Raw genomic sequence first — 55,352 nt, 5'->3', positions numbered from 1 at the left:
ACCGAGTCCAGCAGGATGACCACGTCGCGCTTGTGCTCGACCAGGCGCTTGGCCTTCTCGATCACCATCTCGGCCACCTGAACGTGGCGGGTCGCCGGCTCGTCGAAGGTCGAGGAGATCACCTCGCCCTTCACCGTGCGCTGCATGTCGGTGACTTCTTCCGGGCGCTCGTCGATCAGCAGGACGATGAGGTAGCACTCGGGGTGGTTCGTCTCGATCGACTTGGCGATGTTCTGCAGCATCACCGTCTTGCCGACCCGCGGAGGCGCGGTGATCAGGCAGCGCTGACCCTTGCCCAGCGGCGCCACGATGTCGATGACCCGGCCCGAGCGGTCCTTCAGCGTCGGATCGTCGATCTCCATCTTCAGCCGCTCGTTCGGATAGAGCGGCGTCAGGTTGTCGAACATCACCTTGTGGCGGACGTTCTCGGGCGCCTCGAAGTTGATCTGGCGGACATTGACCAGGGCGAAGTAGCGCTCGCCCTCCCTCGGGGCGCGCACGGCGCCGACCACAGTGTCGCCCGTGCGCAGGCCGAACTTCCGGATCTGCGAGGGGCTGACATAGACGTCGTCCGGACCTGGCAGGTAGTTGGCTTCGGGAGAGCGCAGGAAGCCGAAGCCGTCCTGCACCACTTCCAGCGTGCCCGAGCCCTCGATCTCTACTCCCTCTTCGGCGAGGGTCTTGAGGATCGCGAACATCATGTCCTGCTTGCGCATGGAGTTCGCGGATTCGACCTCCAGCTGCTCGGCGAAGGCCAGCAGGTCGGCGGGCGACTTGTCCTTCAGCTCCTGCAGGCTCATCCGGGTCAGGCCCATGGCGGCGATCGCCTTGGCGGCCTGGGACGGCTCTTCAGGCTCGTCGTCGCCGTCGGCCTCCGCGGCCGCGACCTGGTCTTCCGCTTCCGGCGCGGCGTCCGCCACTTCGGTTCCGAGCGTCTCGTCGGCGGGGGGAGCGTTGTCTTGCGTGTCGTCTTGCATTGTATTCACTTGGGTTTCGCGCCCACGGACGGAGTCCGAGTGCGGCGGTAAGTCGATATGGGCGCCGCGCGACCTGAGTCCGGGGGCCGATGTGGTTCGTCTGGGAGCCGGCTGGCGGCGCTATTCAGCGCGCGGCCGGAAAAAGGCGGGGCGCGCCGGAGACCGACGCGTACCCGCAGCGGAAACATATCCGCCGGGCAGGGTCAAGCACGGCGACCCGTCAGATCGGGTCAGCGCGCCCAGAACTGCAGCGTCACCGCCAACACGGCGACCACGGCGGCCAGGAATGGAAGCTCGTTGGTGGCGCGCCAGAACTTGGCGCTCTTCGGGCGCTGACCCGCCGCCAGCTTCTTGCGCGCCCCGGCGAGGAAGCCGTGCCAGCCCGACAGGAAGATCACCACGGCGAGCTTCAGGAGGATCCACGGCTGGCCAAGGAAGGCCCACCCCTGGCCCGCGGCATAGACGTGCCAGAGGATCAGGGTGACCCCAAGAAGCCAGGTGATCGTCATCGACGGGTTGATGATGATCCGGAGCAGCTTCTGCTCCCATACCTGGAAGTGCGCGTCGAACTCGCTGCCCGGCGGGGCGGTCTCGGTATGGTAGGCGTAGAGCCGGGGCAGGTACATCATCCCGCTCATCCACGCGATCACGGCGATGATGTGCAGCCCGCGCAGCAGATCGTAGCTCAGGAACTCCGGCCAGGTCATGCAGCTGCCTCCCTGCAGGCGCACTTGCCATGCTCCGCCCCACACAGCCAAGGCCCGAACGGCGCGGTGCGTTCGCGTTCCAGCGAATCCTGAACCGCGTCAGCCAAGGCCCCGACAAAGCTCGGCATGGTCCCGGGCGTGCGGGCGCGCAGATAGGGGCTGACCCCGGCCTCCTTCGCGAGCTCGGCGTACTCGTGGTCCAGCTCGACCAGGGTTTCCACGTGCTCGGAGACGAAGGCGATCGGGCAGATCATGACCCCTTTGCCGTCTTCGCCAGCTCGCCGGATTTCTGTCTCGGTGGAAGGCTCCAGCCACTTCAGCGGTCCGACCCGGCTCTGGAACGAGACCCGCCAGTCGCTGAACTCCGGAAGCCGTTGAGCCACCGCCGCAGCCGTCGCCTCGACCTGGGCGTGATAGGGATCGCCCGCATCGACCACCTTCTGCGGCAGGCCATGGGCCGAGAACAGCAGACGCAATGCCGGCGGCGATCCGGCCGCCTCCCAGGCCTTGCGGATCTGAGCGGCATGGGCGTCGGCAAGCCCCGCCGCCGTGGGATAGCAGCCGATGGCCCGAGTTCGGCCCGGCCCCCGATAGAGCCGGTTCCACTCCTTGAGCGAAGAGCCGGTCGTTGTCGTCGAATACTGGGGATAGAGCGGCAGCAGCACCACCTCGTCCGGGGCGAAGTTCGCCACCGCCCGCGCCGTCTCCGAGGTCAGCGGATGCCAGTAGCGCATGGCGATGAAGACGCGGATCTCCAAGTCGGGATCGCGGGCCTTGAGTTCGCTCTCCAGGGCGTTCGCCTGCGCCTGGGTCTCCTCCAGCAGCGGCGAGCGGCCGCCCATCATGGCGTAGTTGGCCTGGGCCAGCTTTTCCCGGCTTCGGGAGATGAAGGCCGCCAGCGGGTACCGGACGAACGCAGGCGCCCCGATGATCGCCGGATCCCGGAACAGGTTCTGCAAGAACGGCTGGACCGCCTGCAGACTGTCAGGCCCGCCAAGGTTGAACAGGACGACTGCGAGTTTCACGCTGCGACGGCCTTCGCCTTCTTGCCGGTGACCCGCTCGACGACGCGGGCGATATGCTGGACCGGCGTGTCGGGCATGACACCGTGGCCCAGGTTGAAGATGTAGGGTCCGCTTCCCCATTGCTCCAGGAGCTGGTCGACGCGGCTGTCCAGCGCCGGCCCGCCGGCCAGCAGCAACAGGTTGTCGAGCGCGCCCTGGATCGCCTTCCCGTCAGCCTGGATACGTCGGCCCAGAGCGGCGCTGGCCTGGGTGTCGAGCGCCACCGCCTGGACCGGCACGGCGCCGGCATAATTGTCCACCAGCGCCCCGGCGCTTCTGGGGAAGCCGATGAAGGGTGTGTCGACACCCGCGGCCCGGACCTTCTCCACGATCCGCGCATGCGGTCGGATCACGATCCGCTCGAACACGTCCTCGGCCAGGTTGTCGGCCCAGCTTTCGAACAGCTTCAGCGCCTGGGCGCCGGACCGAGCCTGCATCACGAGATACCTAGCCGTCGCCTCGACCAGCACGTCGAGCAGGCCGTCCAACTCCTCAGGATGCTCGTAGGCGTACCTGCGGGCCGCTTCGCGCTGGGACCCGCGGCCTTCCAGCATGTAGGTGGCGACCGTCCACGGAGCGCCGGCAAAGCCGATCAGGGCCCGCTCCGGCTCCAGTTCGGCCCGGACCCGCTCAAGCGTCTCGCCGATGTTGGCCAGCTTGGCGGTCGAGCCATCGATCGCGTCCTGAAGGTCGCCGATCGCCGGCAGAGCGCCCAGCCGTGGGCCCTCGCCCGCCTCGAACCACACGTCCTGACCGAGGGCGAGCGGGATCAGCAGGATGTCCGCAAAGACGATCGCCGCGTCCATCGGGAAGCGGCGCATGGGCTGGAGCGTGGCCTCGGCCGCCATCTCAGGATCGAAGCAGAAGGCGATGAAGTCCTTCGCTCGTGACCGAAGCTCCCGGTACTCAGGCAGCGATCGGCCTGCCTGACGCATGAACCAAACGGGGGGCCGGTCCAGGGTCTCGCCGGACAGGACGCGAAGCAGGCGGGGCGTCTCGCTCATGGAACGCTTAAAGCCTGCCCCGACGCAGGGCTCAAGGCTCGCTTCGCCCAGTCCTTCTTCCTTTCATTCTTAAGAGTCTTGAAGAAGGCGATGGAAGGAGAAGCAGGGCCTGTCGGCGGCGTGGAAAACCTTGACGATCCTTTGACTGTCCGCCGGTTCTCCCCAGGCTATCCCAAGGACCTCCGGCGCGTTTTCCCGGCCTGTGAGTTGCGGGGGCGATCGCCAAGCCCCCGGATCGCGTTAAGGAATTCTTAGTAAACGGAAGGAAAACGGCGGACGTCTCGCCGGCCATACCTGGCCATCCCAGCCCTGTGCGCACGATGACGCCCCATGGCCTGAGCCTGGGGGTTAATGAGGCGTTAACGCTGGGTTTCGTCCCCGCGTTCCCACGCCCGCGGTCTCGGCGCCTTCCGCGGCGGCGTCTATCCCCATCCGCGTTCAGCTTCGCTAAGAGAAGAGTCACCGAACTGTCCCCAGGTCTTTTTGCGGAGTCCCCTTGCCTCACTCCCAGCCGCCCCGGCTCGCGACCTACTTCCACATCCACCTGGTGTCGGACTCGACGGGCGAGACGCTGAACGCCATGGCGCGCGCGGTGTGCGCCAGGTTCGAGAACGTCCTGCCCATCGAGCACATCTACGCCCTGGTCCGCTCGCAGCGGCAGCTCGACCGGGCCCTGGGCGACATCGAGGAAGCCCCCGGCATCGTCCTGCACACCATCGTCGACGAGAAGCTGCGCGCGGCGCTCGAGGAGGGGTGCCGGCGCATGGACATGCCCTGCCTGCCGGCGTTGGATCCCTTGGTCAGCGCCATGCAGCGCTACCTGGGCGCCGCCATGACCAGCCGCGTGGGCGCGCACCTGCGGCTGGACAACGACTATTTCAACCGGATGGACGCCCTGAACTACGCCATCGGCCACGACGACGGCCAGGGCGGGCAGGACCTGGACCAGGCCGACGTCGTCCTGCTGGGCGTATCCCGCACCAGCAAGACCCCGACCTGCATCTATCTCGCCCACCGGGGCGTGCGCGCGGCCAATGTCCCGCTGGTGCCCGGCCGGCCCCTGCCGGAGAAACTGTTCCAGCTCAGGAACACCCTCGTCGTCGGCCTGTTGATCTCGCCCGACAGGCTGATCCAGATCCGGCGGAACCGGCTGCTGAGCCTGAAGGAGAACCGGGACACCAGCTACACCGACCAGGAGGCGGTCCGCGAGGAGATCATCGCCGCGCGCCGCCTTTATGAGCGCCACGGCTGGCCGACCATCGACGTGACCCGCCGGTCGGTGGAGGAAACGGCGGCCGCTGTCCTGAATCTTCTCCACAAGGGCCACGGCCAGGTGGAGGTGCTGGGATGAGCATCATTCTGGCTTCCAAGAGCGCCGCCCGCCGCGCGGTGCTGGACGGCGCGGCCGTGCCCTACGAAGTGCTGGTGGCCGGCGTCGACGAAGACGCCGTGAAGACCGGACTGCTGGCGGAGGGTGCGACGCCGCGCGACGTGGCGGACGCCCTGGCCGAGTTGAAGGCGCTGAAGGTGTCGCGCGGCCGAGCGGACTTCGTCATCGGCGCCGACCAGACGCTGGATCTGGATGGCCAGCTCTATGACAAGGCGCCGGACCTCGACGCCGCGCGCGAACGACTCAGGATCCTTCGGGGCAAGACCCACAAGCTGCATTCGGCGGTGGTGGTGGCCAAGGACGGCGGGCCGATCTGGCGCGAGGTGGTCACCGCCCGCCTGACGATGCGCGACTTCTCGGACGATTTCCTGGAGGACTATCTGAAGGTCGAGGGCGCGGCGTCGCTGGGGTCGGTCGGCTGCTATCGCCTGGAAGGGCCCGGGGCCCAGCTCTTCTCGAAGATAGAAGGGGATTACTTCGCCATCCTCGGCCTGCCGCTTATGGGCCTGCTCGACCTCTTCCGTCGCCACGGCGTGTTGGCGTCATGATCAGCGGAAAGACCGTCGTCGCCGGCGTCGTGGGGCGGCCCGTGACCCACTCTCTGTCGCCGCTGATCCACAACGCCTGGCTGGCCGCCGCCGGAATCGACGGGGTCTATGTGCCCTTCACGCCCGACGCCTTCGGCTTCGATCGGCTGGTGAGCGGATTCCGCGGCGGCGCGATCCGTGGCCTCAATGTGACGATCCCGTTCAAGGAGGCGGCGCTGGCCGCCTGTGACGAGGCCACGACGTTGGCCCGCCGCGCCGGCGCGGCGAACGTCCTGGTCTTCGATCAGAACGGCAAGGTGCTGGCCGACAACACGGACGGCCAGGGTCTGCTCGGGGCTTTCGCCGTCCAGGCGCCAGGCTGGGACGTCCGCAACGGGCCGGTCACGGTGATCGGCGCGGGCGGCGCGGCGCGGGGCGCGGTGGCGGCCTTGTTGGAGGCCGGCGCGCCCAAGGTCTGGCTGCTGAACCGGACCCTCGCCAAGGCCGACGCGATCGCCCGGGATCTTGGTCCCAAGGTGGCGCCGCTGCCGCTGAGCCATGGGGCCAGCGCCATGCAGCAGACGACCGCGGTGATCAACGCCACGTCGGCGGGGCTGGCCGGCGCCGGCGAACTCCAGGTCCCGCTCGATCTCACCCACGAGAGTACGGTGGTGATGGACATGGTCTACAAGCCGCTGGAGACCCCCTTCCTCGCCCAGGCCCGCAGCCTCGGCCGGCCCACGGTGGACGGATTGGAAATGCTGATCCAGCAGGCCATTCCCTCGTTCCAACACTTCTTCGGGCAGGCGCCGCCGACCGGCGTGGACGCCAGAGCCCTGGCGCTGGAGGCGCTGAACGCATGAAGGTCATCGGCCTCACCGGCTCCATCGGCATGGGCAAGTCGACGACAGCGTCGATGTTCCGCGAGGCGGGCATCCCGGTCTACGACGCCGACGCGGCGGTCCACGACCTCTACGACGAAGGTGGGGCGGCGGTGGGACCGGTCGGCGAGGCGTTTCCCGGCGTGGTCAAGGACGGGCGGATCGACCGCGAAGAGCTCCGCCAGCGTGTGCTGGGCAAGCCGGAGGAGCTGAAGCGGCTGAACGCCATCGTCCATCCGCTGGTGGGGCAGGACCGGATCGGCTTCTTCGAGGGCGCCCGGCAGGCCGGGGCCGACATGGTGGTGCTGGACGTGCCGCTGCTGTTCGAGACCGGCGGCCACGCCAACGTCCACGCCGTAGTGGTCGTCTCGGCCCCCCCCGAGATGCAGCGTGAGCGGGTGTTGGCGCGACCGGGCATGACCCCCGACCGGCTGGACGCCATACTCGAGCAGCAGATGGCCGACGCAGAGAAGCGTGCCCGCGCACACTATGTGGTCGATACCGGTCGCGGCCTGGACGCCGCTCGGAAACAGGTGGCCGCCATCATCGCCGACCTGCGGACGAACCAGGAATAAACCACAGGAAACGCGGGCCGGCACAGAAGGGCGAGCCGAATAACCTCCTGTGTTTTCAATGTATTCCGTGGTTTCGGGATTCAGCCTGCGGCGCTTCGGCGGTTGAGGATCGCCGCGAAGCGGGGCATGGATTGGGCATGGCGCGTGAGATCGTTCTCGATACCGAAACCACCGGCTTCGACCCGAAGACCGGGGACCGGCTGGTGGAACTGGCGGCGCTCGAGATCGAGAGTTTCGTCCCGACCGGCCGCAGCTTCCACGTCTACATAGACCCCTGCCGCGACATGCCGGCCGAGGCCGAGAAGGTGCATGGCCTGTCGGCGGCGTTCCTGAAGGGCAAGCCGCGCTTCGAGCATCCGGAGGTGGTCGAGGCGTTCCTGGAATTCGTCGGCGACGCGCCGATCATCGCCCACAACGCCGCCTTCGACCGCGGCTTCGTGAACTGGGAACTGGCCAACATCCAGCGGGAGGAGATCCCCGAGCACCGCTGGATCGACACCCTGGCCCTGGCCAAGCAGCGCTTTCCGGGCATGCACAACTCGCTCGACGCGCTCTGTAAGCGCTTCAAGATCTCGCTCAGCGAGCGCGAAAAGCACGGGGCGCTGATCGACGCCAAGCTGCTGGCCGCGGTCTATCTGGAGCTGAAGGGTGGCCGGGAACGGCGCCTGGAACTGTCGTCGGCGGCGATGGTCGAGGCGGTCGCGGTCGCCGCCCGGGTCGAATACGGCCAGAGACCCAGGCCCCTGGCCCCCCGCTCCACCGAGGAGGAGCGTGCGATCCACGCCGCCTTCATCCGCGAGAAGGTGAAGGGCGAGGATCTCTGGGCGAAATTCGGGCTCTGAACCCTGGAGCGGGCCGGCGCAGAGACCGGCCGCCCTACCCCTGTCAGGCGTGGCCGACCTGGGGGTCGGACTGGGCCTTGCGCGCCGCGTAGACGCCGGCGAAGTCGATCGGGTCGAGCAGGAACGGCGGGAAGCCGCCTTCCGAGGTCACCTCGGCGATGATCCGGCGGGCGAACGGGAAGAGGTAGCGCGGGCACTCGATGAGCAGCACCGGCTCCATCTCCTCGGCCGGCACGCCGCTGATGGCGAAGACGCCGCCGTACAGAAGCTCGACGTGGAACAGCGGTCCGTCGGTGCGCTGGGCGCGGGCCGAGAGCTTCAGGTCCACCTCGAACAGGCCGTCCTCGCGGCCGCGGGCGTTCATCTCGACGCCGAGATCGATCTGCGGCTGGTCCTGGCTGGGACGCAGGGCGTCGGGCGCTCGCGGGTTCTCCATCGAAAGATCGCGGATGAACTGGGCCAGGATTCGGATGCCGGGTTCCTGCGCCTGCGGCGCGCCCGCGCCAACGTCGGTGTCGGTCATGATCGGGTGAAGGTTCTCAATCTGGGGCGCGGCGATCGCACCTGTCCGGGGGCTGCGGCTAACATGGGCCCCACTGTGATGCAACGTCGCCCCTGACGCGGGCGTTCCCCGGGATTATATAGGACTGTCAGTCGTAATCTGTTCTAGATAGCCAGCCTTGTCCGAAAGCCCGCAATTGCTCGAACTGATCATCTTCGCCGGCCTCGCCGCCATCGTGCTGTACCAGCTCTACACCGTGCTGGGCCGGCGGGTGGGCCGCCAGCCGGAGGATCGCCCGGCCGCCGAGGTCGCGGGCCCGGCCGCGCGCCCGCTCGACCGGATGGCCGAGCCCGCGGACGACGGGGTGGAGCTGACCGGCCTGGCCGCCGTGAAGGCCCAGGATCCCAGCTTCGACATGAACCGTTTCCTGGGCGGCGCGAAATCCGCCTACGAGATGGTCGTCAAGGCCTTCGCCGATGGCGACAAGAAGACGCTCGGCAATCTGCTGGCGCCCCAGGTGCTGGAAAGCTTCGAGGCTGCGATCGACCAGCGGGCGGCCGAGGGCCGGACCGAGACGGTGGAGTTCCTGCACGCGCCGCGCGCCGACGTGGAAAAGGCCGAGGTGGTTTCGGGCGATCTCGCCCGCCTGACCGTGCGGTTCCTGGCCGAGTTCCGCAGCCGCAGCCGGGGTCCGGAAGGCGAAGCCGTGGATGACCGCCGCACCGCCGAGCTGTGGACTTTCGAGCGCCGGCTGAAGAGCCGCGATCCCAACTGGACTCTGGTCCACGTCGACGCCGCCGAGGCGTAGCGACCGTTGCGGGGGGCGAGTGTCGCGGCCCGGTGGGCGGGCCTGACCCTGGCCGTCCTGAGCGTGGCTGCTTGCGCCACGCCCTCCGAACACGGACCGCCGCCGCCCGGTTTTCCCCAGCCGGAGGCCCCGCCTCCGCGTCCTGCCCCGCCCGAACCCCCTCGGCGGATGCCCGTGGCCGAGCTGCCGGGCTGGGCCTCTGACGATCTCGACGCCGCTTTCGCCGCCTGGAAGGCGACCTGCCACGTGGCGAAGGCGCCCGCCACCGCCGAACTGTGCGCGAGGGCGCGGGCCGTGCGGGAAACCGGCTCAGGAGTCGGCCGGGCGTTCCTCGAAGCGTTCTTCGAGGCCGAAGCCGCCCCGGGGGAAGGCGTGCTGACCGCCTACTTCGCGCCGATCTACCCCGCCCGTCGCAGCCCAGACGCCGAGTTCAGCGCGCCCGTGCGCCCCAGGCCGGCCGATCTGCGCGTCGAGAACGGCGCCGTCCTGAGGGTTCTCGCCAACGGCGCCGCCGAGCCCTACCCAGAACGCGCCGCGATCGAGGCCCAGGCCGCCGAGGCGCCGCTCGCCTGGATGCGGCCGGAGGAGCTGTTCTTCCTGCAGGTCCAGGGTTCCGGCCTGCTGGTGTTCGAGGATGGCCGGCGGATGAAGGCGCTCTATGCCGCCCACAACGGCCGACCGTTCGTGGGTATCGCGAACCCGATGCGCGATCGCGGCCTGCTGCCCGGGAACAACACCTCGGGGGATGCGATCCGCCAATGGCTGGCGGCGAACCGCGGCCCCGCGGCGGACGAGATCATGCGGCTGAACCCGCGCTACGCCTTTTTCCGCCTGGCCCCGGACGACAGCCGTCCGCCGGTGGGGGCCGCCAATGTTCCGCTGCCTGCGGGCCGCGCGATCGCCGTTGATCCGGCGTTCCACGCCTATGGAGAGCTGGCGTGGATCGATGGCCAGGCGCCGCTGCTGGCGGGCGCGTTCCCGAGCTATCGTCGGCTTGTCGCGACGCTGGACACCGGCGGGGCGATCCGCGGCGAGGTGCGGGCCGACCTGTACCTGGGCGAAGGCGAGGCCGCAGGCGTGGAAGCTGGCCGGGTCCGCCACACGCTGCGACTCTGGCGCCTGGTTCCAAAACCGTGAAACGGCCGCTCAAACCCGAGGAGCTGAGGATCTGGGGCCTGGTGGCCGGCACCGTCCATCCGCTGCCCGGGCGCAACACCCCGAAGGCGGCCCGGCCCCAGACCCTGGACGCGCCGGCCCGGATCGAGCCGAAGCGCGCCGCCGAGGTGGCGCAGGCCCTCCGCGATGGGGTGGACCCCATCGAGCCAAACCGGCGCCGGCGGATCAGTCGCGAGCGCGAGGAGATCGGCGCCCGCATCGACCTGCACGGCCTTACCCAGGAGCGCGCGTTGGCCGCCCTGGAGTCGTTCCTGCGGAGGTCGTGGGACGAGGGCTATCGCGCCGTGCTGGTGATCACAGGCAAGGGCGTGCAGGGGGATGGAATCCTGCGCAGGCGCGTGCCGGAGTGGCTGGGCGCGCCGCACCTGTCGACCATCGTGGCGGGCATCTCGGAAGCACACAAACACCACGGCGGCGCAGGCGCGCTCTATGTCGCGCTCAAGCGGAAGCCGCGCAGCTAGCAGCTAGAAGTCGACGGCGATGCCCTTGCGCTCCCAATCGCCGAAGCGGGTGGGCTCGGGACCCTTGGGTCCGCCGTTCTCCGGGGGCAGGGACTCGGCGTCGCGGCGGCGGGCCTCGGCCTCCTCCAGGGCGCGGCGGGCGGCGGGGCTGAGGTCCTTGCCGGGGGCGGCGTTCGGCGGGTTCTCGTCCATGGCGACGATGTAGGCCCTTGCGCGCCGGCCTCCAAGCGGGCACGCCCCGCGGCGTGAGCGAAACCGACGACATCCGCGGCCTGCCGGCCCGCGCCGCCGCCCTCGACCTCCTGACCACGGCCCTGTCGCGCCGGGCGGGATTGGACGAGGGCCTGAGCCACCCCGCCATGGCGGCCCTTGAGCCCCGCGACCGCGCCTTTGCCCGCGCGCTGGTCATGGCGACCCTGCGGTGGCTGGGGCCGATCGACACCGCGCTGCAGTCCCGGCTGAAGAAGCCGCCGCCCGAGCGGATCGTGAACGTGCTGCGTCTGGGCGCGGCCCAGCTGCTGGTGCTGAAGACCCCGGCCCACGCCGCCGTCGGCGCCACCGTCGACCTCTGCGCCGCGCAGAAGGGCGGGGAGTCCTTCAAGGGCCTGGTGAACGCCGTCCTGCGCGGGCTGACGCGCGAGCCGCCGGACCTGGCCGACCCCAGCCTGATGGCGCCCACCTGGCTCGCCGCCCGGTGGCGCTCCGCCTATGGCGCGGCCGACGCCGACGCCATTGCGGCCCTGGTCGGCGAGGAGCCGGCCACGGACATCACTCTGCAGGACCCCGCCGACGCCGCCGAGCTGGCCGTGCCCCTGGAGGCGGCGCCCCTGCCGGGCGGCGGCCTGCGCGTGGGACTGAAGGGCGAGGTATCGACCTGGCCCGGGTTCGCGGACGGCCGGTGGTGGGTGCAGGACGCCTCGGCCGCCGTGCCCGCGCGCCTGCTGGAGGTCCAGAAGGGCCAGGCGGCGCTCGACCTCTGCGCCGCGCCGGGCGGCAAGACGCTGCAGATGGCCGCGGCGGGCGCCAAGGTCACCGCCGTGGACCGCTCCGCCGGTCGCATCAAGCGGGTATCGGAGAACCTCAAGCGCACGGGCCTGGGCGCGGAGGTGGTAGTGGCCGACGCGGCGGACTGGTCCGACGGTCGCACGTTCGACGCGGTGTTGCTGGATGCGCCCTGTTCCGCCACCGGCACACTCCGCCGCCACCCCGATGTGCTGTGGGTGGCCAGTCCCGCCGACGTGCCGAAGCTGGCGGCGGTGCAGAGCCGCCTCCTGGATTCGGCCGCGCGTCGGACGAAACCGGGCGGCCGCCTGGTCTACTGCGTCTGCTCCCTGGAGCCCGAGGAAGGCGAGGGCCAGGTCGCCGCGTTCCTGGCGCGGAACAAGGCTTTCCGGCTGGAGCCGATGACCCCGGGCGAAGGCGGCGCGCCCGAGGCCAGCCTTCGCGCGGACGGGACGCTCCGAATCCTGCCCCACCACCGCCCCGGCGGCACGGACGGGTTCTATGTGGCCCGGATGCGCCGCGACGGGTGAGCGACGTCTGGCCGTAGGGGCCGCATCACGGTAAGCGAAGGCATGGCCAAGCCTGTGATCATCGCCCCGTCCATCCTCGCGTCCGACTTCGCGAAGTTGGGAGAAGAGGTGCGCGCCATCGAGGCGGCCGGCGCCGACTGGGTCCATGTGGACGTCATGGACGGCCACTTCGTGCCGAACATCACCATCGGGCCGGACGTGGTGAAGGCCCTGCGCCCGCACGCGAAGATCCCCTTCGACGTCCACCTGATGATCGCCCCGGCCGACCCGTACATCGAGGCGTTCGTGGCGGCGGGCGCTGACTATGTCAGCGTGCACCCGGAGGCGGGTCCCCACCTGAACCGCACCCTGAAGCAGATCCGCAAGCTCGGCGCGAAGGCGGGCGTGGTGTTCAACCCCTCCACCGATCCGTCGGTCATCCAGTGGATGATGGACGAGGTCGACCTGATCCTCGTGATGTCGATCAACCCGGGCTTCGGCGGCCAGACCTTCATGCATTCGCAGCTCAGGAAGATCGAAGCCCTGAGGAAAATGATCGACGCGGAGGGTCGCGACATCCCGCTGGAAGTCGACGGCGGGGTCACGCCCGAGACCGCGCCGCTCTGCATCGCGGCCGGCGCGACCGCCCTGGTGGCCGGAACCGCGGTGTTCCGCGGCGGGCCCGAGCGCTACGCCGCCAACATCGCCGCCTTGAGGGGCTGAGCGGCGGGCCGTGGCCGGGCTCCGCGCGCCTCGCCTTCCGGGACGCCACCTGGCCCTGGCGCTCGTCGCCGGCGCCGGGCAGGCCGTGCAGGAAGAGTGGCGGGCGTCGCCGACCTGGCGGTGGGCCGCCGCCCGGCCGCGACCGGACGGCTTCGGCATACAGGCGCGAGATTTCCGTCCCGTGGATCCCGAGGCGGGCCGGGCGATCATGGCCGGCGCCTTCGTGCTGGCGGGGCAGACCCTGGCCGTGGGGATCCGCGGCGACCCGTGGGACCGGCCCAGCCCCAGCCGCCCCTTCGCCGAGGCGCTGCATCGTTTCGAATGGCTGCCGTCCCTGATCGCCACCGGACCCGACGGCGCGGCGGAAGCTCTGCGGCTGACGCTGGAATGGCGGCGACTGTTCGGCCGCTGGAACGCCTTTGCCTGGTCGCCCGCGGTGATGGCGCGGCGGGTCTTCAACCTTGCCTGCGCGGGCCCGGCCCTGGCGGCGCGTGCGTCCGACGCCGAGACCGCCCGGATCGCCGCGGACCTGGCGCGGCAGGCGCGGGACCTGCTGGCGGCCGGCGGCGCCGAAGACGCCGTGGAGCGGTGCGTCTGTGCGGCGGTGGCCGGAGCGGCGCTGCGCGGGCCGCCGGGTCGGAAGCTGCTGGACAAGGCCCTGGCGCGGCTTCCGCGCGCACTGGCCGCCACCGTTGGCGCGGACGGCGGTCACGCCACGCGGCGGCCGGACCTGGCGCTGGAGCTGCTGTTCGACCTGCAGACCCTGGACGAGGCCATGGTCCAGCGCGGGATGGCTGCGCCTGAGGGGGTGCAGCGGGCGATCGACCGGCTGGCCGGGGCGGTGCGGTTCTTCACCCTCGCCGACGGGTCGCTGGCGACCTTCCATGGCGGCGGCGCGCGGACGGCGCCTTACGTGGCCGCGGCGCGAGCCCAGGACGAGGCCGGCGACCGCCCTCTCCCCAGTCAGCTCGGCGGCTACGAGCGGCTGGACGCGCCCGGCCTGCAGATGGTGGCCGATGTGGCCGCGCCGCCGGCGGGGGTCTGGAGCCGGAGCGCCAGCGCCCACCCGCTCGCGGTCCAGGTGCTGGCCGGCGGGCGCCGGCTGATCGACGCCGGCGCTGGTCGGCTGATCCGCGACGGCGCCACGATGGACGTTGGCGAGCGGGGCGTCGGCGAGGTGCTGGCGGGCCATGTGGCGAAGAGCCTTGGACCGCGCCTGGTCGACAGCGATATCTTTGTCGAGGCCCAGCGGCACGAGGCGGCCGGCGCCCTCTGGCTGGACCTGGCGCACCAGGGCTGGATGCCCCGGCACGGGCTGGTGCATCAGCGACGGCTCTACCTCGATACCGAGGCCGGGGAATTGCGCGGCGAGGATCGATTGACCCCGACGGCCCGGGCGCAAGGGCCCGATGGACGGCATTTCGTCCCCTACGCCCTGCGGTTTCCGCTGCACCCCGGCGTGCAGGCCATGGTCTCGCAGGACAAGCGCAGCGTGCTCCTTCGCCTGCCTGGCCCGGGAGCGGGCTGGATCCTGCGGAACGACGTGCTGGACTTCTCCCTGGAGACCCTGACGCCGGGTCCCGGCCTCCTGCTCGTGCTGCGCGGGCAGCGGCGGGCGGACTCCGGCGCCAGGGTGCGGTGGAAGCTCGCGCCCGCGCGGCAGGGCGTTGACGGGCCGAAGGCGCAGGCGTAGTGCGGCGGCGTCCGCGTGACTGGCGACTTGAGGTGGGCGACCACCGGGGAGCGCGGGCCCCATAACGCCGCGCGCCTGGGCATTTTTCCCTTGTGACTTCAGAGGAGAATGCCGTGCCCGCAGCACCCGACTTCCCACCCGCCCCCGATAAGGTCCTCGTCCGCCGCGCCCTGCTGTCGGTTTCGGACAAGACGGGCCTGGTCGACGCCGCCCGCAAGCTGGCCGACCTGGGCGTCGAGCTGGTCTCCACCGGCGGCACCCGCAAGGCGATCGCCGACGCCGGCCTGCCGGTAAAGGACATCTCGGAGCTGACCGGGTTCCCCGAGATGATGGACGGGCGCGTGAAGACGCTGCATCCGATCGTCCACGGCGGCCTGCTGGGCGTGCGTGACGCGCCCGAGCACAAGGCGGCCATGGAGGCCCACGGCATCGGCGCCATCGACCTCGTCTATGTGAACCTCTACCCGTTCGAGGCCACTGTGGCCGCTGGCGGCGACTACGAGACCTGCGTCGAGAACATCGACATCGGCGGGCCGGCGATGATCCGTTCGGCCGCCAAGAACCACGGCTATGTCGCCATCTGCACCGAGCCCTCCGACATGGCCGAGGTGCTGGGCGAGCTCGCGGACGGCGGGGCCACCACGCTGGCGCTCCGCAAGTCGCTGGCGGCGCGGGCCTATGCCCGCACGGCGGCCTACGACGCGGCGATCTCGGGCTGGTTCGCCGCGCAGCTCGGCGACGAGGCGCCCCGCCGCAAGGCGTTCGCCGGCGAGCTGGTCCAGACCATGCGTTACGGCGAGAATCCGCACCAGGCCGCGGCCTTCTACCGCTTCCCCAACCCGCGGGTCGGTGTGGCGACGGCCCGTCAGCTCCAGGGCAAGGAGCTGAGCTACAACAACATCAACGACACCGACGCGGCGTTCGAGCTGATCGCCGAGTTCGACCCGGCGAACGGCCCGGCCTGCGCCATCATCAAGCACGCCAATCCCTGCGGCGTGGCGACCGGCGCCTCGCTACGGGAAGCCTATGAACGGGCCCTGGCGTGCGACCCCACCAGCGCGTTCGGCGGCATCGTGGCGCTGAACTCGAAGCTGGACGCGGCGACCGCCGAGAAGGTGCTGGAGATCTTCACCGAGGTGGTGATCGCCCCCGACGCCGACGAGGACGCCGTCGCCCTGTTCCGCAAGAAGAAGAACGTCCGCCTGCTGACCACCGGCGGCCTGCCCGACCCGACCGCGGCCAGCGACACCTTCCGCTCGGTGGCGGGGGGCTTCCTGGTTCAAGGTCGGGACACCGCGCGCCTGACGTCGGCGGACCTGAAGGTGGTGACGAAGCGTGCGCCGACCGAGGCCGAGGTGCGCGACATGCTGTTCGCCTTCACCATCGCCAAGCACGTGAAGTCCAACGCCATCGTCTACGCGCGGGAAGGCCAGACCCTGGGCGTCGGCGCCGGCCAGATGAACCGCAAGGACTCCGCCCGCATCGCCGCGTTGCGCGCCGCGGACTTCGGCCTGGATCTCAAGGGCTCGGCCTGCGCGTCGGAAGCGTTCTTCCCGTTCCCCGACGGATTGATCCAGGCGGCGGATGCCGGCTGCACCGCCGTGATCCAGCCCGGCGGCTCGATCGGTGACGACAAGGTGATCGCGGCGGCGGACGAGCGCGGCCTCGCCATGGTGTTCACGGGGGTGCGGGTCTTCCGGCACTGAGGCCGGAGACCTTTCCCACGATCGAGGGTCAGAAACGAAAAGGACGCCAAAGGGCCCGGCCCCTTGGCGTCCTTGTCGTCTTGTCGACCCATTGCCGGCGCAGCGCGCCGGTTTGGCTCAGGCGCGGCCCAGGCGGCGGGCGGCCCCGTCGCTGCGCGGGGCCTGCAGCTCGGCCAGCACTTCGTTCAGGCGGCCCAGCTCGGCGGTGAGCTGTTCGCGGCGACGCTCCAGCTTGGCCGTGGCGCAGGCATGGCCCTGGCCGCCATCGTCCTCGGCGTTCAGGACATCCTCGATGTCGGGCAGCGAGACGCCAGCCTTGCGCAGGCGGGCGATCCATTCCAGCCGACCGCGGGCGACGGGGTCGTAGTAGCGGGCGTTCAGACGGTCACGACGAGCCTCGACGAGGCCCTTTTCCTCATAGAAGCGCAGGGCGCGGGCCGTGAGGCCGAAGAGGCGCATGGCGCCGGCCATGCCGAGGCGGGGCAGGTGGTGGATGTTCTCGCGGGTCATGTTTCCGTCCGAAGGCGATGGAGCGACACCGGCGAAACCGGCGGCGAGCTGGAGCGCTTCTTTACAGGTCCGCAAAACCCCGCTGACCTGTGGGGTGACGCCCTTGAGCTCGCGAGGCGGGAGTACGCCCTTGTCGCCTTCGGATTTCAAATGACTTCGTGCGAAGACTTGACGGCGAGCCCAGGCTGGTTTGTGAAATTGTGAAATGCGCTACAAGCTCTTCGTCGGCCCCAAGGTGCGTCAGTTGCGAAGCCGCAGAGGCTGGCGGCTGGAGGCCTGCGCCCAGAAGCTGGGGATCTCGGTCAGCTACCTGTCGCAGATCGAGGCCAACCAGCGGCCGGTGACCGACCGGGTCCTCATGGGCCTGATCCAGACGTTCGGCGTGCCCGCCGAGACCTTCGAGGCGGATAACGACCAGCGCTTGATCGCCGACCTGCGCGAAGCCGTGGCCGAGAGCGGCGCGGGCGAAGATCCCATCCCCCTCAGCGAGTTGCGCCAGGTGGCCCTGCAGCCGCCGGCCCTGGCGCGGCGGTTCCTGGATCTCCATCGCGCCAACCACCGGCTGGGCGAACGGCTGAAGCTGACGGAGGAAGCCGTGGCTCTGGACGAGGCGACGGCCGCCTCGTCGCTGCTGCCCTACGAGGAGGTCCGCGACTTCTTCCACTTCAAGGACAACTACATCGACAGCCTGGACCGCGCGGCCGAGGAGCTGGCGCAGGAGATCGGCCTGGACGCCCCCGCCTCGGCCGACATGCTGCTCGAGATGTACCTGCGCGAGCGGCTGGGCGTGCGCGTCCGCTATGCGCCCATGGACGACGTCATGCGCCGCTACGACCCCACGGCGCACGAACTCTGGCTCAACTCGTCCCAGCCGGCCGCCACGCGCGCGTTCCAGATGGCGTTCCACCTGGCGGTGGCCAACCTGTCGGACGTCATCGAGGACGAGCTGGCCGAGGCGCGCTTCAAGAGCCCGGAGGCGGTGGATGTCTGCCGCGTGGGCCTCGGCAACTTCGCCGCCGGCGCCCTGCTGATGCCCTACCGGCGCTTCGCCGCCGAAGCCAAGGCCCGCCGGCACGACGTCGAGCAGCTCGCCGCCCACTTCGGGGTCAGCCTGGAGCAGGTGTGCCACCGGCTCTCGACGCTCCAGCGCCCTGGCCACCGGGGCGTGCCGTTCTACTTCGTGCGGCTGGACTACGCGGGCAACATCACCAAGCGGCACAGCGCCACCCGCTTCCGCTTCGCGCGTTTCGGCGGCGCCTGCCCGTTGTGGAACGTCCACGACGCCGTGGCCTCGCCCGACCGTTTCCTGGTGCAGATCGCGTCCATGCCGGATGGGGTGCGCTACCTCTGCGTGGCGCGCGCGGCCGTGAAGCGGTCCGAGTCGTACCTGGCCCCCGACCGGCGCTACGTCCTGGGTTTCGGCTGCGAGATCGAGCACGCCCACGAGCTCGTCTACTCGCAGGGCCTGGACCTCAAGGGGCCCGCCTCGCCGATCGGCGTCTCGTGCCGCATCTGCGAGCGCGACGACTGCGCGCAGCGCGCCTTCCCCCCGGTGGACCGGCGGCTCAACGTGCCGAAGCATGAGCGCCGCACGGTGCCGTTCCGGCTGGGACCCTAAGCTCGGCGCTTCCGGCCGCTCGCCGCCTCGGCGGCCAGTTCGCGCAGGGCGGCGTTGGCGATGGTGAGCTTGGCGAAGGTCCAGGCGCCGCCGCCGTGCTCGATCTCCTCCACCGTCCGGGTCGCCGCGCGCGCCAGGTCGGGCCTCAGGGCCGCCCAGGCGGACACCGCGGCGGCGGCCGAGGCGCCGTCGTCCCCCGCCTGCGATCCGCCGGCGAATGTCATGATCGCTCGGGTGAGCTGGGCCTGTTCGGCGACCAGGTCCTCGATCAGGCGGCGAAGGGCCGTCCGCTCGAAGATGTCGCCGGCCCTGAATTCGCCGGCCGCCGCCCGCAGGCGGTCGAAGGCGAACGCCGCGCCGGTGGCGTAGTAGAGCCGCGCCACATTGGGCAGGGACCAGCTCGACGCCTCGGCGAGGTCCACCAGGTCGGCGGCGTTGGTCAGCGGGCTCAGCACGCCGACGGTCCAGGCCCGGTCGGCGGGCGCGCCAGCCTGGACCAGCTTGTCGACACCTGCCTGGACGTAGCCCCTCTCCGCCGCCGATAGGATGTCGGGCAGCAGGCGCCGAAGGTTCTTGAAGCCGGGCGAATAGCGGCCGGCCAGCTCGTCCACGGAAAGCCCCTCGCGACCCGCCCGGCGGGCGAGCCAGAAGGTGGCGCCCCGCAGCGCGCCGGCCAGCCGGCGGAAGAGCTGCATCTGCGCGCTGGCCGGGATCTTGAGATCCAGGGCCTCGACCTCCGCCCAGAGGGCCTCGAAGTCCAGCGCCTGCTTGGCCGCTTCGTAGCCGGCCGTCAGGGCCACCACGTCGCAGCCGGCCGAGGCCATGGCCCGGCTGGGGAAGCTGGGCCCACAGCGGTTGACCATGTCGTTGGCGATCACCGTGGCGATGATGTCCCGCCGCAGCCGGTGAGCCTTGATGGACTCCTTCCAGGGCTTGCGGATCGGCTTGGGGAAGTAGGTCTCCAGCCGCTGCTCGAAGAAGGGGTCGTCCGGCGCCTCGCTGGCGACGATCTCGCGTTTCAGTTCCAGCTTGCCGTAGGCCAGCAGGACGGCCAGTTCGGGCCGGGTGAGGCCCCGGCCGGCCGCCAGGCGCTCGGAAATCGCCAGGGCGTCCGGCAGGCCCTCAACGGCGCGATCCAGGCGACCCTTGTGCTCGAGGTCGCTCATGAACCGCGCGTGCGGCTCCAGCTCGCCGGCCGAGTCCATCTCGAGCAGCGAGAGCGCCAGGGTCTGATCGTAGTTGTGGGCCAGGACGTGAGCGGCCACCTCGTCGACCATGGACCGCAGGATGGTGTCGCGCTTCTTGCGGGTCAGCTCACCCTGCCGTTCGAGCATCCCGGAGGCGATCTTGATGTTCACCTCGTGGTCCGAGGAGTCGACGCCCGCGGAGTTGTCGATGGCGTCGGTGTTCACCCGCCCGCCGCCTTGCGCGAACTCGATGCGACCGGCCTGGGTCAGGCCCAGGTTGGCGCCCTCGCCCACCACCTTCACCCGCAGGTCGGCGCCGTTGACGCGCACCGCATCATTGGCCTTGTCGCCGGCGTCGGCGTGGGTCTCGGCCTTCGCCTTCACATAGGTGCCGATGCCGCCCAGGTAGAGCAGCTCCGCCGGGGCCTTGAGGATGAGGTTGATCACCTCGGTCGGCGAGAGGCTCTCGGCCTCGGTCCCGAGGAAGGCCCGGACCTCGGGCGTCAGCGGGATCGACTTCAGGGAGCGGGCGAAGACGCCGCCGCCCTTGCTGATCTTCTTCTTGTCGTAGTCGTCCCAGGACGAGCGCGGCAGGGCGAACATGCGCTCGCGTTCCGCATAGCTCTTCGCCGGATCCGGGTCGGGATCGAGGAAGATGTGGCGATGGTCGAACGCGGCCTGCAGCCGGATCTGCCGCGACAGCAGCATGCCGTTGCCGAACACGTCGCCCGACATGTCGCCGCAGCCGACGACGGTGAAGGGCTCGGACTGGATGTCCTTGCCCAGTTCCCGGAAGTGGCGCTTCACCGCCTCCCAGGCGCCGCGGGCCGTGATGCCCATGACCTTGTGGTCGTATCCCGCCGAGCCGCCCGACGCGAACGCGTCGCCCAGCCAGAAGCCGTAGGACTCGGCCACGCCGTTGGCGATGTCCGAGAACGTGGCCGTCCCCTTGTCTGCCGCCACCACCAGATAGGGATCGTCGCCGTCGTGCGCGATCACGGCCTCGGGCCGGATCACCTTGCCCCGGGCGTCCAGGTTGTCGGTCAGGTCCAGCAGGCCGAACAGGAAGGTCTTGTAGGCGGCGATCGCCTCGGTGCGGATCGCCTCGGGCGAGCCGCCCTTCGGGAGCTGTTTCGGATAGAAGCCGCCCTTGGACCCGACGGGCACGATGACCGCGTTCTTCACCTGCTGGGCTTTCACCAGCCCCAGGACCTCGGTGCGGAAGTCGTCCCGCCGGTCCGACCACCGCAGGCCGCCGCGCGCCACCGGGCCGAAGCGCAGGTGCACACCCTCGACCTGGGTCGACCACACGAAGATCTCGCGGTGAGGCTTCGGCGCGGGCAGGTCGGCGAGCTCGCCGCTGGCCACCTTGAACGAGATGTAGGGCTTTTGGGTCCCTTCCGGCGTACGCTGGTAGAAGTTGGTCCGCTGGACCGCGCCGACCAGCAGCGCGAGCCGCCGCAGCACGCGGTCGTCGTCCAGGCTCTCCACCGCCTGCAGCGCCTCGACGATCTCGGCCATCACCGCGGCCGCCTGGCTCTTGCGCGCTTCGACGTCGGCGTTGATCGCGGGGTCGAACTTGATGCGGAAGAGGTCGAGGATCAGCCGGGTCACGCCCGGATGGGCGGTCAGCGCCTGCTCCTGCACCCGCTGCGACGGATCCAGGCCCGACTGCTGACGGTAGCGGGCCAGCGCCCGGACCAGGGCCGCCTCGCGCCAGGAGATGGACAGCTCCAGCACCAGACGGTTGAACCCGTCGTTCTCTGTGCGGCCGGTCCAGACCGCGACGACGGCGTCCTCGAAGGTCTCCTTGACCTCGGCGAAGACGAGATTGGCGCCGCGCGGGTCCTGGATCTCGAAGTCGTGGACCCACACCGGATCGCGGCCCTCGGGCGTCACGCGGAAGCCGGCTTCGGCCATGGCCTTCAGGCCCATATTCTCCAGGATCGGCAGCACGTCGGCCAGCGGGGCCGGCTCGCCCCGGCGGTACAGCTTGAAGCGGAACTCCAGCGGCCCGTCCGTCGCCTTGCGATAGGCCCGGGCGCAGATCGCCCGGTCGGGGCCGAAGCCCTCGATGACGGCGACGTCCTCCAGCGCCTCGGCGGCGTCAAAGCGATCTCGGTAGCCGGCAGGAAAGGCGTCGCGATAGCGCGCCACGGTCTCGCCCACGGTCTCCGGGTCCACCGCGCCCGCCCGCACGGCGGCGTCGAAGCGATCCTCCCAGGTGCGCGCGGCCTCGGCGATCTCGGCCTCGACCTTCCTCAGGTCGGGCGTCAGGTGCTTGCCGGGCGTGAAGCCGATGATGAAGTGCACCCGCGCCAGGGGCGTGTCGTTGAAGCTGGGGTAGTATGCCGACAGCCGCCCTCCGTAGGCGGCGGTCAGGATGTCGCCCGCCTTCTTCCGGAGGTCGGAGTCGTACCGGTCGCGCGGCACGAACAGCAGCACCGAGGCGAAGCGATCGAAGGGATCCTTGCGCTCGAACAGCCGCACGCGCGGCCGATCCGAGAGGTGCAGGATGCCGAGCGCCATATCGAGCAACTCGTTCTCGCTGACCTGGAAGAGCTCGTCGCGCGGATGGTTCTCGACGATGTTCTTGAGGCGCTTCTCGTTGTAGCTGCCGGGCGCCGCGCCCGCCCTGGCCATGACCCGGGCCACCTTCTCGCGAACGAGCGGCACGGCGCTGGCGGGCTGGTCGTAGGCGTCGGCGGTGAACAGCCCGACGAAACGCATCTCACCCGACGGCCGGCCGTCCGCGCCGTAGCGCTTGACCCCCACGTAGTCCATGTAGCCCCGTCGGTGGACGCGGCTCTTCACGTTCGACTTGGCGATGGTGAGGGCCGGGTCGCGGACGATCCGGTCCTTCATGGCGCCCATCAGCACAGCCGGCTCGTTGGCGCGGCGCAGCACCGTGCGGTCCGGATCGCGCAGGACGCCGAGGCCGTCCGTCGGCTGGTACAGCGGCTCCTCGGCCGCGTAGTCGCCGTTCTTCAGCCGCGGGTACTCGTAGGCCCTGGCCCCCAGGAAGACGAAGTGCTGGGCGTGCAGCCACCTGAGGAACTCGATCTCGTCGGGCCTCGCCTTGCCGGACGCCTCGAGCTCCTCGACCGTGCGGCCCATCAGCTCGAGCATGGCAGGGAAATCGTCCACCGCGGCGCGAACGTCGGCCAGGGTGTCCTTCACGCCCTCGACGAGCGCCTTCTCGCGGTCGGCCCCGATGGGCTCGAGCATCACCTCGATCATCGACTCGCGGCGGGCTGTCCCCCCCTCGGTGCGATAGCCGGCGCGGTCGCGCGGGACCTCCACGACCGGGTGGAACATGGCCCGGACAGACAGTCCCTGGTCGGCGATCTCCCCCATGACGCTGTCGACCAGGAAGGGCGCGTCGTCCTGCACGATTTCCAGCCGGTCGAGCGGTCCTCCTTCGGCGGCGACGATGCGGACCTGCGGCCCGCGGCCCCGGCGGCGCTCGGCGAAGCGCCAGAAGTCGGCCAGGTTGCGGGCAAGATCCGCCGTGGACAGCTCGGGAAGTTCGTCCGGCTGGGCGTCCGCGGCCGCCTGGGCGGCAAAGGCCTTCGCGGCGACCTGGGCGGTGTCGGCCTGCAGCTCGGCGACGAGGGCGCGGGCCAGGGCGGAGCTGGCGCGGGGCTTGCGGCTCATCGGGAGGCCTCCCCGAATGCGAGGACGCCGCCGGAGGAGAGTGTCCGGCGGCGTTTGGCTCCGCCGTGGGGGATCGGCGGAACTCGGGGTGCTCGCTGCGCCCGTGGGGTTGGGGAACGGGCGCACCAGTCGGACATCTGCGTCGTCCGACCACCATCAGATAGGAAGCAGGCAATCACGATTTAAGTCCCAGATCGCAAGTTCTTTGAGCGGCGTTTTGCGGCCGGCCGAGATGCCGGCGGCGGCGAAGGACCCTGGTCGGGCGTGGTGTCGGGACTGATGTCGCGCGACGGTCCCGGATCTCCGTCTTCGGAAAGCAGCACCGCGATCCAGCGTGTCCCCGGAAACTGAGCCAGGATGACCATCATCACAGTCGTCAGAGGGGTCGACAGGAAGGCGCCGGGCAGACCCCAGACGGCGCTCCAGAACGCCAGGGCGAGCAGCAGAACGATGGGGTCCATGTTCAGGCTGCGGCCCTGCATGCGCGGCTGGATGATATTGCCGACGAACATGGTGATCGCCTGCAGCACCCCGAACAGGACGACGGCCTGCCACAGCGTGTCGAACTGGAGGATCGCGAAGATCGGCGGGAGGGCGACGGCCACGATGCCGCCCACCACCGGGATGTAGGAGGCGATGAAGATCAGGATCGCCCAGAACACCGCGTTGTCGAGGCCCACGGCCGCCATCGCGATCCAGGAGGCCACGGCGATCATCAGGCCCGTGACGGTCTGGACCCAAAGATATTGCTCGACGCCGTTGCGGATCCGCAGGAAGGCGGCCACCGCTTCCTGCCGCTCGTCGCGGGCGCCGAACAGGCTGACCGCCTTGCGCTCCCAGCCGCGCCGCGACGCCAGGATAAAGCCCAGGTAGACGAGCACGAAGGCGGCCGTGGACGCGAAGGTCTGCAGCCCCCGGGCCACCTGGCCCAGGTGGCTGGCGGGGTCGGCCTGCTGGATGAGCTGGGTGATGGTCGGCGGCACATCCATCCCGACCATGCCGGCGAGGCGGGCGATGATGCCGTTGAGCTTTGGCGCATAGGCCACGAGCTGGGTCGCGAAGTTCGTGGCGTTGTCCGCCACGAAGAAGGCGGCGCCGCCGAAGATGGCCACCGAGAGGACGACCGCCAAGGGCACGGCCGCCCGCCGCGATACGCCGGGCAGACGCGCCTGAAGCACCCGCGCGAAGCCATCGATCATCACCGCCAGGAACATGGCGAGGGCCAGGGGCGTCAGGATGTCGGACAGCCAGAAGAGGACGGCGCCGGCCGCGATCGTCGCCAGAATGACCAGGGCGTTACGCGAGACCGGATCGGCGGCGGGGGCGGGCATGCGCGCTTTCACAGAGGACAGGGCGGGCGACTGTCGACGTCGTCGCCAGCGGCGTCAAATCGGGCGTGCTGTACCCCGGTTTTCCGGGATTGGGGAGTGATTTTGCCCCGCATTATGCCCGAGTCGGCATGGATCGACGCTCAGTCGTGGATTTTCGCAGCGCGAAACCCCGGCATCCATGAGAACCACGGAAAACATAGAGCGCACGGGTGACGTTGCGAATGGGGCCTGGGAGCACTGGCCCTTCCGTGTTTTCTGTGTGCTTCCGTGGTTCGTGAATCAGCAGGGATCTAGAATGACCGACAATGCCGTCCTGATCGGGTTTTCCGGCCAGCCCGAGCAACTGCTGCTGCATCGGGCCAACCGGCACGGCCTGGTGGCGGGCGCCACCGGCACCGGCAAGACGGTGACATTGCAGGTCCTGGCCCAGAGCCTGTCGGACGCCGGGGTGCCGGTCTTCGCCGCCGACGTGAAGGGCGACCTGTCGGGGATCGCCGCCGCGGGCGCGCCGAACGAGAAGATGCTGGCGCGGGCCGCGAGCATGAACCTGGCCCTGCATCCCGCCGCCGCGCCGGTGGTGTTCTGGGACCTGTTCGGCGAGGCGGGCCATCCCGTTCGGGCCACGGTCTCGGAGATGGGGCCCCTGCTGCTCTCGCGGATGCTCGAGCTGAACGACGTGCAGGAGGGCGTGCTCACCGTCGTCTTCCGCGCCGCCGACGAGGAGGGCCTCCTGCTCCTCGACATGAAGGACCTTCAGGCCGCGCTGACCTATGCGGCCGACAACGCCAAGGAGCTGTCGGCGCGGTTCGGCAACATCTCGCCCGCCACCATCGCCACCATCCAGCGCAAGCTGCTGGTTCTGGAGACCCAGGGCGGCGCCAACCTGTTCGGCGAGCCGGCGCTGCAGCTTTCCGACCTGATGCGGACCGACCCGTCCGGCCGCGGCTATGTGAGCATCCTGGCCGCCGACAAGCTGATCGCCAGTCCGAAGCTCTACGCGACCTTCCTGCTCTGGCTGCTGTCCGAGCTGTTCGAGGAGCTGCCCGAAGTGGGCGATCCCGACAAACCGCGTCTGGCCTTCTTCTTCGACGAGGCGCACCTCCTGTTCCGGGATGCGCCAAAGGCGCTGCTGGAGAAGGTGGAGCAGGTCGTCCGCTTGATCCGGTCCAAGGGCGTGGGCGTCTATTTCGTCACCCAGAACCCGGCCGACATCCCGGAGACGGTGCTGGGCCAGCTCGGCAACCGTATCCAGCACGCCCTTCGCGCCTATACGCCGGTGGAGCAGCGCGGCCTTAAGGCGGCGGCGGACAGCTTCCGCCCCAACCCGGCCTTCGACACGGCCGATACGATCCAGGCCCTGGGCGTGGGCGAGGCCCTGGTCTCGGTGCTGGACGAGAAGGGCGCGCCGACCATGGTGCAGAAGACCCTGATCCGCCCACCGGCCTCGCGCCTGGGCCCGCTGACCCCGGCCGAGCGCGCGGCGGTCATGGCGCAGAGCCCCGTGCGCGGGATCTATGATCAGGCCCTCGACCGCGAGTCCGCCCACGAGGTGCTGCAGAAGCAGGTCGCCGCGGCCCAGGCCGATGCCGAGGAGGCCAGGGCCGCCGCCGCCCGCGCCAAGGCGGAGGCCGACGACGATCGGGGCCGCGCGCCCGCCCGCGGGAGCAGCCGCATGGGCATGACCGAGATCTTCACGAACACCCTGGTCCGCAACGTGGCCAATCAGGTCGGGCGTGAGCTGGTCCGGGGGCTTCTGGGCGGCCTGGCCGGTTCCAGCCGCGCACGTCGGCGTCGCTGAGGAAGGTTAGGCGCGGGCCATCCGCCGCCGCGCGCCGCGCAGAGACGTGCCGACGGTCGCCAGGCCGACCATCATCAGGGCCCACGTCCCGGGTTCCGGCACGGGGGACGCCGGCTCCTCCAGGATGGCCCACCAGAACTGCCCCTGCACCCGGCCCCGGTGCGGCTCATAGTTCGCGTCGCTGAACTGGCGGCCGGCGATGTTCGAGAAGTTGGTCAGCGACAGCGTATAGGTCTGTCCGCCGACGAGCGCGAAGTCGCCATCGCCGGTCCGCGGAAGCGGGCCGTTCGGATCAGTGAGGTCGATCACCGTCGCGCCGTTCAGTTGCAGGTCCCAGCCGGTCAGGCCGAACGGGTCGTTGCCGGGCACGGTCCGGTCGGCGACCACCTGTCCCTCCCAGATCAGCAGGCCGTCGCGGTCGGCCCGGAAGGTGTACGACCAGTTCGGATTCAGGTCGTTGAACGATGCGCCCATGAGGCCGAAGTCGGCGGTATTGCTGAGGGCCCATCCGAACTCGATGCTCACGCTGCCCGAGGCGCCGTCCGGCGCCCACTGTCCATTCGCGGAGCCATAGGCGTTCACCCCGGCAACGTCGAAGTCCCGGGCGGCGGTCGCCTGCGAACTGGTGAAGGCGATGCGGGCCTGCGGGGCGCCGGTCCAGCTCGCGGCTCCGGTGTCGCTGTCCGCGACATCGCCGCCCAGAACGAACGCGTGGGTCTGCAGCTGGACCAGGCCCGAGATCGGCGTGAGCGCCGCAGCAGGACTGGCGCAGACCGCGCCGATGGCCGCCAGGGCCGCGATGGTCACGACGCGCATTAGGACTACCCCCGGCGGTCTCGCCCACAGGACATACGTGGGGCACGCCCCGCCTCAACCAGTACGCGAGCTCTGCGAATGTCCCAAACAAAAAGGAGCCCCCGCTCGCGCGGAGGCTCCCGATTGTTCGGCGGTGGTCGCCGCGCTTAGCGCGGGGCCATCCGGATGCCGCCGTCGAGGCGCACGTCCTCGCCGTTGAAGTAGGTCGTCTGGATCATGGTCAGCGCCAGGTTCGCGTACTCCTCGGCGTTGCCGAGGCGCTTCGGGAACGGCACCGAGGCGGCTAGGGCTTCCTTCACCTGCGGCGGGGCGGCGTTCATCAGCGGGGTGTTGAAGATGCCCGGCAGGATGGTGTTCACGCGGATGCCGTCGTTCATCAGGTCACGGGCGATCGGCAGGGTCATGCCGACCACGCCGCCCTTGGACGCCGAATAGGCCGCCTGGCCGATCTGGCCGTCCTCGGCCGCCACCGAGGCGGTGTTGATGACCACGCCGCGCTCACCGTCGGTCAGCGGCTCCAGGTCCAGCATGCCCTTCGCCGACTTGGCGATGCAGCGGAAGGTGCCGACCAGGTTGATCTGGATGATCCAGTTGAAGGCGTCGAGCGGGAAGTGCTTGGTCTCGCCGGTGGCCTTGTCGCGGCTGGCGGTCTTGATCGCGTTGCCGGTGCCGGCGCAGTTGACCAGGATGCGCTCCTGGCCGTGGGCCGCGCGGGCCTTGGCGAAGCCGGCGTCCACGTCCTCTTCCGAGGTCACGTTGACCTTGCAGAACACGCCGCCGATTTCCTTGGCGACCGCTTCGCCCTTCTGTTCGTTCATGTCGAAGATGGCGACCTTGACGCCCTTGGCGGCCAGGGCGCGCGCGGTGGCCTCGCCGAGACCCGAGGCCCCGCCGGTGATCACCGCCGCGACGTTGGAATTGAGTTCCATGGAACAATCGCTCCCATATGATGCGAATGAAAAATTCGGCGAAGGCTTAGCCTGATGAGCGCCCGCAAAAAAGCGTCACCCGACGTCACCTTCGATCCGGAGGCGGAGATCTCTCCCAGCCGGGCCCTCGTGCCGTCTGTGATGAAGGTCAACGAGCAGCGTGTCGAGGCGGGCTTCTGGCCCAAGATCCGACGCGTCGCGGCGAGCATCCCCTTCGCCAAGGAGGCCCTGTCGGTCTGGTACTGCGCGAGGGACGACGAGACCCCGCTGGCGGCCAAGGGGATGATGCTGGCGGCGCTGGCCTACTTCGTCCTGCCCGTCGACGCCGTGCCCGATTTCATCGCCGGCCTCGGCTACACCGACGACGCGGCGGTGTTCACGGCGCTGATGGCTGTGGTGGGTCGCAACCTCAAGCCTCGCCACAAGGCCGCCGCCAAGGCTGACATCGAGCGGCTGAGGGCGGAGTAGTCAGGCGTCGGCCTCGCCGCTCAACTTCGCGGATCGGGCGAGCTGCTGTTCCCGCAGGGTGATGAAGAGGGTCGAGGCCACCACGACGCCGGCGCCGGCGAGGGTCCAGACGGTGGGAACCTCCTGGAACAGCAGGAAGCCCGCCGCGGCGGTGAACACCAGGCGCGTGTAGTCGATCGGCGCCATCGCCGCCGCGTCGCCGGCCTGCATCCCCTTGATGTAGCAGGCCTGGGTCGCCGTCCCGATCACGCCCATCAGGCAGAGCAGGGCCAGGTCGACAGGCTCGGGCCACCGCCAGGCGATGAAGGCGCCCGGGAGGCTGAAGATCAGGCCCAGGGTCATCGCCCACACCAGCAGCACGGTGGGAGAATGGTCCCGCGTCATCACCTTCATTCCGGTGATCGTCAGGGCGAACAGGAACGAGGCGGCCAGCATCGCCAGGGCCGGCAGGCCGAGGCTGAAGTCCGCCCCCGGCCGCAGCATCAGCAGCACACCGCCGAAGCCGACCAGCGCGGCGGCGATGCGCAGGGGGCCCACGCGCTCGCGCACCACGAAGGCCGCCAGGGGCACGAGCCACAGGGTGCGCGTGAAGGAGAGCGCGTTCGCGTCGGCCAGAGGCATCTTCTGGAAGGCGTAGAACGACAGGATCATCGCCAGTGTCCCGGCCGCGGACCGGAACAGCAGGATCCCGGGCCGCGTCGTCGCATAGGCGGCCCGCCCACGGCGCAGGATCAGCGGCAGCAGGACCGCGAAGCCCGCCGCCTGCCTATAGAAGGTCTGCAGCGCGGCGGGGTAGTCGTCGCCCAGGAACTTGATCAGCACGGTCATCGCCGTGAAGCCGAGCGCCGAGCCCAGCATCCACAGCGCGCCGCGCAGATTGTCAGGGCGAGGCTGCGCCGCCGCGGTGCTCACGGCTAACCAGCCGCCGGCGCTTCGAACGCGCCGCCGAAGATCTCCGCGAAGGGCGAGGGGCCGCTCTGGTCCCAGCTATGCCGCGAGCCGACGGTGATCCCGCCGTCGACCACCAGATGCGTGCCGGTGACGAAGGCCGAGGCGTCGGAGGCCAGGTAGAGCGCCGCCTGGGCGATGTCGTCGGGCAGGCCGGGCTTCGGGATGGGTTGGGCCTTGGCGGCGTTCTGCGCCACCAGCGCCGCCATCTGGTCGGCCACCGCGCGGGGGAGGCCCAGCGAGGCGCCGAAGATCGAGGTGGCGATCAGGCCGGGGCAGATGGCGTTGACGCGGATGTTCTTCGGGGAGAGCTGGGCGGCGGCGCAGCGGCTCATGTGGATCACCGCCGCCTTGGCCGAGGAGTAGGCGATCGGCCCCCAGCCGGCCTGCAGGCCCGCGATCGACGCGGTGTTGATGATCGACCCGCCGCCCCGTTCGACCATCAGGGGCGCAGCGTGCTTCATGCCGAGGGCCGGACCGCGGACCAGGATGTCGTAGATCCAGCCCCAGCGCTCGGCGTCGATCTCCGCGATTTCGCGCATGGAGTCCGAGATGCCGGCGTTGTTGAAGAGGACGTCGAGCCCACCGAATTCCGAGGCCGCGAGCTTCACGGCGGCCTCGATCTCCGCATCCTTGGTCACGTCGCAGTGGGCGTAGCGCACCTGGCCCGGGAAGCGCTGCTCCAGCATGGAGCCCTTCTCGTCCTGGATGTCGGCCGCCACCACCTTCGCGCCTTCGGCGACGAACAGCTCGACCGTACCCAGCCCGATCCCCGAGACGCCGCCCGTGATCACCGCCACCTTGCCGTCCAGCCGGCCTGCCATGTCGCCCTCCCTTGTAGGTTATCGGCGATCAGTAGAAGCGCCGGAAGCGGCTGTCACCCCCGACGGCGGAACGAATTGTTCAAGGTTACTGCCTAGCTGTCGGCCCAGAGTTGGGGGATGCGTAATGACCTTCGCCACGGCGGGTCGAGTGGGGGTGGGCAGCGTTCGGGCCCCAGGATGGGTTCAGGGCCTTGGGCGGGCCTTCGCCGCGTCCCCGACAGGGCCCGGCGGCGCGGCCTCCGGCGTCATCTCGGCGCTCATCGTATTCGTGGCGGCGGTCCCGTTCGCCGGTTGGGCGCTCCCCGCCGCCTGGCTGGCGCCGATGGCGATCCTGGCGGTCGCCGAGCAGGCGTGGCCTGCGCGCCGGCCGGGCGCCTGGTGGCGCGAACTCAATCCCTTCGCATGGCTGTCGAGCGCCGGATACTCGGTCGCGGCCTTCTACCTCGTCTTCTTCCACAAGAGCTCGGCCCAGACGCTGGGCGTGACGCTGTACGGCGTGCTGATTTTCCAGATTCTCGCCCGCGACTACACCGCGCCGCGGCGCCTGATGGCCAATCTGTCGGCGCCATTGCTGGCGGTCGTGCTGGTGCAGGCGGCGGCGGCGACCATGCTGGTCCAGCGTGGGGTCCCCTGGCAGATCCTCACCCTGGTCGCCAGCCCGTTCATCGTCTTCCGCGCCTTCCGTACGATGCAATCGCACCTCGTCGGCGCCCACACGCTGGAACGCCGCGCCCGCGCCGAGCTCAGCGAAAGTGAGACGCGCTATCGGATGCTCGCCGAGCGGTCGCCCGACATCATCATGCGCTGCGATACCTCCGGCCGCATCGAGTACCTCTCGCCGGCCGCCGCCAACTACGGCTACGACCCCGCCTCGCTGATCGGGCGCGACATCCGGGAGGTCATGGACCCGACGGACTGGGGGCGGCAGCAGGCGCTTCTGCAGGAGCTCACCCAGGGCCGCTCGACGGAGCCCGGCGCGCCGGCGGTGTGGCGGTGCCTCCGCGCCGACGGAACGCCGATCCTCTTCGAGGGCGCCTTCTCGCGTCTGGTCGACGACGGGGGACAGGTGGTCGGCGCCATGGCGGTGATGCGCGACGTGACGGCCCGCGAGGCCATGGAGGACGAGCTTCGCCGCCGCCAGGCCGCCGCCGAGGCGGCCGCGGTGGCCAAGAGCCAGTTCCTGGCCAACATGAGCCACGAGATCCGCACGCCCCTGACCGGAGTCATCGGCTTTGCGGGCCTCCTGAAGGACGTGCCCCGCCTGCCGAAGGAGGCGCGCCGCTACGCCGATCGCATCCACACCAGCGCCGGCGCGCTCCTGACGGTGGTGAACGACGTCCTCGACTTCTCCAAGCTCGAGGCCAACCAGGTCGAGCTCGATCCCCAGCCGCTGGAGCTCCGGTCCTTCCTGGACGAGACCCTGGACCTTGTGCGGGGGCTGGCCGAGGGCAAGGGCCTGCGGCTGAGGCTCGATCCGCTCGCCGCGGACCTCCCGCAAAGGATCGTCGCCGACGGCGCGCGCCTGCGCCAGGTGCTGCTCAACCTGCTGACCAACGCCGTGAAATTCACGGAGGCCGGCGAGGTCGTGGTCACGGCCGGCGCGGGGACTGGCGAGGGCGTCCTGCGCATCGCGGTGCGCGACACCGGCATCGGCGTCGCACCCGAGGTCGCCGACCGGCTGTTCGTCCGCTTCTCCCAGGTGGACGGATCGAACGCGCGCCAGCACGGCGGCAGCGGCCTGGGCCTCGCCATCTCCAAGGGCCTGATCGAGATGATGGCCGGCCGGATCGGGATGGAAAGCCAGCCTGGCGACGGCTCGACTTTCTGGGTGGAACTGCCGCTGACACCGGCTCCCGCGGCGGTCAAGCCTTCGGTGGTCGAACGCGACCCGGACATCGAGGTGGAGTCGATCCGGCTGCTCATGGTCGACGACGTGGCGGTGAATCGCGAGCTGGTGACGGCGATCCTGGAGCCGTTCGACGTGCGCATCGTCGAGGCCGACAGCGGGGCGGCCGCGGTGCAGGCGGCGCTGGATCAGCCGTTCGACGTGATCCTGATGGACCTGCAGATGCCGGGGATGGACGGGCTGGCCGCGACCGCCGTGATCCGCGCCACCAGCGAGTTGAACCGCGAAACCCCGATCGTGGCCCTGTCGGCCAACGTCCTGGGCGAGCACGTGGCGAGCTGTCTTGCCGCCGGCATGAACGACCACGTCGGCAAGCCGATCAGTCCGGGCGAGCTCCTGACGAAGATCGCCCGCTGGACCCAGCCGGCCGCCTGAGACGACCGGCTGGGCTTGGCCTCAGTCGACGGTGACCACCACCTTGCCCATCGCCTTGCGGCTGGCCAGGTGCTTGATCGCGTCCGCGGCGCGCGACAGCGGGAAGCGCTCCGACACGTGCGGCTTGATCTTGCCGTCCACGTACATCTGCATCAGCTCGGCCACGCTCTCCTGGTGCCGCTTCGGATTGCGGCCGACCCACGAGCCCCAGAACACGCCCACGATCTCGCAGCCCTTCAGCAGGGCGAGGTTGAGCGGGATCTTCGGGATCTCACCGGCCGCGAAGCCGACCACCAGGTACTTGCCCTCCCAGGCGATCGAGCGCAGCGCCGGCTCGGCATAGGCGTCGCCGATGGCGTCATAGATGACGTCGGCGCCGTTGGGGCCGGTGGCGTCCTTGAAGAGCGCGCCCAGGGCCTTCTGGCTGTCCTTGTCGAACGGGCCGCGCGGATAGACCACGCCCGAGGCCGCGCCTCGGCTGAGGCACAGGTCCACCTTCTCCTGGCTGGAGGCGGCTGCGATGACATTGGCGCCCATGGCCTTGCCCAGCTCGACGGCCGCGAGGCCCACGCCGCCCGCGGCGCCCAGCACCAGCAGTGACTGGCCGGCCTTCAGGTGCGCCCGGTCCTTCAGGGCGTGCCAGCTTGTGCCGTAGGTCATTATAAAGGCCGCGGCCTCGTCGAACGGCATGGAGTCGGGGATCTTCACCAGGCGCGAGGCCTCGAGCGCGAGTTGCTCGGCCATGCCGCCCCACCCGGTGTTGCCCAGCACCCGGTCGCCCGGCTTCACATTGGTGACGCCCTCGCCCACCGACTTCACCACCCCGGCGATCTCGCCGCCTGGCGAGAAGGGGCGCTCGGGCTTGAACTGGTACTTGTCCTCGATGATCAGCACGTCCGGGAAGTTGACCCCGATGGCTTTCACCTCGACGACCGCCTGGCCGGGCTTGGCGACGGGTTCGGGCACGTCCTCCAGCACCAGGGTCTCGGGCCCGCCGACGGCCTTGCTCAACAGCGCTTTCATGGACGTTCTCTCCCGCTCGGGTCCTTGAGTTGGCGCGACCCTAGCGATGTCGAACGGATGTTTGAAGTGCCCGCGGCGTGAGGAATTTGGTGACCTGCGGTCTGTCACCTATATTCGCGGCCTTCCAGAAGGACCCCTGCCTTGGGCGTGACCCTCGATCTCAGCCGCGCGCCGGCGCAACCGCTCGCGGCCCAGCCGGCCGCACCGATCAACCTGACGGGCCTGTCCCGCCAGGAGCTGGCGGCCGCACTGGTGGAGGCCGGCGTCGCTCCGCCCGAGAAGGCGAAGATGCGCGCCTCGCAGGCCTGGCGCTGGATGCACCACTACGGCGTCACCGATTTCGCCCAGATGACCGACATCGCCAAGGAGACCCGCGCGGCGATGGCCGCCGCGTTCACCCTGGCGCGGCCCGAGGTGGTCGAGCGGCAGGTGTCGAAGGACGGCACCCGCAAGTGGCTGATCCGCATGGCGCCGGGGATCGAGGTCGAGACCGTCTACATCCCCGACGTCGGCCGGGCCGGCGCGCTCTGCGTCAGCTCGCAGGTCGGCTGCACCCTGAACTGCACCTTCTGCCACACGGGCACCCAGGCCCTGGTGCGCAACCTGACCGCCGCCGAGATCGTGGCCCAGGTGCAGGTGGCGCGCGACGACCTGGGCGAATGGCCGTCGCCGAAGGAGGACCGCCGGCTCTCGAACATCGTGTTCATGGGCATGGGCGAGCCGCTCTACAACCTCGACAACGTGGCCAAGGCCATCGACATCATCGCCGACAACGAGGGGATCGCGATCTCCCGCCGGCGGATCACCGTCTCCACGTCCGGCGTCGTGCCCATGCTCAAGGAGCTGGGCGAGAAGACCCAGGCGATGCTGGCCATCTCGCTCCACGCCACCAACGACGAGCTGCGCGAGAAGCTGGTGCCGCTCAACAAGAAATACCCGCTGAAGGATCTGATGGCCGGCATCCGCGCCTATCCGGGCCTGGGCAACGCCAAGCGGGTGACCTTCGAGTACGTGATGCTGAAGGGCGTCAACGACAGCCCGGCCGAGGCCAAGGCCCTGGTCCAGCTGCTGAAGGGCATCCCCGCCAAGATCAACCTGATCCCGTTCAACCCCTGGCCGGGCACGGACTACGAGTGCTCGTCCTGGTCCACGATCGAGCAGTTCGCGGCGATCCTGAACCGTGGCGGCTACGCCTCGCCGATCCGCACGCCGCGCGGCCGCGACATCCTTGCCGCCTGCGGCCAGCTCAAGAGCGAGAGCGAGAAGCTGCGCGCCAGCGCCCGCCGCAAGGCCGAAACCGACTCGCCGCAGGCGGCCGAGTAGGCCGCGCCGCTGCGCCGCGTTCCTGTGGATAGCTTGGCTGTGATAGGTATGCCCGCGACAGTTCGGGGACGCGTCTGATGCCCACAGCCTCGCCAGAGATCCAGGCCTTCGCGTCCGGATTCCCCGTGTTCCTGGCCCACGCCAGCGTCACGGTGCTGATCCTGTTCGCGGCGGCGGCGGTCTATGTGCTTCTGACGCCGCACAAGGAGATCACCCTGATCCGCGAGGGCAACACCGCCGCGGCGGTGTCGCTGGGCGGCGTACTGCTGGGGCTCGCCATTCCGCTCTCCGCCTCGCTCCGGGCCTCGACCAACGTCATCGAGATCGCGCTGTGGGGCGGCGTCACCGTGGTGGTGCAGCTGCTGGTCTTCCGGCTGGTGGACATGCTGCTGCGCGGCCTGCCGAAGCGGATCCAGGATGGGGAGATGTCGGCCGCCGCCCTGCTGGTGGGGGCCAAGATCGCCACCGCCCTCCTGATCGCCGCGGCGCGTAGCTGAGGCGGGGCGCGGCGGGCATGCGCTTCCCCCGGCTTCCAGACTGGGCGGTCTATGCGTCGATCACCGTGGCGCTGCTGTTCGCCGCCCTCGGACGCGACGAGCGCACAGACGCCCCGCCGCCGCCGCCAAAGGGCGCGGACCCGCTCGGCGAGGCGCTCGGCCCCGCCTCTCCCTTCGACCCCGCCGTGGTGGTGGACGTGCCGACCAAGGCCGGTCCCGCCGCCGGCACAGCCTTCTCCATCGCGCGGAACGGCGTGTGGCTCACGGCGCGGCACGTGGTCGATGGCTGCCGGCGGACCGCCATCGTCGTCGGCCCCGGCACCGGCGTGGCGGTGAACGTGCGGATCGATCCGAGGGGGGAGGCGGCGCTGCTCTACACCGAAGGCGGCGCGGCGCCCCTGCCGCTCGCCCTGGCCGAGCCGCTGCGTCGCGGGCAACGCGCCTTTCATCCCGGGTTCCCGCAAGGCCAGCCGGGAGAGGCGAGCTCGCGCCTGCTGGGCCGGGAGAACCTTGTGGTCAGGGGACATGGCGCCCGCACCGAGCCCGTGCTGGTGTGGGCCGAGACGGGACGGACCGAGGGCCTGAAGGGCACGCTCGGCGGCCTGTCGGGCGCGCCGGCGCTGGACGCGCAGGGCCGGGTGCTCGGGGTGACGATCGCCGAGAGCCCGCGGCGAGGGCGAATCTACACCACCGCGCCCGAGGTGGTCCGCGCGACGGTCGCCGGCAGCGGTCGCCGGCCCGACGCCGCGGCGCTCGGCGAGTCGATCACGCCGCAGAACTACTTCTATGTGGCCGACGAGCTGCGGCGCGAGCTGCAGGTCGCCCAGGTGGTCTGCCTGGACAACTAGGGTTTGTCGGCCTTGGCCCGGTCGCGCTCGCGGGCGGCGACCATGAACGCCAGAATGATCGCCGCGACCCCCACCAGCGACGAGTAGAGGAAGAAGACCAGGTAGCCCGCGCCCAGGGCTGCCGGGGTCACCCCCGACTTGGCCATGGCGCCGGCGAAGGCCTCCGGCGGCAGGCCGGCGAACAGCCCCTTCAGGCCCGCGATCGCCCCCCCTGCGTCCGCCGAGGCGGCCGAGCCCTCGACGATCCGCCCGGACTGCGAAGCCACCAGTTTTCCCGGCAAGGCGTATAGCGACGAGAACAGCGCGTACTGCGTGGCCGTGAAGCCCGCGGTGGTCAGGCTGGACATGTAGGCGATCAGGCAGGTGCCGGCGACGCCGCCCGCCACGTTGTCGATGCCGATGGCCACGAACAGGGCCCAGAGCTGGGGCCCCTGGATCGCCAGCCAGCCGAAGGCGAGGTTGCTGATCGGCCCGGCGAAGGCGCCGATCACCAGCGCCCGCATCATGCCCAGGCGGGCCACCAGGAAGCCGCCCATGCCGACGCCGATCACCGTCATCACCACGCCGAACACCTTCCGCGCCTCGGCGATCTCGACCTTGGTGAAGCCGAGGTCGGCGTAGAACGGGTTCATGATGTTCAGCACGAAGTCCGACAGCCGGTAGAGGCAGATCAGCGCCAGGATCAGCGCCGCCACGCCGCGATACCGGGCCAGGAAGTCGCGCAGCGGATCGCCCAGCGCGGCGAACAGATAGACCCCGGGCCGGGTCCTGACGCCCGGGATGGGACAGATGGCCAGGACGATGATCGCGAGGCCGACGGCGACCGCCAGGAGCTGGACGTAGACGCCCTCAGGTTTCATCTCCCACGCGCCACGGACGGCGTCGGCGGCCCCATTCGCTCCCTGGGCGCTCAGCAGGGCCGACAGCATCGAGGCGTCGGCGGCGAGCCCCGAGCCCAGCAGCAGGGCGCCGAGGGCGAAGACGGCAAGCCGGCCGATCCACTCCGGGATCTCCAGCGCGGGCCGGCTCGGCACGCCTTCGGCGTGGATCGGCCGGATCGCGTGGGCCTTCTCGCGCGGGGCGCCGAGCACGCCGAGTACGCCGAACAGCATCAGGCCCGCCATGACCGCGTACGAGGCGCTCCAGCCGTAGGCCTCGGCCAGCAGCAGGGGCGCCGCGCCGGCGACGATCATCGCGATCCGGTAGCCCCACTGGTAGGCGGCGGCCATGGCCCCCTGCTTCTCGACCTCGGCGGCCTCGATCCGCCAGGCGTCGATGACGATGTCCTGGGTCGCCGAGACGAAGGCCACGAGGGCGGCGAAAGCGGCCATGGCGCCGAGATTGATCGCCGGGTCGGTCCCGGAGATCAGCCACAGGCCCAGCATCAGCAGGACCTGCAGCACGATCATCCAGCTCCGGCGATGACCCAGGAGGCGCGTCAGAACCGGCACCTGGGTGCGGTCGATCAGCGGGGCCCACAGGAACTTCAGCGAGTAGGACAGCGTCGCCAGGGCGAAGATCGAGATGACCTTCAGCGACAGGCCCGCCTCGCGCAGCCACAGCGACAGGGTGTCGAAGATCAGGAGGTTCGGCAGGCCCGAGGCGAACCCCAGGGCCAGCATCACTAGGGCGCGGCGCTCCAGGAAGATCGCCAGGGCGGCAAGGGCGCCTCTTTTGGGTTCCGCCGCGTCCGCGCTCACCAGGGTCTCCGGATCGAAGGCGCCCCCGCGCCCGAGATCAGGCGAACTTGGCGCGCGCCGGGGTCTTCGTCCAGCGGGTCGGCTTGGCCCAGCGGGCCAGGGCGGCGCGCAGGGCGTCTGGCGACAGCGGCTTGACCATGAAGTCGTCCATGCCCGCGGCCAGGCAGGCGTGGCGGTCGTCCTCGAAGGCGTTGGCCGTCAGGGCGACGATCGGCGTCTTCACGCCGTTGGCCCGCAGCCGTCGCGCCGTCTCTTCGCCGGAGAGCCCGGGCATGCGCATGTCCATCAGGATCAGGCTGAACTGGCTGACCTCGCACGCGGCCAGGGCCTCCTCGCCGCCGATCGCGTGCTCCACCTCGCAGCCCTCGCGGGTCAGCAGGGCCTTGGCGAGCAGGGCGTTGATCGGATTGTCCTCGACCAGCAGCACGCGGGCGCCCGGGGCGGCGGCGGTCGCGATGCGCTCGTCCTCCCGCGGGGGTTCGGCGGCGGCGCGACCGCCTGCGCTGGCGATCAGCACTCGCTCGGCCACCGAGGCGCGCCGCAGCGGCTTGATGAGGTACCCGGCGAATCCCGCGCGGCGATAGCGGGCGATGCGGTCACGCTCTTCGGGCGCCAGCAGGATGATCGCCGGCCGCTGCAGGGGCGGGCGCAGGGCGCCGGTCTCTCCAGCGAGGCTGGCGTCGACCAGGACCACGTCGCCGGGCTTCGTGCGCGCGATCGACTCCGCGAGGGTGGCCGTCACGACGGCCACGCCCCCAGACGCCTCGATCTGCTGGCGCGCGCCCTCGCGCACCATCGGGTTGGGGGAGGCGACGCCGACCGTCCGGCCAGCGAGCGACTGTTGGGGAGCCGGGCCGGCGACGGCGGGAAGCGCCGCCTCGAACCAGAATCGGGCGCCGCCGCCTGGCGCGCTGTCGACGCCGACTTCGCCGCCCATGGCGCGAGCCAGCCGGCGGGCGATGGCGAGGCCGAGGCCGGCGCCGCCAAGATCGGCGTCGGCCTGGTCGGCCTGGGCGAAGGCCTCGAAGATGCGGTCGCGGTCGGGGGCGGAAACGCCGGGCCCGGTGTCGTCCACCACGAACCTCAGGCGCCCGGGCTCGGGCGCCGCAACCGTGATGAGGACGCCGCCCTCCTTGGTGAACTTCACGGCGTTGCCGGCGAAGTTGAGGAGGATCTGGCGCAGGCGACCCTCGTCGGCGTGGACCTGGACGGGCGCGGCCGGCGCGGCCCAGGCGATCTCGAGGCCCTTTTCGGAGGCGCGCGGGCTCAACAGCTCCGAGACGCCCTGGAGCAGGCCCTCGAGTTCCATGGGGGCAGGATGCAGTTCGACGCGGCCGGCGCCGAGCTTGGCGAAGTCCAGCACGTCGTTGACGAGGGTCAGCAGGTGCTGGCCGCTGTCGTGGAGCGCCGTGACGTAGGCGCGCTGCTCGGCCGTCAGCTTGGTGCCCTGCAGCAGGCGCGCCATGCCCAGGACGCCGTTCAGGGGCGTGCGGAATTCGTGGCTCAACGACGCGAGCTGCTCGGCGCTGATCTGCGCACGGGTGGGGCGGCGGTCGGAGAGTGGGCGGGTCGGTCTGCGCATGCGCGGCCAGCCATAGGGGCAACGGCTTAACGGTCGGTCAAATCGCCGCAGAACGTCGCTATAAAATAACGCCAGGGGTCGAAACCGTCGCGCTAAAGTAGACGTGGGGCCGAAGCCGTCGTTTACTGGGAACTAGAGGACTGGAGTGCGCTTTGGGGGGCGTTATGAACCCTGTCGACCTACTCACGCAGCGCGAGCGAGAGTGCCTGCGCCTTGTCGACCAGCACCTCAGCTCCAAGCAGATCGCCCGAGAGCTCGGGATGTCGAAGACGTCGGTCGACACCTACTGCGACCGCGCCCGCCGGAAGCTGGGAGTCGACGACCGGTTCCAGGCGGCGAAGCTGCTTCGCGACCGGGCCCCGGGCGCTGTCCTGACTGCGTCAGGACAGGACACGATCAGGACAGACACCGCAGGCGGAAACTGGCCGGATGATCCCGCAATCGAGGGAGTATCCGATGGGCGAGTTGCCGAACTTCGAGAACAGAGCAGTGGTGGGCCGGGCGCTGCGCCTGCGCCGGGAGATCGACGACTTCGAGGCGAAGTGGCCGGCTCTGGCGAGGCGGGAGGAACTGATCCCCAGCTTCTCCTGGACGCAGCTCGAGCGGCAGCTCGTCGATCTCGCGGCGACTCCCGCCCAGGCGGACATGGCGAGGCACCTGGTTTCCGCGACCCGGAAGCTGGCCCCCTTCAAGCCGCCGGAGATGGTGCTCAGGGAAGTGCTCTGCCTGACCTGGGTCCTGTTGGACGAGAACTTCAAGGGCGAGTCCGACCCGACCTCCACCGGAACCGACTGAGCCCGACCGCCAGGCTCGGAGCGATCGTCGGCATCGCCATCGCCACGGCCCTCGCCTTCGGGGGCATGCTGGCGGGGCTGCACGCCCTGAACGACCTGGCGGCGAGTTTACTAAAGGCCTGAACGGCCGGGAAACCGCGTAATCCGAAACTGGCAGCGCGTCGTGACCAGCGGCGCGCAGGAGAGAACCCATGCTCAAAGAACGCCGCCTGGCGGCCGAGCAAGTCGCCGGCGCCCTCTTCGAAGCCGAGGCCGCGATCGATGCGGCCCTCGCCAAGACCGCCCACCTGACCGGGGTGATGCCGTCGCTGCGCAAGGCCGCGGGCGCGTCCGCCCTCATCGGCCAGGATGCCGTGGAGCGCGCCAGCCAGGCGATCATGGCGCTCGCGGAAGCCCGTCGCGCCATCGTCGAGACGCACAAGGAGCTCAGCGTCGTACAGGGCCAGATCGGCCTCGGCGCCGTGAAGATGAACGGCGACGGCGGCGAGAAGCCCCCGCCGGAGGGTCTGGAGACTACACGGGTGCGGCTGCGCAACCTGCGCGTAGCATCATAGAACCCGGGCGAGACGCGCTCTGACGCGTCTGTCAGACTGCGGCCCTCGGCGTTTGAGATTCCGGGGGCCGTTTCGTTGTCCTATCAGCTGCCGGTGTGGGTCTGGCCGACCGTCCTGATGACGGTCTGCGCCATAGCTGTGTGGCGCGGTCGCGACGAAGAGCGGCTCGCAGCCGCCGCAGAGCTGGCGACGTGGGCGCTTACGCTTGTCGTGTTCAGGGCTCGCAGCGATGACACCCAATGGGCGGTGCTGATCATCGACTTTTCCCTGCTGGCTGTCCTCCTGTGGATCGCCCTGCGGAGCCGTCGCTACTGGCCGCTGTTCGCCACGGGCTTTCAGCTTCTCGCCGTCGTGACCCACCTGGCCCATGCTCTGGATTCGACCGTCAGCGGGTGGGCCTACCTGACCGCGGCGCTGGTGTTCAACTACCTGACCCTGCTGGTCGTCGGCTATGCGGCCTGGACCGCGCCGCGCTACGCCGACACCGACGACACGCCCAGCGCGGCGCCGGGCGCCACGCGCCGATAGATCAGCGCCTCGGCCACGTGCACGCGCCGAACCGGGCCCGACTCCTCCAGGTCGGCGATGGTGCGCGCGAGGCGGAGGGTCCGGGTCCAGCCGCGGGCCGACAGGCCCCCGGCCTCGGCGGCGCGGGTCAGCAGCGCCCGGGCGTCCGGGGCCAGGTCCGCGGCCCTTTCCAGGAAGTCGCCCTCGGCCTGGGCGTTCAGCGGGGCCGCCCCGGAAATCCCCACAGCCCGCTCCACCTGCCGCGACCTGGCCGCAGAGACCCTTGCGGCGGCCTCCGCGGTGCCTTCGGACGGCGGCGGCAGGGCAAGGTCCGCGGCGGTCACCGGCGGGACCTCCACCTGCAGGTCGATGCGGTCCATCAGGGGGCCGGATATCCGCCCCTGGTAGTCCGTCTGGCAGCGCGGCGCCCGACCGCAGGCGCCCCGGCCCGGCCCGCCGTGGCCGCAGCGGCAGGGGTTCATCGCCGCCACGAGCTGGAACCGGGCCGGATAGCGCACGTGGGCGTTGGCCCGCGCCACCACCACCTCGCCCGTCTCCAGGGGCTGCCGCAGGGAATCCAGCGCCTGCACCCCGAACTCGGGCAGCTCATCCAGGAAGAGGACTCCGTTGTGCGCCAAGCTCACCTCGCCCGGCTTGGCCTTCAGGCCGCCGCCGGTGAGCGCGGCCATGCTGGCGGAGTGGTGCGGCGCCCGGAACGGCCGGGCGCGGCTGAGCTGGCCGCGGGCGATGAGACCCGCGATGGAGTGGACCATCGAGGTCTCAAGAAGCTCGGCAGGCGTCAGCGCCGGCAGGAGGCCCGGCAGGCGCGCGGCCATCATGGACTTGCCCGAGCCTGGCGGCCCGATGAAGCAGAGGTTGTGGCCGCCCGCCGCCGCGATCTCCAGCGCCCGCTTGGCGTTCTCCTGGCCCTTCACATCCCGCAGGTCGGGGACCCGTTCGTCGTCGAGGAGGTCGCCGGGCTTCGGCGTCCCGAGCATCTGCGTTCCGCGGAAGTGGTTGACCAGCGCGATCAGCGACGGCGCCGCCAGCACCCGGGTATCGCCCGCCCACGCCGCCTCCGGCCCGCAGGCCTCAGGGCAGATCAGGCCCAGACCCAGGCCACCGGCGGCGACCGCGGCGGGCAAGGCGCCGGCCACCGGCACGATCCGGCCATCCAGCGACAGTTCGCCCATGGCCGCCCAGCCTTCCAGCGCATCCGGGGGGATGATCCCCATGCCGGCCATCACCGCCAGGGCGATCGGCAGGTCGTAGTGACTGCCCACCTTGGGAAGGTCGGCCGGGGCGAGGTTCGCGATGATCCGCTTGGCGGGTAGCGCCAGCCCCAGTCCGGTGAAGGCGGCCCGCACCCGCTCGCGGCTCTCGGCCACGGCCTTGTCGCCCAGCCCGACGAGGATGAAGGCCGAGTCGCCGCGGGTGAACTGGACCTCCACCTCCACACGCACGCAATCCACGCCGCTGAAGGCCAGGGTCACCACCCGCGCCGCCATGACCTCAACCCCTTGTAGACGCTCGAAAGTTATCCACAACCGAGCACGTCTTGCGGCTCAGATCAAGAACGAATAGTGAACCTAGGGGGAAATTGAGACAATTCCGTAACTTCCGGACGTCTCTTGCAATACACCTTAAGCTGCGGCGCGGATGGCCTCAACCCGGTCCCACATGACTTCCGTGGCGTCGATGCCGGTGAAGCGCTTGAGCGACGGTGCGCCCGTCGGGGACGTGACGTTGATCTCGGTGAGGTAGTCGCCGATCACATCGATGCCGACGAAAATCAGCCCACGCGCCCTCAGCTCCGGGCCGATCGTCGCGCAGATCTCACGGTCGCGCGCCGACAGCTCCACCGGATGGGCCTCGCCACCCACCGCCAGGTTGGAGCGGATCTGGCCCTTGGCCGGCACGCGGTTGATGGCCCCCACCGGTTCGCCGTCCACCAGCAGGATGCGCTTGTCGCCCTTGGTCACCGACGGCAGGAACTTCTGCACGATCACCGGCTCGCGCCCGAGTTCGGCGTGGATCTCCAGCAGGGAATCCAGGTTCGGATCGTCGGCCAGGTGCCGGGTCACGCCGGACCCGCCGCGGCCGTTCAGCGGCTTCAGCACGATGTCGCCGTGGCGAGCGCGGAAGTCGCGGATCGCCTCCCGGTCCCAGGTGATCAGCGTCGGCGGCTGCAGGCCCGGGAACTTGGTCACGAACAGCTTCTCGGGCGCGCTGCGCACCTCGGCCGGGTTGTTCACCACCAGGGTCTTCGGATGGATCGCCTCCAGGAAGAAGGTGGCGTCGATGTAGTGCATGTCGAACGGCGGATCCTGCCGCATCAGCACCACGTCAAAGTCCGACAGCTCCACGCGCCGGACGGGCCCGGCCTTGAAGTGGTCGCCCTTCACCCGCTGGACCTGGACGTCGCGTCCGCGGGCGAAGACCCGGCCTTCGTCCATGGCGAGGGAGTCGGTCAGGTAGACGAAGATCGAGTGTCCCCGCGCCTGCGCCGTCTCCATCATCAGGAAGGTGGTGTCGCCCTCGATGTTGATGCCCTCGATGGGATCCATCTGGACGGCGACCTTCAGAGACATGCGCAGTTCCCCCGGGCTCAGGCTGTGCGAGATAGGGCTTCTTCCCCCTGCACGCCAGCGATCCGACGCCTGATGTCGTCCAATGGGGCATTCCATTCGTCACGGAGCACAATCGGAAACGGGTCGGAGATCGAATGAAGGCCGCGCGGCCTCAGCCGAATGAGCGCCGGCCGGGCGCCTCCGACTGCGGCAACGCGGCTGAGTTGCTCCCAAGGCCAGAAGCGGCGCCGGCCAAGCTCCGTGAGGCTCAATCCTTGCGGGGTAATCCCCACCGTCGCAGGCTCACGCCAGCCCCGAACGGCGATCGTGACGAGCAACCCTCCACCCCAGATCAGCCAGATGAACAGGACAAAGATCAGCCCATTCGGCCGGATCCACCTTCCCCAGATCGCCACTCCCAGCAGCAGGAGTCCCCAGGCGAGGTAGCCGACGTAGGTGCGACGAGTCTTGAAGAAGACGATCCCGTCGCCCTGCGCCGCATCCTGGCCCATCAATTCAGCCTCAGCCTCACCCGCTCGCGATGGGCGCGAGCGGCCAGCGCCGCGCCACCATCGAGTGTAGTCGCGCGCTGCAAGGCTTCAAGCGCGCCGGCCAGCGCCCCCTGCCCTTCGCGGGCGGCCGCCACGTCGAGCCACGGCCGGTGGTCCAGCGGGTCCAGCAGCGCCCGGCGCAGGGCGGCGCGTTCGGCCCGGGCGAAGTCCCCCGCGGCGCTTGCCTGGGCGTAGCAGATGTTCTGGAGGCGCATCAGCACGGCCCGGTCGCTGACGGGCGCCATGAGCCGGTCCAGCCGGTCGGCCACGTTCGGCGTCAGGCCGGTGTGCAGCGCGCGCCGGGTCAGTTCCGACGGCAGGACGACCCGTCCCTCCGAAAAGGGGTCCAGCGCCAGCGGCCCCTCCTCGGTTTCGATCCGCAGCAGGAAGTGGCCCGGAAAATCCACGCCCTGCACCGTCAGCCCGCAGCGCCGGGCGACGTGAAGGTAGTAGACGCCCAGGGTCACCGCGAGGCCGCAGCGACGCTGCGCGACGCTGATCACGTCGGCGTTTCCCGGATCGTCCAGGGTGAAGAGGTCGCCCGAAAGACCCAGGTCGCCGGCCATGGTCTCGGCGAGCGCCTCCTCTGGGCTCTCCCGCTTCAGGCGGTCGGTAAGCCGCTCGACGCCGAGCGCGGCGAGGTCGCGGACAAGCGCTGGATCCCGCGTCGGGTCCTCGTGGACGGCGCAGGCGATCGCCGCCTCCAGCAGGGGGAACTCGCCATCGCCGGCCGCGCCGGCGTCGGTGAGGATGGTTTCGGCCTCTTCCCGGTCCATCTCGCCCAAGAAACTCCCGTCAGGCGCCCTGCCAGGCGTCGGGAATATGCCGGGGAAGCCTCCCGGGCGCGAGTGCCAGCAGATCGACCCTGACGCCGCACCCCCGAAGGGCCGGCCGGCCGGCGGCTATGGCGAGTCCCGCGCGACGTAGCCGCTCGCGCTGGTCGGGGGTGACGGTCTCCAGGGCGACCTCCAAGGATGTGCGGCGCTTAACCTCCACAACCGCCAGGACGTCGCCGCGTTGCGCCAGGAGATCGATCTCCGCCTGGCGCGTCTTCAGCCGGAAGCCGAGGATCCGATAGCCCTTGGCCATCAGCCAGATCGCCGCCAGCACCTCGCCGCGACGGCCGGAAAGGCGCGCCGCTGCGCCGCGGGCGGATCGGGCGCTCACCGTTTCAGCTCCAGCGCCCGACGGTAGAGATCTCGCCGGGGCAGGCCCAGGGCCTTGGCCACCTCGGCCGCGGCATCGGCGGGCTTCAGCCGGCCCAACGCCTCGATCAGGGCCGCGTCCGCATCTGCCGCCGTGGCCTCGGTCTCGCGGCCCGGCGCCACCAGGATGACGATCTCTCCCCTGGGCGCATCCAGCGCCGGGTCGGCCGCCAGGGTCGCCAGGGGCCCGCGGTAGAAGGTCTCGTAGAGCTTGGTGAGTTCGCGGCACACCACCGCCTCGCGGTCACCGCCCAGCACGGCGGCCATGTCGGCAAGACAGTCCGCCAGGCGCGAGCCGCCCTCGAAGAAGGCCAAGGTGGCCCGCACGCCCGCGAATTCGGCCAGGAACGTACGCCGCGCCGCGCTCTTCGGCGGCGGGAACCCCACGAACAGGAAGCGGTCGGTCGGCAGGCCCGCGGCGGAGAGTCCGGCCAGCAGCGCGGAGGCCCCGGGGACGGGGAACACCCGGTGTCCGGCTGCAGCGGCCTCGCGCACCAGCCTGTAGCCAGGGTCCGAGATCAGCGGCGTGCCGGCGTCGCTGACCAGCGCCACGCGTCCGCCTTCGGCCAGGACGGCCATCGCCTTGGGACGCGCCCGTTCCGCAGCGTGCTCGTCGTGCCGCTCCAGCCTGGCCGATAGACCGTAGGCCGAGAGCAGCTTGCCGGTGACGCGGGTGTCCTCGGCCAGCACCAGGTCGGCTTGGGCCAGCACGTCCAGCGCCCGCAGCGTGATGTCGCGCAGGTTCCCGATCGGCGTCGCGACCACGTACAGCCCCGCCGCCAGGGGCGCGTCGTCGAGTGCGGGAGGAGGAAGGGCGCGGGCCATGGCGCGGAGGGTTCGCCGGTCCGGGGGCGAATGGCAAGGGCAGGCGTCAGCGGGCCGCGGTCGCCAGCGCTGCGGTCAGGCTGTCCAGCACCCGCCGACCCGCGGCGGTGGCGCGCAGCCGAGAGCGGTCGTCCGCCAGCAGGCCGAGATCGACCAGGTGGCGCACCTCCGGGTGTTCGGGCGCAAGGCCAAGGACCTCCACCTCGCCGAAGCCCACGCCCTCGCCGATCCTGAGGCCGCTGAGCAGGCGCTCCTCGGCGGCTTCGACGGGCCCGAGGGGCTCACGCTCGGCGAACCCCACCCCGGTCGCGCCGACGGTGCAGATGTAGTCGGCGGGTCGGTCTTCGGCGCGGGTCGCCGTCCGCTGGCCCTCGAGGGTGAGCCGGCCATGCGCCCCCGGGCCGGCGCCCACATAGTCCAGGCCTTGCCAGTAGACGAGGTTGTGGCGCGAACGCGCGGCAAGGCCGCGGGCGTGGTTGGACACCTCGTAGGCCTCGAACCCTTCGGCCTTCAGGACTGCCTGGGTCGTCTCGTAGAGCTCGGCCGCAGGCTCGTCAGCCGGAGGGATGAACCGACCCCTCCGCACGGCGCGGTCGAAGGCCGTGCCTTCCTCGATCGTGAGCTGGTAGGGCGAGATGTGCTCGGCGCCCAGCGCGACCGCGGCCCGGAGTTCCTCGGCCCAGGCGGCCGGCGTCTGGTCCGGCAGCGCATAGATCAGGTCGACGGACAGCCGGGGAAAGGCCCGGGCCGCGGCTTCCGCCGCCCGTCGCCCCTCCGCCGCGTCATGGTTTCGGCCCAGGAACGCCAGCGCGGCGTCATCCAGGGACTGCAGGCCGAGCGACAGTCGATCGACGCCGGCCGCGGCGAGCGCGGTGAAACGGTCGGCCTCGGCGTCAGTGGGATTCGCCTCGAGGCTGACCTCCACATTCGGAGCCGGCGTCCAGAAGCTTCGGGCGGCCGCCACGATCGCCGCCACCCAGGCCGGATCCATCAGCGACGGCGTGCCGCCGCCGAAGAAGACCGAGACCAGCTCGCGGGGGCCGGTCAGCACCCGCTGCGCCTCCAGGTCGGCGAGGATGGCGCGGGCCAGTTCAGCCGCTTCGGTCTCGCGGCCCCGTGCGCGGAAGACGTTGAAGTCGCAGTAGGGGCAGATGCGCGCGCAGTAGGGCCAGTGGATATAGACTCCAAGCGGCGGTCCGCCGCTCACAACAGGGCGGCCTTCAGCTTCACGAAGGCCCGGGCGCGGTGGCTCATGCCGTCCTTCACCGCCGGGTCCATTTCGCCGAACGTCAGGGTCTCGCCCTCGGGAACGAAGATCGGGTCGTAGCCGAAGCCCCTGTCACCACGCGGGGGGAAAGTCAGCGTCCCGTCCACCCGTCCCTCGACCACCACCGCCGGCCCGTTTGGCCAGGCGACGGCCAGGGCCGAGGTGAACCAGGCCGCGCGATCCTCGGCGCCCGCCTCCTCCAGCCGCTCCTCGACCTTGCGCATGGCCATGGCGAAGTCCTTCTCCGGCCCGGCCCAACGGGCGGAGTAGATGCCGGGCGCGCCGTCCAGAGCCGCGACCGAGAGCCCGGAATCGTCGGCCAGGGCGATCAGCCCCGAGGCGTCCGCCGCGGCGCGCGCCTTGAGCAGCGCATTGCCGCTGAAGGTCATCTCAGTCTCGTCCGGCTCGGGCAGGCCGAGTTCGCCGGCCGCGACCAGTTCGAACCGTCCATCGAGGATTTCGGCCAGCTCGCGCGCCTTGCCCGGGTTGTGGGTGGCGACCACCAGACGGGTCCCCGGCTCCAGCTTCAGCGCCATCTGCGTCTCCTTTGGGAGGCGGACCCTAGCGCCGGGCGCGGACTGTTGCATTGCGAAAGTTTAATATCGTTACTCGATATTCACGTGATCGAAAATCGATGTGGGCGTATCGATAATCACATCGAAGCACAGAGCTTCACCCACACAGATGCTGCAGCGCAGCACAAAACCGGAGCCTAGAAATGTTCGCCAACGTCATGTCCTTCGTCGACCGCACCGCCATGAGCCTGGTGCTCGTCCTGGCCGCTACGCCGATCCTGAGCATCGCCGCCCGCGCCGCCTTCCTCTAAGACTTCAAACGCAAGTCATGGGGATCGTCCGATCCGCCCCGGCCCTCGGCTGAAACGCCGGCCGCCGGGCGGATCCAGACGAAGCGGGGAGCAGTCAGGCATGCGCGCCTTGGGTCCGGGTTCCGTATCGAGTTTCCTGAAGATCATCCTCGATGTGGTCTTCGCCGCCCTATGGATCGGCCTCGGCATCGTCGCCCTGCTCACGCTCGCGGCGCTCCTCCTCAGCTACAATCCCGACCTGCTCGGCGGCCTCACCGGCTCCGATCCTGGCGAGGCCGAGCGCAACAGCTCGATCCGCGAGCTGCTGGAAAACGGCCCCTCGGTGGCCGGCGGACTCCTGGGCCTGGGTCTCTACGTTGGCGGCATTCTGGTGATCGTCGGATCCCTGCGCCGCATCTTTACGACCCTGACCATCGGCGACCCCTTCCATCCGGACAACGTGGCGCGCCTGCGCCTGATCGGCCTGATGCTCGCGGGTCTGGAGCTGGGCCGCTACGCCTTCTGGGCGATCAGCGCCTGGGCCTTTTCGGGCGTGGACCGCATCCAGCCGTCGCTGAGCCTGACCGCCTGGTTCTCGGTCCTCGTGGTCTTCGTGCTCGCGGAGGTGTTCCGCGAAGGCGCGCGACTGCGGCGCGAAGCCGAACTGACGATCTGAAGAGGCCCGGACAGACCCGATGCCCATCCGCGTAAGCCTCGACCGCGTCCTCCTGGAACGCCGCATGTCGCTGACCGAACTCGCCGACCGCGTCGGCGTGACCATCGCCAATCTCTCTATCCTGAAGACCGGCAAGGCGCGCGCGGTCCGCTTCTCGACCCTGTCGGCGCTCTGCCGCGAGCTCGACTGCCAGCCGGGCGACCTCCTCGTCTACGAACCCGGCCCGGACGACGCCCCGATCGACGACGAGGACTAGCCGCGCGGGTAGAGGATCACCTGGGTGCAGCGGAAGGCCGCCATCAGCTTTCCCGTCGCCGCATCCTCGACCCTGGCGTCCCAGACCTGGGTGGTGCGTCCGCCGTGCAGCAGGGTGGCGGTGCAAACCGCCTCACCTTCGCGCAGGGTGCCGGTGAAGTTGCACTTCACCTCGGCGGTGGTGAAGCCGCTGGCGCCTTCCGGCCACGCGGTCGAGACGCCATAGGCGCAGAGGATGTCGGCGACCGACAGCACCGTGCCGGCCAGCAGGTAGCCGGTATGCGCCACGAGGTCGGGCCGAACGATGAAGCGTCCCACCACGCGACCGTCGTCCACCTCGGTCACCCGCAGGCCGATGTGGCCGGGCAGCTTCCCGTCGTTCGCGAGATTCAGCCTCTCGACGCTGGTATTGTTGGTCGTCTGCGGCATGCGCGTCCTCCCCCGTGACCAGACTGGCACGAATGCTGGCTCAGCCAAACCTAGGGTTGCCGCAGGCGGCCGTCGCGTCATGTTGCGTCGCAACAACACTCATGCGGCATTGCGGCGCAGATCAATTCACTGATGTGAGAATTACTTGAACTGCGCCTCGGTGGAGCCTATCTGCGCTTCCACGTTGCACTGCAACATGGAGTGAAGCCAATGATCGCCCTGATCGAACGGTTCCTCGATGCGCTGTTCGCCCCGCTCGCCCGCGAGCTCGAACGCGTTCCGCCGCAAGCCATGCGCTTCGGCGTCTTCTTCTAAGAGACGGAACCCGGGCCGAGAGCCTGCCGGGTTCAGATGGAAACATCTGAACCCGACAAGCTGGCTCGGTCTCTTCGTAAGAGCGCGTCACGCGGCGAAACCGGCATCCACTTTCGCCTGACGCGCTCTCGCCGGCGGCTTAGCCGCCGGTCGCCGCCCTCTGCATCACGCAGAGCTCGCCGATGCCCTTGCGGGCCAGCGAGAACAGCGCCTCGAACTCAGCCTGGCTGAAGCCGCGCTTCTCGCCGGTGGCCTGCACCTCGACGATGTCGCCCGAGCCCGTCAGCACGAAGTTGGCGTCGGCTTCGGCATTGGAGTCCTCCTCGTAGTCGAGGTCGAGGACCGGCGTGCCCGCGAAGATTCCGCAGCTGATCGCCGCTACCTGATCCAGGATCGGGTCGGTCGCGATCACGCCCTCGTCCCGCAGGTACTGCGTCGCCAGCCGCAGGGCGACCCAGGCGCCGGTGATCGAGGCCGTGCGCGTTCCGCCGTCGGCCTGCAGCACGTCGCAGTCCAGCGTGATCTGCCGCTCGCCCAGCGCCTTCAGGTCGATGATCGCCCGCATCGAACGGCCGATGAGGCGCTGGATCTCCTGGGTGCGGCCCGACTGCTTGCCCTGGGCCGCCTCGCGCCGCCCGCGGGTGTGGGTGGCCCGGGGCAGCATCCCGTACTCGGCCGTGACCCAGCCCTGGCCCTTCCCGCGCAGGAACCCGGGGACCCCTTCCTCCACGCTGGCGGTCACCAGCACCTTGGTGTGACCGAAGGTCGCCAGGCACGAGCCTTCGGCGTACCGGGTGACGCCGGTTTCCAGGGTGACGGGACGAAGCAGGTCGGGGGCGCGTTCGGACGGGCGCATCGGTGGAGCTCTCTGACGGTCTGGGCGCCTTGCGCCGACGAAGGTCGCGCTTATCCTAGATGACGAAGGTCCAGTCCATGGGCGCCGAGAGACACCAGCCGCACGCCGTGCCATCGCCATTCCTCTCCCGCGGGCCGACGCTCGCTGATATGGACACCCGCGCGCGGGAGATCTTCCGCCGTATCGTGGAGAGCTATCTCGAGACCGGCGAGCCCGTCGGTTCACGCACGCTCTCGAAAGGCGGCCTCTCGCTATCCCCCGCCTCGATCCGCAACACCATGCAGGACCTGACGCAGCTCGGCCTGCTGGGCGCGCCGCACGTGAGCGCCGGACGCCTGCCGACCCACGCGGGCCTGCGGCTGTTCGTCGATGGGTTGATGGAGGTGGGCGACGTCGGCGACGACGAGCGGCGCAGCATCGAGACCCGGTTGCTGGCCCACGGCCGCAACTACGAGGACGCGCTGAACGAAGCCTCGGCCATCCTGTCGGGCCTGGCCGGAGGCGCGGGCGTGGTGGTCAGCCCGATGCGCGACGCGGGGGTGTCGCATGTGGAATTCGTGCCCCTGTCCGGCGACCGGACTCTGGCGATCGTCGTTCTGGACGACGGCTCGGTGGAAAACCGGCTGATCCGCCTGCCGCAGGGGGTGACGCCGTCGGCGCTGCAGGAGGCGTCGAATTTCCTCAACGCCCGCATGCGGGGCCGCACCTTCGCCGAGGCCAAGGCTGACCTGCGGGTCGAGCTGGACCGCGCTCGCCGGGAGCTCGACACCACCGCCGCGCGCCTCGTGGAGGACGGCCTGGCCGCCTGGAGTGGCGGCGACGCCGAGGACCGCGCCCTCATCGTCCGCGGCCGCGCCAACCTGCTGGAAGACCGCGAGGCGCTGGAGGACCTGGAACGCGTCCGCTCGCTGTTCGAGGACTTGGAGCAGAAGGAACAGCTGATCCAGCTGCTCGATGGCGTCCGCGACGGCCAGGGCGTGCGCATCTTCATCGGCGCCGAGACGCGGCTCTTTTCCCTTTCGGGTTCCGCTGTGATCGCGGCGCCCTATATGTCGGGCTCGCAGCGGGTGGTCGGCGCGATCGGCGTGATCGGGCCCGCCCGACTGAACTATGCCCGGGTCATCCCGTTGGTGGACTATACCGCCCGCGTGCTTGGCCAGGTGATGAACGCGTAAAGGGTCACTGAGAAGACATGTCCGAAGAGAACACGCCCGTTGACGGCGCGCCGGCCGACGGCAGCGACGCCGACGTCCCCGCCCTGCTGGCGGAGGTCCAGGCGCTGAAGGAGCAGGTGCTCCGCTACGCCGCCGACATGGAGAACACGCGCCGCCGGGCCGAGCGCGAGGCCAATGACGCCCGCGCCTACGCGATCCAGAAGTTCGCCAAGGACCTGCTGGCCGCCGCTGACTACCTGGCCATGGCCACCGCCCATGCGCCGGCGGACCACGCCGACAGCGTCGTGAAGAACTTCGTCGTCGGCGTGCAGATGACCGAGAAGGAGCTGCAGTCCGCCTTCGAGCGGAATGGCCTGAAGAAAATCGCGCCGAAGCCGGGCGACAAGTTCGATCCGCACCAGCACCAGGCGATGTCCGAACAGCCGGCGGAGGGCGCTGTGCCGCCTGGCGCGGTTCTGCAGCTGATGCAGCCCGGCTACGAGCTCCTGGGCCGCCTCGTGCGCCCGGCCACGGTGGTGGTGGCGGCCAAGGAGACAGGCGCCGCGCCGAAGGCGGAAGGCGCCGGCAATCCCTATGCCGCAGGCGAGGAGGGCGACGCCGGCGGGTCGGTCGACACCCGCGCCTGAACCTCCGATCAACCGGAGCGCTATCCGCCAAATACCGGAGGTCGATGAGCCTGGGGTTGCACCCCGCTCCCGCCGCCGGGGAGTCGAATTGAAGGTATGGTTACACTGGCGAACTGTCCCGCCTGGTGAAGGGCGCCCTGCGCTCGATCGGAGAGGAAACAGGACCATGAAGAAGCTTGTTGGAACGATCGCCGCGCTGGGGCTAGCGGCGGCGGCGGGATCGGCGATCGCCTCGACCACCGTGGTGTACCAGAACGATTTCGACACCTCGTCCACGGCGGCGGGCGTGACCGCGGCCGTCGCGGGGCCGCAAGCGATCGGCGGTTTCGGCGTGACGAACTACGGCGGAGTCACCGGCAGCTTCCTCTACAACGACACCGGCAACAACTACGGCGGCGGCCCCGCCCCGCAGATGACCACCTTCACGTTGTCGAACCTGCCCAGTCACACCGCGTTGGATGTCGACTTCCACCTGATGTTCATCGACTCGTGGGACAGCACCAACGGTGGGGCCGGCGTTTCGCCCGACTACCTCGAGATCTACCTCGATGGCGTGCTCTGGGGGCAGCTTACGGCGGCGAACACGTCCGGGACGACCAACGATTTCGCCGGCGGGACCCAGACGTTTGGCCCAGGGAACTTCGTCTACAACGGCTACAGCGACCGCATCGTCGACATGTCCGGCGCCAGCGGGCTGACCTTCGCCCACACTGCGTCGACCTTCACCCTAGGCATCAGAGCCGGTGGGACCGGCTGGCAGGGCGGCGCTGACGAGAGCTGGGGCATCGACAACATCAAGGTCACGGCCACGCTCCGCGACCAGACGGGCGCGATCCCCGAGCCGGGGACGTGGGCCCTTATGATCCTCGGTTTCGGCTCCGCCGGCGCTGCCCTGCGCCGCCGCCCGGCTGTCTCGGTCGCCTGATCCAGACTGCGCAACGACAGATAGCAGCGTCCCGCGGGCGACCGCGGGACGTTTCTTTTTGCCCGCCGGCCTGCGCCGAAGTCCACAATTTGAGTGGGAGCGACTCCTTACAGGCGAGTAACCTTGACCCCGGTCAATCGGGTCTCTTCGGGTCGGCCTAGCCTTCGCGCCGAATGGCATTCGTGGAGGCTGGAATGACTAAGGTTCAACTCACTCGCCGGGGGCGCGCCACTGGGGCGGTCCTGGCGCTCGCACTCGCTGCGCCCATGGCGCTTGGGGCCACCGCCGCTATCGCTGGTCCGGTGGCCGCCGGCTTCGATTCCACCACGATCCCGGCCAATGACGACGGGTCCTATGGCCCGGCGGTGGCTCCTGGGTTCGCGATGAACTTCTTCGGGACCACCTATTCGAGCTTCTACGTCAACAACAACGGCAACATCACGTTCAGCGACAACATGGGCACGTACACCCCGTACGGCCTGGGCGCCGGCTATGTGGGCCAGCCGATCATCGCCCCCTTCTTCGCCGATGTTGACACCCGCGGCGCCGGCAGCGGCCTGACCGCGTTCGGTACGGGCACCTACGCCGGCCGCGACGCTTTCGGCGTGTCCTGGCGTGACGTGGGCTACTATGGCGCCCACACCGACAAGCTGAACACCTTCCAGCTCATCCTGACCGACCGCTCGGACATCGGGATCGGCGATTTCGACATCTACTTCCACTACGACACCATCGAATGGGAGACGGGTGACGCCAGCGGCGGCGCGGGCGGCCTGGGCGGCGTGTCCGCCGCGGCGGGCTTCTCCAACGGGACGGGTCTCGCGGGCACCTACTACCAACTGCCGGGTTCGCTGGTGAACGGCGCGCTTCTGGACGGCGGGCCCAACGCCCTTGTGGCGGGCACCAACACCGGCGTCCTCGGGCAGTACCGGTTCACGGTCCGGAACGGCGTGGTCGATCCGGGCGATCCGGGCGCCATCCCCGAGCCCGCGACCTGGGCGATGATGATCATGGGCTTCGGCGCCGCCGGAACCGTGCTGCGTCGCCGCCGGACCCTCGCCCTCGCCTAGGGCGATCGAGCCGGAATGAGCCGCAAGGCGCCCCGTGGTCAGCCACGGGGCGTTTTGCCT

Annotated in this window: 54 protein-coding genes, 1 pseudogene and 1 riboswitch (1 of these 56 cut by a window edge); of the genes and pseudogenes, 29 read left to right on the top strand and 26 right to left on the bottom strand. The window is 70.1% G+C overall.

Features of this window, described 5'->3' with window-relative positions; translation table 11 throughout:
- From rho to hemE, 4 genes are all read right to left on the bottom strand, one after another.
- A protein-coding gene (gene rho / locus DJ019_RS05375) for a transcription termination factor Rho (protein ID WP_111274968.1) crosses the window boundary here: on the bottom strand, positions 1–977 show its 5' portion. Its footprint begins 457 nt before the window's first position; the window shows 977 of its 1,434 coding nt (coding positions 1–977); its start codon is at positions 975–977; its stop codon lies beyond the left edge, outside the window.
- Between the two features lie 230 nt (positions 978–1,207).
- Positions 1,208–1,684 carry a CopD family protein gene (locus DJ019_RS05370; protein ID WP_111274967.1) on the bottom strand — a complete coding sequence of 159 codons (477 nt, stop codon included), beginning with the start codon at positions 1,682–1,684 and terminating at the stop codon, positions 1,208–1,210.
- Entirely contained in the window at positions 1,681–2,709 is a 1,029-nt protein-coding gene (hemH, locus tag DJ019_RS05365; protein ID WP_111274966.1) for a ferrochelatase, read from the bottom strand. The genes DJ019_RS05370 and hemH overlap by 4 nt, the downstream gene beginning before the upstream one ends.
- Positions 2,706–3,752, bottom strand: a complete 1,047-nt coding sequence (gene hemE, locus DJ019_RS05360) for a uroporphyrinogen decarboxylase (protein WP_111274965.1) — start codon at positions 3,750–3,752, stop codon at positions 2,706–2,708. Before hemE ends, hemH begins: the two co-directional genes overlap by 4 nt.
- 496 nt (positions 3,753–4,248) lie before the next feature.
- On the opposite strand from hemE, the gene DJ019_RS05355 reads away from it, so the two are divergent.
- The 5 genes from DJ019_RS05355 to dnaQ all read left to right on the top strand — a co-directional run bounded on the left by DJ019_RS05355 (position 4,249) and on the right by dnaQ (position 7,967).
- Positions 4,249–5,103 (top strand): pyruvate, water dikinase regulatory protein, encoded by an 855-nt coding sequence (locus DJ019_RS05355; RefSeq protein ID WP_111274964.1) that lies wholly within the window; start codon positions 4,249–4,251, stop codon positions 5,101–5,103.
- The gene (locus DJ019_RS05350; RefSeq protein ID WP_111274963.1) at positions 5,100–5,690 is read left to right on the top strand and encodes a Maf family protein; all 591 of its coding nucleotides are present in this window, start codon (positions 5,100–5,102) and stop codon (positions 5,688–5,690) included. The genes DJ019_RS05355 and DJ019_RS05350 overlap by 4 nt, the downstream gene beginning before the upstream one ends.
- Complete coding sequence (gene aroE, locus DJ019_RS05345) at positions 5,687–6,532, top strand: shikimate dehydrogenase (protein ID WP_111274962.1); 846 nt, start codon at positions 5,687–5,689, stop codon at positions 6,530–6,532. The genes DJ019_RS05350 and aroE overlap by 4 nt, the downstream gene beginning before the upstream one ends.
- The gene (coaE, locus tag DJ019_RS05340; protein WP_111274961.1) at positions 6,529–7,125 is read left to right on the top strand and encodes a dephospho-CoA kinase; all 597 of its coding nucleotides are present in this window, start codon (positions 6,529–6,531) and stop codon (positions 7,123–7,125) included. The genes aroE and coaE overlap by 4 nt, the downstream gene beginning before the upstream one ends.
- Positions 7,126–7,262: 137 nt before the next feature.
- Positions 7,263–7,967: a DNA polymerase III subunit epsilon gene (gene dnaQ, locus DJ019_RS05335; RefSeq protein WP_111274960.1), complete on the top strand. Its 705-nt coding sequence runs from the start codon at positions 7,263–7,265 to the stop codon at positions 7,965–7,967.
- Between the two features lie 43 nt (positions 7,968–8,010).
- On the opposite strand, the gene secB is transcribed toward dnaQ, so the two are convergent.
- A complete protein-coding gene (secB, locus tag DJ019_RS05330; protein WP_111274959.1) occupies positions 8,011–8,490 on the bottom strand; it encodes a protein-export chaperone SecB in 480 nt (159 codons plus the stop codon).
- A 157-nt stretch (positions 8,491–8,647) separates the two neighbouring features.
- Between secB and timA the strand changes: the two genes are divergently transcribed.
- The 3 genes from timA to DJ019_RS05315 all read left to right on the top strand — a co-directional run bounded on the left by timA (position 8,648) and on the right by DJ019_RS05315 (position 10,914).
- Complete coding sequence (gene timA / locus DJ019_RS05325) at positions 8,648–9,277, top strand: TIM44-related membrane protein TimA (RefSeq protein ID WP_240606379.1); 630 nt, start codon at positions 8,648–8,650, stop codon at positions 9,275–9,277.
- Positions 9,278–9,445: 168 nt separating this feature from the next.
- Entirely contained in the window at positions 9,446–10,414 is a 969-nt protein-coding gene (locus tag DJ019_RS05320; protein WP_240606378.1) for an MltA domain-containing protein, read from the top strand.
- Complete coding sequence (locus DJ019_RS05315; RefSeq protein ID WP_111274956.1) at positions 10,411–10,914, top strand: Smr/MutS family protein; 504 nt, start codon at positions 10,411–10,413, stop codon at positions 10,912–10,914. Before DJ019_RS05320 ends, DJ019_RS05315 begins: the two co-directional genes overlap by 4 nt.
- Before the next feature lie 3 nt (positions 10,915–10,917).
- On the opposite strand, the gene DJ019_RS05310 is transcribed toward DJ019_RS05315, so the two are convergent.
- Positions 10,918–11,106 carry a DUF1674 domain-containing protein gene (locus DJ019_RS05310; RefSeq protein WP_111274955.1) on the bottom strand — a complete coding sequence of 63 codons (189 nt, stop codon included), beginning with the start codon at positions 11,104–11,106 and terminating at the stop codon, positions 10,918–10,920.
- Positions 11,107–11,159: 53 nt separating this feature from the next.
- Here DJ019_RS05310 and DJ019_RS05305 point away from each other — a divergent pair, with 53 nt between their 5' ends.
- The 4 genes from DJ019_RS05305 (at position 11,160) to purH (ending at position 16,547) form a co-directional block, all read left to right on the top strand.
- Entirely contained in the window at positions 11,160–12,446 is a 1,287-nt protein-coding gene (locus tag DJ019_RS05305) for an RsmB/NOP family class I SAM-dependent RNA methyltransferase (RefSeq protein WP_111275481.1), read from the top strand.
- A 42-nt stretch (positions 12,447–12,488) separates the two neighbouring features.
- A complete protein-coding gene (gene rpe / locus DJ019_RS05300) occupies positions 12,489–13,148 on the top strand; it encodes a ribulose-phosphate 3-epimerase (RefSeq protein WP_111274954.1) in 660 nt (219 codons plus the stop codon).
- 10 nt (positions 13,149–13,158) lie between these two features.
- Complete coding sequence (locus DJ019_RS05295) at positions 13,159–14,841, top strand: heparinase II/III family protein (RefSeq protein ID WP_111274953.1); 1,683 nt, start codon at positions 13,159–13,161, stop codon at positions 14,839–14,841.
- A gap of 5 nt (positions 14,842–14,846) precedes the next feature.
- Positions 14,847–14,929, top strand: a riboswitch (ZMP/ZTP riboswitch).
- A 25-nt stretch (positions 14,930–14,954) separates the two neighbouring features.
- On the top strand, positions 14,955–16,547 hold the full coding sequence (purH, locus tag DJ019_RS05290) for a bifunctional phosphoribosylaminoimidazolecarboxamide formyltransferase/IMP cyclohydrolase (protein ID WP_111274952.1): 1,593 nt from the start codon (positions 14,955–14,957) through the stop codon (positions 16,545–16,547).
- A gap of 117 nt (positions 16,548–16,664) precedes the next feature.
- Here purH and DJ019_RS05285 read toward each other — a convergent pair whose 3' ends face one another.
- A complete protein-coding gene (locus DJ019_RS05285; RefSeq protein WP_111274951.1) occupies positions 16,665–17,057 on the bottom strand; it encodes a MerR family transcriptional regulator in 393 nt (130 codons plus the stop codon).
- A gap of 205 nt (positions 17,058–17,262) precedes the next feature.
- Here DJ019_RS05285 and DJ019_RS05280 point away from each other — a divergent pair, with 205 nt between their 5' ends.
- Entirely contained in the window at positions 17,263–18,675 is a 1,413-nt protein-coding gene (locus DJ019_RS05280) for a helix-turn-helix domain-containing protein (protein ID WP_111274950.1), read from the top strand.
- On the opposite strand, the gene DJ019_RS05275 is transcribed toward DJ019_RS05280, so the two are convergent.
- A complete protein-coding gene (locus DJ019_RS05275) occupies positions 18,672–23,519 on the bottom strand; it encodes an NAD-glutamate dehydrogenase (protein ID WP_111274949.1) in 4,848 nt (1,615 codons plus the stop codon). The genes DJ019_RS05280 and DJ019_RS05275 overlap by 4 nt on opposite strands.
- Positions 23,520–23,701: 182 nt before the next feature.
- A complete protein-coding gene (locus DJ019_RS05270; RefSeq protein WP_111274948.1) occupies positions 23,702–24,850 on the bottom strand; it encodes an AI-2E family transporter in 1,149 nt (382 codons plus the stop codon).
- A 295-nt stretch (positions 24,851–25,145) separates the two neighbouring features.
- Here DJ019_RS05270 and DJ019_RS05265 point away from each other — a divergent pair, with 295 nt between their 5' ends.
- Positions 25,146–26,648, top strand: a complete 1,503-nt coding sequence (locus DJ019_RS05265; RefSeq protein WP_111274947.1) for a helicase HerA-like C-terminal domain-containing protein — start codon at positions 25,146–25,148, stop codon at positions 26,646–26,648.
- 6 nt (positions 26,649–26,654) lie between these two features.
- Here DJ019_RS05265 and DJ019_RS21140 read toward each other — a convergent pair whose 3' ends face one another.
- Entirely contained in the window at positions 26,655–27,464 is an 810-nt protein-coding gene (locus DJ019_RS21140) for a PEP-CTERM sorting domain-containing protein (protein ID WP_205854091.1), read from the bottom strand.
- 146 nt (positions 27,465–27,610) lie between these two features.
- Entirely contained in the window at positions 27,611–28,393 is a 783-nt protein-coding gene (locus DJ019_RS05255) for an SDR family NAD(P)-dependent oxidoreductase (protein WP_111274946.1), read from the bottom strand.
- A gap of 54 nt (positions 28,394–28,447) precedes the next feature.
- Here DJ019_RS05255 and DJ019_RS05250 point away from each other — a divergent pair, with 54 nt between their 5' ends.
- Positions 28,448–28,861: a YkvA family protein gene (locus tag DJ019_RS05250; RefSeq protein WP_111274945.1), complete on the top strand. Its 414-nt coding sequence runs from the start codon at positions 28,448–28,450 to the stop codon at positions 28,859–28,861.
- On the opposite strand, the gene DJ019_RS05245 is transcribed toward DJ019_RS05250, so the two are convergent.
- Positions 28,862–29,773, bottom strand: coding sequence for a DMT family transporter (locus tag DJ019_RS05245; RefSeq protein WP_276309974.1), 912 nt, complete (start codon positions 29,771–29,773; stop codon positions 28,862–28,864).
- Between the two features lie 2 nt (positions 29,774–29,775).
- On the bottom strand, positions 29,776–30,633 hold the full coding sequence (locus DJ019_RS05240; protein WP_111274944.1) for an SDR family NAD(P)-dependent oxidoreductase: 858 nt from the start codon (positions 30,631–30,633) through the stop codon (positions 29,776–29,778).
- A 124-nt stretch (positions 30,634–30,757) separates the two neighbouring features.
- On the opposite strand from DJ019_RS05240, the gene DJ019_RS05235 reads away from it, so the two are divergent.
- The gene (locus tag DJ019_RS05235; RefSeq protein ID WP_165843902.1) at positions 30,758–32,914 is read left to right on the top strand and encodes a hybrid sensor histidine kinase/response regulator; all 2,157 of its coding nucleotides are present in this window, start codon (positions 30,758–30,760) and stop codon (positions 32,912–32,914) included.
- Positions 32,915–32,935: 21 nt separating this feature from the next.
- On the opposite strand, the gene DJ019_RS05230 is transcribed toward DJ019_RS05235, so the two are convergent.
- The gene (locus DJ019_RS05230) at positions 32,936–33,937 is read right to left on the bottom strand and encodes an NADPH:quinone oxidoreductase family protein (protein WP_111274942.1); all 1,002 of its coding nucleotides are present in this window, start codon (positions 33,935–33,937) and stop codon (positions 32,936–32,938) included.
- Positions 33,938–34,078: 141 nt separating this feature from the next.
- Here DJ019_RS05230 and rlmN point away from each other — a divergent pair, with 141 nt between their 5' ends.
- From rlmN to DJ019_RS05215, 3 genes are all read left to right on the top strand, one after another.
- Positions 34,079–35,260 (top strand): dual-specificity RNA methyltransferase RlmN, encoded by a 1,182-nt coding sequence (gene rlmN, locus DJ019_RS05225; protein ID WP_111274941.1) that lies wholly within the window; start codon positions 34,079–34,081, stop codon positions 35,258–35,260.
- A 77-nt stretch (positions 35,261–35,337) separates the two neighbouring features.
- Entirely contained in the window at positions 35,338–35,757 is a 420-nt protein-coding gene (locus DJ019_RS05220; protein WP_111274940.1) for a DUF350 domain-containing protein, read from the top strand.
- Positions 35,758–35,774: 17 nt separating this feature from the next.
- Positions 35,775–36,605 (top strand): S1 family peptidase, encoded by an 831-nt coding sequence (locus tag DJ019_RS05215; RefSeq protein ID WP_111274939.1) that lies wholly within the window; start codon positions 35,775–35,777, stop codon positions 36,603–36,605.
- Here the strand turns inward: DJ019_RS05215 and DJ019_RS05210 are convergent.
- Entirely contained in the window at positions 36,602–38,305 is a 1,704-nt protein-coding gene (locus DJ019_RS05210; protein WP_111274938.1) for an AmpG family muropeptide MFS transporter, read from the bottom strand. The two genes, DJ019_RS05215 and DJ019_RS05210, sit on opposite strands and share 4 nt — an antisense overlap.
- A gap of 37 nt (positions 38,306–38,342) precedes the next feature.
- On the bottom strand, positions 38,343–39,887 hold the full coding sequence (locus DJ019_RS05205; RefSeq protein WP_111274937.1) for a response regulator: 1,545 nt from the start codon (positions 39,885–39,887) through the stop codon (positions 38,343–38,345).
- A gap of 164 nt (positions 39,888–40,051) precedes the next feature.
- Between DJ019_RS05205 and DJ019_RS21645 the strand changes: the two are divergent.
- The 4 genes and pseudogenes from DJ019_RS21645 to DJ019_RS05185 form a co-directional block, all read left to right on the top strand.
- A pseudogene (locus DJ019_RS21645) lies at positions 40,052–40,216 on the top strand (response regulator transcription factor); the annotation flags it as partial.
- A 127-nt stretch (positions 40,217–40,343) separates the two neighbouring features.
- On the top strand, positions 40,344–40,682 hold the full coding sequence (locus DJ019_RS05195) for a hypothetical protein (protein ID WP_111275478.1): 339 nt from the start codon (positions 40,344–40,346) through the stop codon (positions 40,680–40,682).
- A gap of 190 nt (positions 40,683–40,872) precedes the next feature.
- Positions 40,873–41,235, top strand: coding sequence for a hypothetical protein (locus DJ019_RS05190; RefSeq protein WP_111274936.1), 363 nt, complete (start codon positions 40,873–40,875; stop codon positions 41,233–41,235).
- 75 nt (positions 41,236–41,310) lie between these two features.
- On the top strand, positions 41,311–41,763 hold the full coding sequence (locus DJ019_RS05185) for a hypothetical protein (protein WP_111274935.1): 453 nt from the start codon (positions 41,311–41,313) through the stop codon (positions 41,761–41,763).
- Here the strand turns inward: DJ019_RS05185 and DJ019_RS05180 are convergent.
- The 8 genes from DJ019_RS05180 to rdgB form a co-directional block, all read right to left on the bottom strand.
- Positions 41,709–43,250, bottom strand: coding sequence for a YifB family Mg chelatase-like AAA ATPase (locus DJ019_RS05180; RefSeq protein WP_111274934.1), 1,542 nt, complete (start codon positions 43,248–43,250; stop codon positions 41,709–41,711). The two genes, DJ019_RS05185 and DJ019_RS05180, sit on opposite strands and share 55 nt — an antisense overlap.
- Before the next feature lie 135 nt (positions 43,251–43,385).
- A complete protein-coding gene (gene gshB, locus DJ019_RS05175) occupies positions 43,386–44,333 on the bottom strand; it encodes a glutathione synthase (RefSeq protein ID WP_111274933.1) in 948 nt (315 codons plus the stop codon).
- A gap of 17 nt (positions 44,334–44,350) precedes the next feature.
- On the bottom strand, positions 44,351–44,824 hold the full coding sequence (locus DJ019_RS05170) for a PH domain-containing protein (protein WP_111274932.1): 474 nt from the start codon (positions 44,822–44,824) through the stop codon (positions 44,351–44,353).
- On the bottom strand, positions 44,824–45,639 hold the full coding sequence (locus DJ019_RS05165) for a transglutaminase family protein (protein WP_111274931.1): 816 nt from the start codon (positions 45,637–45,639) through the stop codon (positions 44,824–44,826). The genes DJ019_RS05170 and DJ019_RS05165 overlap by 1 nt, the downstream gene beginning before the upstream one ends.
- Positions 45,640–45,658: 19 nt before the next feature.
- The gene (locus tag DJ019_RS05160; protein WP_111274930.1) at positions 45,659–46,030 is read right to left on the bottom strand and encodes a YraN family protein; all 372 of its coding nucleotides are present in this window, start codon (positions 46,028–46,030) and stop codon (positions 45,659–45,661) included.
- Positions 46,027–46,893 (bottom strand): 16S rRNA (cytidine(1402)-2'-O)-methyltransferase, encoded by an 867-nt coding sequence (gene rsmI, locus DJ019_RS05155; RefSeq protein ID WP_111274929.1) that lies wholly within the window; start codon positions 46,891–46,893, stop codon positions 46,027–46,029. Before rsmI ends, DJ019_RS05160 begins: the two co-directional genes overlap by 4 nt.
- 46 nt (positions 46,894–46,939) lie before the next feature.
- Positions 46,940–48,100: a radical SAM family heme chaperone HemW gene (gene hemW, locus DJ019_RS05150; RefSeq protein ID WP_111274928.1), complete on the bottom strand. Its 1,161-nt coding sequence runs from the start codon at positions 48,098–48,100 to the stop codon at positions 46,940–46,942.
- Positions 48,097–48,696, bottom strand: coding sequence for an RdgB/HAM1 family non-canonical purine NTP pyrophosphatase (gene rdgB, locus DJ019_RS05145; RefSeq protein WP_111274927.1), 600 nt, complete (start codon positions 48,694–48,696; stop codon positions 48,097–48,099). Before rdgB ends, hemW begins: the two co-directional genes overlap by 4 nt.
- A gap of 390 nt (positions 48,697–49,086) precedes the next feature.
- On the opposite strand from rdgB, the gene DJ019_RS05140 reads away from it, so the two are divergent.
- Both DJ019_RS05140 and DJ019_RS05135 read left to right on the top strand, forming a co-directional pair.
- The gene (locus tag DJ019_RS05140) at positions 49,087–49,641 is read left to right on the top strand and encodes a DUF2975 domain-containing protein (protein ID WP_111274926.1); all 555 of its coding nucleotides are present in this window, start codon (positions 49,087–49,089) and stop codon (positions 49,639–49,641) included.
- A 19-nt stretch (positions 49,642–49,660) separates the two neighbouring features.
- On the top strand, positions 49,661–49,897 hold the full coding sequence (locus tag DJ019_RS05135; protein WP_111274925.1) for a helix-turn-helix domain-containing protein: 237 nt from the start codon (positions 49,661–49,663) through the stop codon (positions 49,895–49,897).
- Here DJ019_RS05135 and DJ019_RS05130 read toward each other — a convergent pair.
- Both DJ019_RS05130 and rph read right to left on the bottom strand, forming a co-directional pair.
- Entirely contained in the window at positions 49,894–50,325 is a 432-nt protein-coding gene (locus DJ019_RS05130) for a PaaI family thioesterase (protein ID WP_111274924.1), read from the bottom strand. The genes DJ019_RS05135 and DJ019_RS05130 overlap by 4 nt on opposite strands.
- 454 nt (positions 50,326–50,779) lie before the next feature.
- Complete coding sequence (gene rph / locus DJ019_RS05125) at positions 50,780–51,496, bottom strand: ribonuclease PH (RefSeq protein WP_111274923.1); 717 nt, start codon at positions 51,494–51,496, stop codon at positions 50,780–50,782.
- Positions 51,497–51,573: 77 nt separating this feature from the next.
- Between rph and hrcA the strand changes: the two genes are divergently transcribed.
- From hrcA to DJ019_RS05105, 4 genes are all read left to right on the top strand, one after another.
- Positions 51,574–52,671, top strand: a complete 1,098-nt coding sequence (hrcA, locus tag DJ019_RS05120; protein WP_111275477.1) for a heat-inducible transcriptional repressor HrcA — start codon at positions 51,574–51,576, stop codon at positions 52,669–52,671.
- A 17-nt stretch (positions 52,672–52,688) separates the two neighbouring features.
- Positions 52,689–53,297: a nucleotide exchange factor GrpE gene (grpE, locus tag DJ019_RS05115; RefSeq protein WP_111274922.1), complete on the top strand. Its 609-nt coding sequence runs from the start codon at positions 52,689–52,691 to the stop codon at positions 53,295–53,297.
- Positions 53,298–53,463: 166 nt separating this feature from the next.
- Complete coding sequence (locus DJ019_RS05110) at positions 53,464–54,222, top strand: PEPxxWA-CTERM sorting domain-containing protein (RefSeq protein ID WP_165843901.1); 759 nt, start codon at positions 53,464–53,466, stop codon at positions 54,220–54,222.
- Between the two features lie 194 nt (positions 54,223–54,416).
- Entirely contained in the window at positions 54,417–55,292 is an 876-nt protein-coding gene (locus tag DJ019_RS05105; RefSeq protein ID WP_205854090.1) for a nidogen-like domain-containing protein, read from the top strand.
- Positions 55,293–55,352: the final 60 nt, after the last annotated feature.

The sequence above is a fragment of the Phenylobacterium kunshanense genome (assembly GCF_003254525.1).
Lineage (GTDB): Bacteria > Pseudomonadota > Alphaproteobacteria > Caulobacterales > Caulobacteraceae > Phenylobacterium > Phenylobacterium kunshanense.
This window is presented reverse-complemented; position numbering and strand designations above follow the sequence as displayed.

Bases quoted from the DNA above. Each gene is read 5' to 3' on its own strand.
- DJ019_RS05370 (WP_111274967.1), bottom strand. From the start codon at position 1,684: ATGACCTGGCCGGAGTTCCTGAGCTACGATCTGCTGCGCGGGCTGCAC.
- hemE (WP_111274965.1), bottom strand. From the start codon at position 3,752: ATGAGCGAGACGCCCCGCCTGCTTCGCGTCCTGTCCGGCGAGACCCTG.
- DJ019_RS05350 (WP_111274963.1), top strand. From the start codon at position 5,100: ATGAGCATCATTCTGGCTTCCAAGAGCGCCGCCCGCCGCGCGGTGCTG.
- aroE (WP_111274962.1), top strand. From the start codon at position 5,687: ATGATCAGCGGAAAGACCGTCGTCGCCGGCGTCGTGGGGCGGCCCGTG.
- coaE (WP_111274961.1), top strand. From the start codon at position 6,529: ATGAAGGTCATCGGCCTCACCGGCTCCATCGGCATGGGCAAGTCGACG.
- dnaQ (WP_111274960.1), top strand. From the start codon at position 7,263: ATGGCGCGTGAGATCGTTCTCGATACCGAAACCACCGGCTTCGACCCG.
- secB (WP_111274959.1), bottom strand. From the start codon at position 8,490: ATGACCGACACCGACGTTGGCGCGGGCGCGCCGCAGGCGCAGGAACCC.
- DJ019_RS05320 (WP_240606378.1), top strand. From the start codon at position 9,446: ATGCCCGTGGCCGAGCTGCCGGGCTGGGCCTCTGACGATCTCGACGCC.
- DJ019_RS05310 (WP_111274955.1), bottom strand. From the start codon at position 11,106: ATGGACGAGAACCCGCCGAACGCCGCCCCCGGCAAGGACCTCAGCCCC.
- rpe (WP_111274954.1), top strand. From the start codon at position 12,489: ATGGCCAAGCCTGTGATCATCGCCCCGTCCATCCTCGCGTCCGACTTC.
- DJ019_RS05285 (WP_111274951.1), bottom strand. From the start codon at position 17,057: ATGACCCGCGAGAACATCCACCACCTGCCCCGCCTCGGCATGGCCGGC.
- DJ019_RS05280 (WP_111274950.1), top strand. From the start codon at position 17,263: ATGCGCTACAAGCTCTTCGTCGGCCCCAAGGTGCGTCAGTTGCGAAGC.
- DJ019_RS05275 (WP_111274949.1), bottom strand. From the start codon at position 23,519: ATGAGCCGCAAGCCCCGCGCCAGCTCCGCCCTGGCCCGCGCCCTCGTC.
- DJ019_RS05270 (WP_111274948.1), bottom strand. From the start codon at position 24,850: ATGCCCGCCCCCGCCGCCGATCCGGTCTCGCGTAACGCCCTGGTCATT.
- DJ019_RS05265 (WP_111274947.1), top strand. From the start codon at position 25,146: ATGACCGACAATGCCGTCCTGATCGGGTTTTCCGGCCAGCCCGAGCAA.
- DJ019_RS21140 (WP_205854091.1), bottom strand. From the start codon at position 27,464: ATGCGCGTCGTGACCATCGCGGCCCTGGCGGCCATCGGCGCGGTCTGC.
- DJ019_RS05255 (WP_111274946.1), bottom strand. From the start codon at position 28,393: ATGGAACTCAATTCCAACGTCGCGGCGGTGATCACCGGCGGGGCCTCG.
- DJ019_RS05250 (WP_111274945.1), top strand. From the start codon at position 28,448: ATGAGCGCCCGCAAAAAAGCGTCACCCGACGTCACCTTCGATCCGGAG.
- DJ019_RS05240 (WP_111274944.1), bottom strand. From the start codon at position 30,633: ATGGCAGGCCGGCTGGACGGCAAGGTGGCGGTGATCACGGGCGGCGTC.
- DJ019_RS05235 (WP_165843902.1), top strand. From the start codon at position 30,758: ATGACCTTCGCCACGGCGGGTCGAGTGGGGGTGGGCAGCGTTCGGGCC.
- DJ019_RS05230 (WP_111274942.1), bottom strand. From the start codon at position 33,937: ATGAAAGCGCTGTTGAGCAAGGCCGTCGGCGGGCCCGAGACCCTGGTG.
- DJ019_RS05220 (WP_111274940.1), top strand. From the start codon at position 35,338: ATGCCCACAGCCTCGCCAGAGATCCAGGCCTTCGCGTCCGGATTCCCC.
- DJ019_RS05215 (WP_111274939.1), top strand. From the start codon at position 35,775: ATGCGCTTCCCCCGGCTTCCAGACTGGGCGGTCTATGCGTCGATCACC.
- DJ019_RS05205 (WP_111274937.1), bottom strand. From the start codon at position 39,887: ATGCGCAGACCGACCCGCCCACTCTCCGACCGCCGCCCCACCCGTGCG.
- DJ019_RS05195 (WP_111275478.1), top strand. From the start codon at position 40,344: ATGGGCGAGTTGCCGAACTTCGAGAACAGAGCAGTGGTGGGCCGGGCG.
- DJ019_RS05190 (WP_111274936.1), top strand. From the start codon at position 40,873: ATGCTCAAAGAACGCCGCCTGGCGGCCGAGCAAGTCGCCGGCGCCCTC.
- DJ019_RS05180 (WP_111274934.1), bottom strand. From the start codon at position 43,250: ATGGCGGCGCGGGTGGTGACCCTGGCCTTCAGCGGCGTGGATTGCGTG.
- gshB (WP_111274933.1), bottom strand. From the start codon at position 44,333: ATGTCTCTGAAGGTCGCCGTCCAGATGGATCCCATCGAGGGCATCAAC.
- DJ019_RS05170 (WP_111274932.1), bottom strand. From the start codon at position 44,824: ATGGGCCAGGATGCGGCGCAGGGCGACGGGATCGTCTTCTTCAAGACT.
- DJ019_RS05165 (WP_111274931.1), bottom strand. From the start codon at position 45,639: ATGGACCGGGAAGAGGCCGAAACCATCCTCACCGACGCCGGCGCGGCC.
- rsmI (WP_111274929.1), bottom strand. From the start codon at position 46,893: ATGGCCCGCGCCCTTCCTCCTCCCGCACTCGACGACGCGCCCCTGGCG.
- rdgB (WP_111274927.1), bottom strand. From the start codon at position 48,696: ATGGCGCTGAAGCTGGAGCCGGGGACCCGTCTGGTGGTCGCCACCCAC.
- DJ019_RS05140 (WP_111274926.1), top strand. From the start codon at position 49,087: ATGCGCGCCTTGGGTCCGGGTTCCGTATCGAGTTTCCTGAAGATCATC.
- DJ019_RS05135 (WP_111274925.1), top strand. From the start codon at position 49,661: ATGCCCATCCGCGTAAGCCTCGACCGCGTCCTCCTGGAACGCCGCATG.
- DJ019_RS05130 (WP_111274924.1), bottom strand. From the start codon at position 50,325: ATGCCGCAGACGACCAACAATACCAGCGTCGAGAGGCTGAATCTCGCG.
- rph (WP_111274923.1), bottom strand. From the start codon at position 51,496: ATGCGCCCGTCCGAACGCGCCCCCGACCTGCTTCGTCCCGTCACCCTG.
- hrcA (WP_111275477.1), top strand. From the start codon at position 51,574: ATGGGCGCCGAGAGACACCAGCCGCACGCCGTGCCATCGCCATTCCTC.
- grpE (WP_111274922.1), top strand. From the start codon at position 52,689: ATGTCCGAAGAGAACACGCCCGTTGACGGCGCGCCGGCCGACGGCAGC.
- DJ019_RS05110 (WP_165843901.1), top strand. From the start codon at position 53,464: ATGAAGAAGCTTGTTGGAACGATCGCCGCGCTGGGGCTAGCGGCGGCG.
- DJ019_RS05105 (WP_205854090.1), top strand. From the start codon at position 54,417: ATGACTAAGGTTCAACTCACTCGCCGGGGGCGCGCCACTGGGGCGGTC.